We start from the raw sequence: 57671 nt of genomic DNA on the forward strand, positions 1-57671 counted from the left end.
ATGTCGCCGAAGGCATCCGTATCGTCGTGGGTATCTGCCATGGAATCGCTCGCTCAAACGCGGAAGTGTTCTGCACGAAAGGCAACGCGCAGCCGGCCGGACTGCGCGTTGTCTCAAGCGTTTAACAACAGAGGCAGCCTCTTGCGCAGGACATGGTGGTCTTGGCGGTGAGGATGTTCATCTCCGCGTCCGTGGCGGTCAGTGCCGATTCGGTGGCCACTGCGCCGGCAATGAACAGCGGGCCGGCAGGATTGTCGCTCTGATTGTCCGAGTGGCTCAGCCAACTCGAGATGGTGTCTTGGGTTTGCATGGCATGACTCCTTGATCGTATCGAATGGGAAGCCTTTCCCAGCCCGCGCTTTGGTCAGGAGGCGGGTGTTGGAAAGACACTGTTTTCAAACGCACGATAGGCCCCGACTCGGGCCGTTTTGCCGCATATTCCTTTGCATTAAAAAATGCCTTGGCATGCGGTAGTCATAACCTATAGTTATTTCCGAATGTGAAATCCGGAATTGCTTCTCACTATTTGTACGAAGCAGTCTGGAGTGGCTTTGTATACAAGCCATGGGTGTAGCGCTGTTTAAATGCGGGCCGGGCGGCGGGGTAATGTCCCGCACGAAAGGCAACGCGCAGCCGGCCGGACTACGCGTTGCGTCAGGCGTTTAACAACAAATGCAGCCGTTTGCGCAGGACATGGTCGTCTTCGCGGTAATGATGTTCATATCCGCGTCGGTCTGGGTCAGTGCCGCTTCGGTGGCCAGTGCGCCAGCAATGAAAAGCGGGCCGGCAGGGTTATTGCTCTGATTGTCCGAGTGGCTCAGCCAGCTCGAGATGGTGTCTTGGGTTTGCATGGTGTGGCTCCTTGATCGTATCGAATGGGAAGCCTTCCCCGGCCCGCGCTCTGGTCAGAAGGCGGATGCTGGAAAGGCACGGTTTTCAAACGCACGATAGGCCCCGACTCGGGCCGTTTTTCCGCATATTCCTTTGCATTTGAAAAATGCCTGGGCATGCGGTGGACATAACCTATAGTTATTTTCGACCATGAAATGCGGAATTGCTTCTCACTATTTGTAAGAAGCTTGCCGGAATCGACCGGGGCGGACGGGATTAACTGAACTGTATAAAGTACGACCTATAAAAAACCGCGGTGGGGCGGGGAGCGAGGGGAATAAACATGCTGTTGCGCATCATCAGGCGCCTGCTTCTGGCGTTGATCGTCCTGGCCGTTGCAGCGGTCGTCGTGACCGTCGTGGTGAAAAGAGAAGCCATCCAGGTCGGCAGCAATTCGGTCAGCCGTTCATTGTGCGCCGCAGCGTTTACGTCGCATGTGGATCCCGACCGGATGTTCCAGGAAGAGCAGATGCCCACGATGCGAGTGATTGCATGGGCCGTGCGTTATCGCGTGGATCAGGATCGGCACGAGGTGCGTACGTCGGTGCTGGGCGCGTTCGGCTCGCGCGCGGTGTATCGCGATGGCCTGGGCTGCGTGCTGCTGCATGGCGATGTACCCGTGCCCGATGCAGCAGGGCTGAAGGCGTCGCCGATCGATCCCGCTTTTCCCGTCGGACTCGTCGAGTCCACGAATCCGGTCATGCGCAGAGCCCTCGACATGGCGTTTGCCGAGCCCAACCCGGCCCGGCCGCGACTGACCAAGGCCGTGGTCGTGCTGCACGACGGCAAGTTGATCGCCGAGCGATATGCGCCCGGCTACGGTCCCGATACGCCAATCTGGGGACATTCCTTGTCCAAGTCGATCACGCACGCACTGATCGGCGTGCTGGTACGCGAAGGAAAACTCACGACCGCACAGGCCGCGCCGATCGCGGCGTGGAGCGCAGCGGGCGACCCACGGCATGCGGTGACGATCGATCAGCTATTGCGCATGAGCAGTGGGCTGCCCTTCGACGAGACCGACGATCCGGTCAACCCAATGGCGCGGATGTGGTTTCTGCAAAACGACATGACAACCTTTGCGGCGCAACAGGCACTCGTTCATCCGCCCGGCACCGCCTGGGCGTACAGCAATGTCGGCTACGTGCTGCTGTCGCGCATCGCGATGGACGCGGCCGGCGCGCACGATGCGGTGATGGCCGAGCGTTTTATCCGCGATGCGTTGTTCGCGCCATTGGGCATGCGCAGCGCCGTCATCGAAACCGATCTCGCCGGCACGCCGATCGGCTCCAGTCACGTCTATGCCTCCGCCCGTGATTTCGCGCGTTTCGGGCAGTTGTATCTCGACGACGGTGTGGCCGACGGCAAGCGCATCCTGCCCGAAGGCTGGGCCGCCTACAGCCACTCGCAGACCTTGGATACAGGCTACGGTGCAGGCTTCTGGACCAACCTGGTCAACCAGGGCAGCGTGCCGGTCTGGGACGCCCCCTGGGGTATTCCACAGCTACCCAGGGACATGTATTACGCGCGTGGCGCGATGGGCCAGTACGTCATCGTGATTCCGTCGGAGCATCTGGTCGTTGCGCGGCTGGGTATCAGCGTCAATACGAGCACGGGTATCGGGGATGCCGTGGCGGAAATCATCAAGGCGCTGCATGCGCCAGAGGGGCGTTAATCTCGCCGCAGAGCGCAAATTCAAGCGATCCGCATCAAACCAGTATTTTCATATTGAAAGCCCCATCCAGCTTGGGCATGCTCGGCGCCACACAGGGGGAAAGACAATGCAGTTTCTACGTTTGGATCAATTCGCGGCCCATCTCAATGAGACCTTCATGGTCGACATTGAAAATGTCCGCACACCGTTCGTTCTGGTTGAGGCCAGGCCGCTTCAGCATCAACCGGTGCCCGGCGCGATGCGCGAGCCGTTCTCGCTACTGTTCCGCCATGAGGCAGCGGTGGTGTTTCCGCAGCGGACCTACAGCATGCACAACGAGTCGATGGGCGACTTGGGCATATTCCTGGTTCCCATCGCGCGCGACCGGAGCGGGTTCATTTACCAGGCTTTGTTCAACTGAGCTTTCGTATTACACGCCACAAGTCATTCGCAGATGTGTGCCATTGACATCGCCTGCCATGAATCCATGTCGCTCATAAAGGCGGCGCGCGGCTACGTTGCCTAGTTCGACATGTAAGCCGAGTGTCGCCAGTTTACGCGCCCGCGCGCCGCTCTTTATCCAAAGCAATAGTGCCGAGCCAATGCCTTGGCCTTGGGCGGCTTGCCCCAGCAGGATGTCTACGATACACAGCTCTGCAGTTGTTTCATGCAAATAGAGCCTCCCGATCGGTTCGTGTTGGCGAAGTACGATCAGAAAATCGGCCGTTGCGTAGTGGGTTACGTAGTGGCGATGTTGCATATCGAACTGGCTGTCGAAAAAGACCTGTTTTGTCTCTTCGGGCCAGGGAAGTCCGGCAAGTTCGGCAGCACGTGAGTCTGCATACAGGCGGCGCAGGAAAGGAAAGTCGGTAACATCGGCGCTACGAAGCCCCAACTCGATGTCATCGAGTTGGGTAGTGATGGCCTGCAGTAGCACCCGCCCAGGCGGGAATGCCGGCAATGGCGTGTTCAAGGCCGTGGCGGGAAAACGCCGTTCAAACAGATGCAGAAGTTGACCGCCAGATAGGGCTGCTGGTTGTTATGCGCCTGACTGCCGCCGGCAATGGCGATCATGGGCAATGGAAACGCGCCACCTGCGTTGTTGGCGGTAGTGAATGGGCCGAAGTTGGCCGGGATATCCAACGCATAATTGCTGCTTGGGCTGCCGAATCTGTTGGCATTCGTGGTTTGGTTATAAACGTTTGCGGTATGGTTGTGCATCGGCATTTCGCCTTGCAGCAAGGTTACATTCTCGGCGCCGAATATCTCGCCCAGCTCGTAGTCTTGCAAGCCGGGGGCTTGGCCTGTCGAGCAGGCGGCCTGACCTTGCAAGTTGGGCAGTCCGAAGGTGCTGCTGCCGTTGCCGCCGTACGTTGTTCCAAGCAATGAAAACAGCGCGGTGTTCTGCGACAACGGAAGGATCTGGCCGTTACAGAAAGACCATCCCATGGGAGCGAAATTGAAGCCAAAAAGCTGGATTTCACCGGTAAAAGGATTGCTCATGATGGATTCCCCTGATGATTTGCAACACGTCTCGATGACTTAGGACTGAGATGGAAAAATACCAAACAGGGAAATGCAGAACCGCATCGTCAGCGTGGGCATGCGGTTCTCATGGGCCAGGCTGCCACCAGAGTTGCCAATCATGTTGTTGACAATGGGTTTCGCACTCAGGCCGTTGATGCTATTGGTGTAAAGGGAATCGTTGCTGATTGCTCCGAGTTCGACCGTGCTGCTAGGGACGCCAGTATTGGCGCCAGCGGAGGTAGCAAACATCGTATGGGTGTGCTGCGGTATCTGCTGGGTAGTGAGGGTAATGCCTTCGTCACCCGCGCGCTGGCCAAGCAGGTAGGTTTTCAACCCATTACCGGTACCGTTGTGAATGGGTACGCGCCCGCGCATATCGGGCAGGGCGAACGTTTGTATGCCATCGCCACCGAAGGTCGTGCCGAGCAGCACGTATAACGTTTGGTACTCAGCAATGGACATCAAGGAACCGTCGCAATCGTGCCAATCGGCTGGCGCGAAGTTGTAGGGCAGCAGACGGATTTCGCCGACATAGCAAGTGGTCATTGAGCGATCTCCGGGTCAGCCGCGCGAAGGGAAAATGCCGGTCAAGGCGATGCAGAAATTCAGCACCAGGTACGGCTGCAGGTTTGAATGAGGCTGAGTGCCGCCAGTCATGCTCAGCGTCGTAGAGTTCAGCGGCACTTGAGGAGTTCCGTTGGCGGGGGCATAAATGGAATTGCTCCCCGTGTTACCAAACAGCCCGTTGGTAGGACTGCGTGCCGTGGCGCTTGTCGTGCTGTAGCTCGCCGTGTGCGTATGCTGTGGCATCTGGGTGCTCAGCAGCGTGACGCTCTCGGTACCTGCGAATTGGCCAATAACGTAATCCGTGCCGGAGCTGGAATTACCCATGCCGACAGGCGTGCGCGAGCGCAGGTCCGGCAACGCAAAATTACTCGTACCATTTCCGCCGTAATAAGTACCAAGCAGCGAAAATAGCGCCGAGTTCTGGCTGATAGGCAACAGTTGGCCGTTGGTCTGCGCCCAGCCTTTGGGCGCAAAAGTGTACGGCGTGAACATGATCTGCCCTAGATACGGCATTGTCATAAATTCCCCCTGGTGGACGCGCGGCCGTTCCAGGTCCGCGGTATATGATTACTGTGGCTCAGATACGGGTAACTTGACAAGCTATCTGTGCGGCGCGTCACAATACGGGGGTCCACTAATCCGGTTCAGTACGGCCTGGGAGTGGAGTATTGGCAAGACTGCTTTATTCCGAGGAACGGACTGCAGCAGGTGGCAAAGGGGACGGCTGAGGGAAGCCGGGGCAGCTCGAATGCGGCAAGTGGCCAGTGCGCACCACATGGGGCGCCGCTGCTTGTCGGTTTCGGGCGCAATTAGGGGAGCCAGGGATCATGTATTATCGCCCGTCGCTGTCGCGCATTATTGCGCGATCAATGTCGTTTATCCGCTCGCCTTATGCGTGGGCGTTGATATTTTCATTTTTCCTGCTATTGCCGCATGCAGCGCACGCTGCTACTTGCGCGGATTATGTAGTTCCTGACTCGAATACCACGCCATCGACATCACCCATGGTGTCGGGCGGAACCATCGTCATCAACGTCAGCGCCTGCGACCCTGGTGGTCTTGGCATCAATCCGCTTGACGCGGATACCACGAACGGTCACGTGACGGCAGATTCTGTCCACGCCAAGTTGACTTATGTCAATAACGGCAATGGCCAGCTGACGGACAGTTTTGACTTTCCGGATGCCGACGCCGTACTCCATCATGTGACCGTTAATATCGGCCCGGCCTCGACAATCGTAGTGTCGCCGACCAGCCTGCCTGCGCCGCAATTTGAGGTGGCTTATAGCCAGACGCTCTCCGCCAGTGGCGGCACTGCGCCTTACACCTTTGCGTTGGTGAGCGGCAGCTTCCCTACGGGTATCACCCTGAGCGGCAACACGATCAGCGGTACGGCCACGCAATCGGGATCGTTCAACGTCGGGATCAAGGTGACCGACAACGTCGGAGCGACGACGACCAAGAGCTATGCGCTGACGGTGGCTGCGCCAAACATCACGGTCGGCAACCCACCGGATGCGAATTTGAACACCCCTTACAGCTTCACGCTGTCCGCATCCGGCGGCGTACCGCCGTATACCTACATGCTGGACGATGCCACTAGCTTGCCGCCGGGTCTGACATTGAGCGGTGGAGTGATCAGCGGCACGCCTACGGCATTGGGTACGACGAATTTCACGATACGCGCGACGGATAACAACAGTAATTTCACGGAAAACAACCTGCACATTACGGTGCTGAACACGCCGCCGACCGCCGGTCCGGTCAGCGCGACTGTTGCCTACAACAGCACCAATAACCCGATCACGCTCAATCTCAGCGGACCGGTAGCGACATCAGTTGCCGTAGCTACGCAGGGCGCACACGGTACGGCCACCGCCAGCGGTACGTTGATCACCTATACACCCACGAACGGTTACGCCGGTCCGGACAGCTTCACCTACACCGCATCCAATGCCGCAGGTCCATCGTCGCCGGCCACCGTGACGGTGACGGTGTCGCCCCCCACGATCACCTATACGCCGGCCGCCTCGCCCAATCCCACTGCCGGCGCCGCTTACAATCATTCCATTACCGGTGCCACCGGTGGCGCCGCACCCTACACGTATGCCGTGACCGCCGGCACGCTGCCTGCGGGCCTGACACTGGCGGCCAACGGCGTCATCAGCGGTACGTCCACAGCGGTGGGCACGTTCACGGTCCAGGTGACCGCAACGGACAGTTCGACCGGTCCTGCGGCACCGTTCCATTCTGCGCCGGCAAACGTGACGTTGACCGTCAATGCGCCGGTTATCGCGATCAGCCCGGCGACGGTTCCCCCCGGTACGGTCAACGTGCCTTACGGTGGGGTCAATCTGACGGCCACCGGCGGCACCGCGCCTTACAGTTACACGCATTCGGGCACACTGCCCAACGGCATGAGCTTGTCCTCCGCGGGCGTACTCAGCGGTACCCCGACACAGGCCGGTAACTTCACCTTCACGGTGACGGCGACCGATTCGACGACCGGTCCTGCTGCTCCCTATCCGGGTTCGCGCTCCTATACGTTGCAGATCGCGGCGCCGACAGTCACGATCTCGCCGACCAGCTTGCCCAACGCAACGGTAGGCACGGCTTACAGCCAGACGGTATCAGCCTCCGGTGGCACCGCGCCTTACACCTTCGCTGTCACGGGGGGCACTTTGCCCCCGGGCATGCTGCTGGCCCCCGACGGTACGCTATCGGGTACGCCGACGGTCGCGGGTGACTTCAACCTCACCGTGCAAGCCACCGACGCCCAGTCGTTCCCGGGGACCCAGAACTACACGATCCATGTGACAGCCATCGCGCCGGGTAAGCCGACGGGAGTGGCGGCGACGGCAGGACCCGAACAGGCTTCGGTGAGCTTTGTTGCTCCGACCAACACTGGCGGTTCGTCCATTCCGACCTACACGGTGACCTCCAGCCCCGGCAACCTGACCGTCACCGGACCCAACAGCCCGATCGTAGTGACCGGGTTGACCGATGGAACGCCTTATACCTTTACCGTGACAGCGACGAATGCTGCGGGACTAACGGGGCCGACGTCGGATCCTTCCGGCAGCGTGACGCCGAAAGGTACGCAGACGATCACGTTCGCCAATCCAGGCACGAAGAGCTTCGGCACCACGCCGACGCTCACGGCGTCGTCCACCTCGGGTCTGCAAGTGACCTTCACTTCGTCCGCAACGGGTGTTTGCACGATTACCAGCGGCGGCGTGCTCACCTTCGTGGCAACAGGCACCTGCATCATCAATGCGGACCAGGCGGGCAATGGAACATATCTGGCGGCCACCACGGTGACCCAGCAGTTCCAGGTGAGCGCTGTGGTGCCTGGCGCACCGACCAACGTGGTCGCTGCTGCGGGCGATAAGCAAGCGACCATCACGTTCGCCGCACCCGCCAACACGGGCGGTGCGACGATCACCGGATATACCGCGATCTCCAGCCCCGGCGGTCTGACTGGCACTGCCAATGGTTCGGCTACCCAGATCGTCGTCACCAACCTGACCAACGGCACGCCGTATACGTTCACGGTGACGGCAAACAATACGGCGGGTGGTACCACGTCGACGGCGTCGAACAGCGTCACGCCGCAAGGCCCGCAGACGATCACCTTTGCCAATCCGGGCACGAAGAACTTTGGTACGACGCCCCAGTTGATCGCCAGCTCAACCTCCGGTCTCCAGATAAGCTTCACCTCCAGTACCACCAACATCTGTACGGTCACTCTGGACGGTGTCCTGACGGCGAAGGCGCCGGGCACATGTACGATCAATGCCGATCAGGTTGGCGACGCCGCCTGGTTGGCGGCGACGACGGTGACACAGTCGTTCGCCATCGCCGTACCGGGTGGTGCGGTGAGCTTCTCCGTCGGCTCGAATTTGCCGAGTGCTACCGGCGAAACGCCCTATAGCTACACCATTACCGCGTCGGGCGGCGCGGCGCCTTACACGTTCAGCCTTATCGGCGGCACGTTGCCCGCCGGCCTGACCTTCTCTCCGACAGGCGTGCTCAGCGGTACGCCGCTGGCCGGCGGCACCTTCAGCTTTATCGTGCATGTCGTCGACGCCGCGACGCAGACGGCCGACCAACCCTTCCAACTGGTGGTCAATGGACCGACCCTGGCGATTACGCCTGCGACCGTACCGGGAGGTATCGTTGGCCACGCGTACTCGCAGACCCTGTCCACCAGCGGTGGCGTTGCGCCATACACTTATGCGGTGACGGCTGGTGCGCTCCCTGCAGGTCTCACACTGAGTCCCTCCACCGGCACGTTGTCCGGCACGCCCACGGCATCTGGCAGTTTCAACTTCAGCGTGACGGCGACCGACTCGCACAACTTCCAGGTCATTCAGGCCTATAGCGCAGTGATCGGTCAGCCTGCGCCCATCGTGGTCAACAGCAGTGTGAACGTGAACGCGAATGGTTCGGTGACGATCTCCACCAGTGGCGACACCGGACCGATCACCAGCCTGACGATCACTCAACAACCGGCACACGGTACCGCTACCGTCAATGGGCTGAATATCCTCTACACCCCGGCGCACGACTACTTCGGTAGCGACTCGCTGAAGTACACCGCGAGCGGTCCGGGCGGTACTTCGGGCGTGGCCACGGTGGCGATCACCGTGGTACCGGGGGCGGTGCCGACGGCAACGGCGCAGAGCGCAACCGTGCTGGCCGGCAAGTCGGTGACCATCCATGGCGCGGCCGGTGCGACCAATGGACCGTTCACCACGGCCACGGTGACCAATCCGCCGTCCTCGGGCACAGCGGTGGTGCAGGGCACGGATATCGTCTACACCGCCGATCCGAATGCATCGGGTACGTTCGGCTTCGACTTCACGCTGAGCAATCCCTTCGGCACCTCGCAGCCAGCGCACGCGACCATCACGGTCAATGCGCGTCCGGTGGCGCCGAACCTGACCGCTTCGGTGATTGCCGGCACCTCGGTGCAGGTGGACCTGACCACCACGGCTCATGGAGGACCGTTTACCGACGCCAAGGTGGTATCGGTCTCTCCGGCCAATGCCGGTACGGCGACGGTGCAGTCGGCCAATGGCGGCTACAAGCTGTCGTTCACCGCGGCACCGACCTTCGGCGGCATGGCGCAGATCAGCTACACGCTGAGCAATGCCTTTGCTACCTCCGACCCGGGCACCATCTCGGTCAGCGTGACCGCGCGCAGCGATCCTTCGAAGAACGCCGAAGTACTCGGCGTGCTCGATGCACAGGCCGACTCGACACGGCGCATGGCCACCGGCCAGATCAGCAACTTCCAGCGTCGCCTGGAAAGCCTGCATGGCGGTGGCGGTCTGGGCGGCTTCAGCAACGGCATCACCATGACGTCGGCCAGCAGTCTGCGCAATCCCGATACCTTGACGGGTTTGCAGGGCGCGATGGACGAGCAGAACAAGCGTTATGTGGTGGCGCCCGACGCGCAGCCGGCAGCGCCGCGTGCCATGTCGTCGGGTGTCGGCGCTGCGCCGGGCGACATCGCCTTCTGGACCGGCGGTGCGGTGAACTTCGGCAAGATGCAGCCGGGTACCAGCGACAACGGTATCGACTTCACCACCTCGGGCGTCAGCTTTGGCGCGGACAAGCAGGTCGCCAGCAAGCTCACGCTGGGTGTGGGTGTCGGCTATGGCCACGACGTGTCGGATGTCGGACAGAACGGCAGCCGCAGTTCGGTGGACAGCTACAACTTCGCCTTCTACGGCAGCTACCAGCCCACCGACAAGACCTATATCGATGCGGTGATCGGCTACCAGTGGCTGCAGTTCGACGCACGCCGCTATGTCACCGACAACGGCAACACGGTGCATGGCAGCCGCGACGGCAAGCAGCTGTTCGGCTCGTTCTCGATCGGCTACCAGCATCAGACCGACGACATGCTGCTCACGCCGTATGGCCGTCTGGATCTTGCGCGTGCATCACTTGATGGCTACACCGAAACCGGTGATTCGGTCTTCGCACTCGACTACCAGCGCCAGACGGTCAAGACCAGCACCGCCACGCTGGGCATCCTGGCGCAGTGGACCGCCAAGCGCGATTACGGAACCTGGGCGCCGCAGCTACGCGCCGAGTTTGGCCACGACATGCAGGGTTCCAGCCAGGCAACGATGCGCTATGCGGATCTGATCAACGGGCCGCTGTACCAGGCCACGCTGACCGGTCAGTCGCGCAATCACACCATGCTTGGCGCAGGCGTAGCCTTGCAGATGACCCGAGGCTGGTTGTTGCGGGCGGAGTATCAGAACTACCTCGACAACTCGAGCAAGGACAATCAGTCGATCCTGTTTGGGGTGGAGAAGAAGTTCGATCCGTGAGGTGTTGGTAGATAGGCGGGGAGGTATTGGTCTTCCCGCCTTGCTTGTGTGTTGTTGGGGCGAGGAGTGAGTGAAGAGGAGTGAGAAGTGAGTGAGAGCGCTGCTCCACATCTCGCCTCATTCTCACCTACCCGTCATTTCGGCGAAGGCCGGAATCTATTCTTCAGTCTTCGCTTGTCAGACAACGCGTCGCAAGCGGATACGCTGAGGAATAGATTCCGGCCTTCGCCGGAATGACGAAGTAGGGAAGGGTTACGTAAGCGGCCAAGTCGCGAAAGCACCCAGGCAAGAACCAAACACTGACGCTACTGGGTTCCGGCCTACGCCGGAATGACGAGATAGGAAGCGCTAGGACAGGAGTGCCGCAGCGCCACTTCCACCCAACGCCTCCACGTACCGCAACACCCCCGCCAAACTCCTTAAATCCTGAGCATTATGCTCAGCCACCCGCCGCAAATTCACCGCCGACCCACCACGCAGATAACCGAGCCACGCAGCCGGTGCCTCCGACCCAGGCAAATCATCCTCGCGCACCACGCCTAGCAGCTGCCGCTCCGCCGTAGCCAGACGACAATTCTCCCAAACCCCTTTCCAATGTCGCCGCACGGGATGCAGCAAATCCACATGCATCAGCCCAAGCAGCGGGTTCGCCATACGTGCAAGTCGATAGCGCGTAGCGAGCAAGGGCGCGTCGTAACACTTGCCGTTGTAGCTGACCAGCACCGTGTCCGGATCGATCCAGCCGGCAAAGTGGCGCAGCATGGCATGCTCGGCGGCAAGGCTCGTGATAGTGAGCTGGCGCAAGCGTAGTTGCGAACCTACCCAATCGGCCGCACCGATCATGAAAGCGCGTGTGCCGGTTCCACCTGCGAGTCCCGTGGTTTCCGTGTCGAAGTGCAACAGGTGGCGCCGTTCGACATGCGCATCGATACGCGCAAAACGCACATCGAGATGTTCTGGCGGTGCGGGCGATTCGCAGAACGTTTCGATAAAGCGTAAGCCCGGCGCGATCTCGGTGCCATGAACGACACGATCGGACGCGGGCGCAACACGTTGCGCTCCACCCAGCCGGTTGCGCGTCGACAGCAGTCGACGAATGTCCGGTGGCAGCGCCTGCCGTGGTACAGGTCTGGCGACGCCGGCCTGACTGCGCAGGCCGCGCAGCTTGTCGGTCAACTCACTCACAGCGCAGCCATCAACGAAAGCACGCGTTGCGCGAATGCCTTGGGTGATCGATCGGACGCTTCGTCAGCGGCGAGAACGGGGCCCACGCAACCAGGGCAGCCACAACGACAGTCACAGCGATCGATCAAACTCTGTGCCTGTGCAAGTAGATCCTCGCGACGCTCGAACAACGGCGCGCTAAGACCGACGCCACCCGGGAATGCATCGTAGAGATAAACAGTCGGCGTGAAAGGTGCGTCAGGCGTCAATGCAGTCGGCTGGCCATCGCCGCTGCGTAGTTGACCGCGCCCCTGGGCATCGGCGCTGACGAACCACGCACCATCGCCGCTGCCGACGGCCTTCTGCAGATCGCGCGACTCGGCCATGACGGCCACCGTGGCAACAATGTGCAACGCGTACGCCGCACCGAGAAAGCCATCCAGCGCCTCCTGGCGGCCGTCGAATGCCTGCTCCAACGTGCGCTGCGTGAGCTGCCACCACACAGCGGTGGTGTGCAGTTCCTGATCAGGCAGATTGACCGGGCCGTAGCCGATATTCTCGTGTGTGTAGTAGCGGATTTTCTTGTAGCCGGCCACACGGCGTACCACGTGCACTTCGCCGTGATGCGACTGTCCACGGCCGGCCGGTGCGCTGTCAAAACAAGTCAGCACTTTCAATTTGGTGTAGTCGATGGCGTCGGTGTAGTAGTCGACATGCGTGCGCGTGACATAGGCCTTGCGGCCTTCCCAATCCAGTCGTTCCACCTGGAACGGTACGGACTGGATCATGTGGATCGCGCCTTCATACAAGGTAACGGCAGCGGCGCTGAAATCCACTTCGGCAAGAATCGTCTGCTTGCCGCCGGTGCGATCGACCACGACAAAATTGCCATCGGCGACCGAACGCAGCGACACCGCATTGGCGGGATAGCTGTCGGCAATCCATTCCCAGCGATCACCTTCGCGATGAAGCACGCCGTCTTCCATCAGCACGTCGAGCCAGGGTGCGGCGGCATCGTTGCCGAAGATCTCGTTGCCGGTGAAGGGCAGTTCGAACGCGGCGCAGCGGATGTGATCGAGCAGGATCAGCGGCTGGTCGGGATGAATGCGCGCATACTCCGGCGGTGCGGCCTGGAAAAACTCAGGATGGCGCACCAGGTACTGGTCGAGCGGATCGCTGCTGGCGACCAGCACGCCGAGCGCGGCCTGCTGGCGCCGGCCAGCGCGGCCGAATCGCTGCCATGTGCCGGCGACCGAACCGGGATAACCGTTGAGCACCACCACATCGAGACTGCCGATATCCACGCCAAGCTCGAGCGCCGATGTACTGACGATGCCGTCGACGGTGCCGGCACGCATCTCGCGCTCCGCCGCGCGGCGTTCCTTCGGCAGATAGCCGCCACGATAGGCGCGGATGCGCGGCGGCTTGCGTGGATCGTGATCGAAGACATCCTTGAGATATTTGGTCAGCACTTCGACCATGGTGCGGCTTTGCGCAAACACCAGGGTTTTCATGCCGGCCTTGATCGCCAGTCGTGCAATGCGGTTGGTCTGCGAACGCGCCGACGCACGCAAGCCGAGATCCGGATTGATCACTGGCGGGTTCCATAGCAGCACATGCTTGTCGCCCGACGGCGCACCGCTTTCGGTGATAGCGGTGACCTGATCTTCGATCAGTGCCTGGGCATGTTCTTTCGGGTTGCCGATCGTCGCCGAGCAGAGGATGAACTGTGGCGTGACGCCGTAGAACGCGCAGACGCGTTTGAGACGGCGCAACACATTGGCTACGTGCGAGCCGAACACGCCGCGATAGGTGTGTACTTCGTCGATCACCACATAACGCAGGTTCTCGAAGAACTGCGCCCATTTGGTGTGATGCGGCAGGATCGCCTGGTGCAGCATGTCGGGGTTGCTCACGACCACGTCGCCGTGCAGCCGGATCGCCTGCCGAGCGTCGCCCGGCGTGTCGCCATCGAAGGTAAATGCCTTGACCCCCAGGTTGCCGGCCTGGTTGATCTCCAGCAGCTCGGCTACCTGGTCCTGTGCCAGCGCCTTGGTGGGGAACAGGTAGAGCGCCTTGGCGTTGTCCTGCATGGCCGCAGTGAGCACGGGAAGGGTGTAGCACAGCGACTTGCCCGAGGCCGTCGGTGTCACCACGGCAACGTGCTGGCGTGCCTGTGCGGCCTGCCAGGCGGCGGCCTGGTGGCTATAGAGCTGCTCGATGCCGCGCTGGCGCAGCGCGGCGGCCAGCGCGGGGGGTAGGTCTTCAGGCAGTGGTGCGAACGAGCCCTCGCGACCGGGAACGACGAAAGCGCCGGTGATCCGCGAGGCATAGCGCCGGGACAGGCGTTGAGCCAGGGTCCGGCCATCGCCCGGGTCGCGCAGGACCAGGTCGTCGGAAGCGTCATAGCGGTGCGGCAGGGCATTCATCGGCGTCGGCTGGCGGCAGGCAGGTTCGGCAGTAGAGCGGGCGACTGTCTCAGCCGGTGAGACGCCGCCCCGCCGCATGGCTGTCACGCCACTGTCTTGGACGGTCCTTAGCTTCCCAAGGGCTGACCTATGAGGTGCACGTCCCATGCAGACCGAAGCCGCAGTCGCTACTACCACCGCCCAGAACAAGAACTCAGGCCGAATCTTCGCCGCCGTATTTGGGGTGGTCCTGCTGATCGGCGGCATCTACGCCGCCACCCAGCTGATGGGTGACCTGGCCATCGTGCACATCCATTCCGCCGGGCCGTTCATCCTGCTGGGCATCGCGCTGCTGATTGCGCTGGGCTTCGAATTCGTCAACGGTTTCCACGACACCGCCAATGCGGTGGCGACAGTGATCTACACGCACTCGATGCCGGCCAACATGGCGGTGATCTGGTCGGGCGTGTTCAATTTCCTCGGCGTGTTGACCTCATCGGGCGCGGTCGCCTTTACGGTCGTGTCGCTGCTGCCGGTGGAACTGATTCTGCAGGTCGGCAGTAACGCCGGCTTCGCGATGGTGTTTGCGCTGCTGATCGCGGCCATCCTGTGGAACCTGGGCACCTGGTACTTCGGGCTGCCCAATTCGTCTTCGCACACCTTGATCGGCTCGATCATCGGCGTGGGCCTGGCCAACCAGTTGACGGCGGTCAAGTCCGGCACCAGCGGCGTGGACTGGAGCGCCGCGATGGGCGTGTTCAAGGGCCTGGTGTTTTCGCCGATCGCCGGTTTCCTGCTTGCCGGCTTGTTGATGTATGTGCTCAAGAAGTTGGTGAAGATTCCCGCGTTGTATCGCGCGCCCGAGGGCAACAAGCCGCCGCCGTGGCCGATCCGCGCGCTGCTGGTGCTGACCTGCACCGGCGTGAGCTTCAGCCATGGCTCGAACGACGGGCAGAAGGGCATGGGCCTGATCATGCTGATCCTGATCGGCACGGTGCCGACCGCCTATGCGCTCAATGGCGCGGTGAGCGGTGGCGAAGTAAAGACCTTCCATGAAGTGTCGGTCGAGACGAGTCGCGTGCTTGGGCAGATCGGCGGTTCGGTCACGGTTGGCGGCGACCCGCGCGCCACGGTCGAGACGGCCGTGCAGCAGAAGACGCTGCAGGCGAATACGATTCCCGCGCTGGCCGCCCTGATTGCACAGATCGATCAACAGGTGGGCGATCGTCCGTCGTTGAAGTCGGTGCCGCAGGAACAGATGGGCAACGTGCGTAACGACATCTACCTGGCCAATGCCGCCTTGCCGCTGGTCTTGAGCAAGCCCGGCCTGTCCGACGACCAGACCAAGACAATGACCACCTGGCGCGGCCTTGCCACCAAGGCGACGCAGTTCATCCCGACCTGGGTAAAGGTGGCCGTGGCGCTGGCGCTCGGTCTCGGCACGATGGTGGGCTGGAAGCGCATCGTGGTGACCGTGGGCGAGAAGATCGGCAAGGAGCATCTGACCTATGCGCAAGGTGCGTCGGCCGAGCTGGTGGCGATGACCTTGATCCAGGCCGCCGACATGTATCACCTGCCGGTCAGTACAACCCATGTGCTCACATCGGGCGTCGCCGGAACCATGGCGGCGAACGGGTCGGGCCTGCAATGGTCGACCGTGCGCAATCTGCTGATGGCCTGGGTGTTGACCCTGCCCGCATCGATCCTGCTCGCTGGCGGATTGTTCATCGTGCTAAAACACCTGTTCTGATCGAGCTTGTTCTGATCGAACGCAAAGTGGTGTGGCATGCACGAAGACGAGGGCCTGGTAACAGGCGCTGACGGTCGCCCGCGTTGTTTCTGGTATCCCTCGATGCCGGAGTATCACGACAACGAATGGGGGCGGCCGGTCCGCGACGATACGCTGCTGTTTGAAAGGATCTGCCTGGAAGGTTTCCAGTCCGGCATGTCGTGGCAGGTCATTCTGCGCAAGCGCGAACATTTTCGCGTGGCCTTCAAGGGCTTCGATATTCAACGCGTCGCGCGCTTTACCGAGAAAGATATCGAACGCCTGCTTGGCGACGCGAACATCGTACGCAATCGCGCCAAGATCGTCTCGGTCATCAACAACGCGCGCCGTGCGATCGAGCTGATCGAGGAAACCGGATCGCTCGCCGAGTGGGTATGGAAGTTCGCCCCGGCAGCGACGCAGCGCCCCAAGACCGTCGACCTGGCGTACTACCGCGCCCATACCACCAGCCCCGAATCGATAGCGATGTCGAAGGAACTGAAAAAGCGTGGCTGGACTTTTGTCGGCCCGACGACGGTTTATGCGCTGATGCAGGCGACGGGGATGGTCAATGATCATCTGGATGGATGTGTGTGCCGTGTGGATGTTGAACGCGCACGCGTGGTGGGGTGAGGGGGCTTTAAGTCCTCAGGACAACGGCCCCCGAAACAACACACACCATCATCAGCACATACTCACCGTCCGGCGCCCAGGGTCTTACGAAAGAAGGCCAGCGCGTCGACCTGAATCTGCGCATGTACCTTGGCACGGTCCACGCCCGCCGGATCGCTGCACATCATCGGCAGCCGTTTGGCCATCGTCGGTGAACATGGTGCGAGAAATACCCAGTGATCCGCCTTGGGAATTTCCTTGATGCCGGTCAGGGTCTTGATCGAGGGTGCGATGTGCCGTGCGTTCTCGAGCGGCCGCGCGAGATGATCGTTCTGGCCGTAGTACAGGAATACCGGGCGATCGATGGACGCCACGCCGGATGCATCGAAGATCAGGCTGAGCGGGGCCATGGCGAATGCGGCCTTGACGCGCGGGTCAGCCGCCTTGCCCCAACGAGTGAAGTCCTTCTGTGTCTCGCCGAACATCTGCTCGATCGTCTGGCCGTGGCTGGCGGCCTCGGCACGCATCTGCTTGGCGCCCGCACACAGATCGTCGCCGGGATAGCGTTCGCAATAGTCGATGAAACGATCGAATCGCGGCACGGCGCCGACCAACAGCAGGCTGGTATAGCCACCGGCTGAAAAACCGCCGACGCCGATGTGCTTCGCATCGATCAGTTTGCTCCACTTCGCATCGCTCAGCAGATAGGTGATCACGGCCTGTACCTGGATCGGCCGTCCATCCAGTACCGGCGCGCGACCGACGCCGCTCTGGTCGTGATAGTTGTCCTTGGGATGTTCCAGTGTCGCGACCACGAAGCCGTGGCTCGCCAGATACGTGGCGATGTCGTGCAGATCAAGATCGGAGCCGCCGTTGCCATGGGAGAGCACGACCAGCGGTCTGGCACCCGGCAGTTCGGTGGCGTCGATGGTGGCGGCAACCTCGTAAGGCGCGATCCAGGTCGAGCCCTTGGCCTGCGTCGACGGATAGAACACGTAGCCGGGCATGGCTCCATCGCTCACCGGGTCATGGACTTCGATGGCATGAATGCCCACGCCAGTCACGCCATCGGCGAGTACGGCCAAGGGCAGCAGGCAAAACACAAGAAGCAGCAAACGACCGATCCGCAAAGCAGCAGGCATGGTTAATCCCCGGACACCGTTATGACCCCGATGACAAGTCTAATGGGTTCTTGCACAGGTCACGACTGAGCAATCCGTCGCAATGAATACGTATGCATGCGCTGGTTGCTGCACTGCGATGCTTTCTACTATGCGCCCCACTGCTACAGGCAAGTCCACATTGCGCCTGGTAACGCAATGACCTTTTTCTCCCATCGGAACGGCACGGCGAAGATGCGCCGCGCCGCGGGCTCGCTCGGCAGTTTTTCAAGTCCATGCACGGTAGTTGAACCCGATCCTCAACGAAGCAGGATAGAGGTAGACCCGATGAACCGTTCGAAGATACTCGCTGCGCTCATGCTCTGTGCGGGCCTGCTTGCCGCGCCATTGATGCCGGCCCATGCGGCCATCAACAGCATGACGCTGGGCGCAAGCTATAACGCGCAGAAAACCAGCATTACCTTTCGCGTGTACTCCGCGCATGCCACGCGCATCGTGCTTTATCTCTATGGCAGCGGTTATGGCGCGCAGGAGTCGGCTACCTATGTGCTGAGCCCGGCCGGCAGCAATGTCTGGGCCGTGACGGTGCCGGTCTCGTCGATTCAATCGGCCGGTATCACCGGGTCGGTGTATTACGGCTATCGCGCCTGGGGTCCGAACTGGCCATACAACGCGAGCTGGACCAAGGGCACATCGGTGGGCTTCGTTTCCGATGTCGATTCGAGCGGTAATCGCTTCAATCCGAACAAGCTGCTGCTCGATCCCTACGCGCTGGAGATGAGTCAGGACCCGCTCAACACCTCCAGCCAGAACGGCAATGTATTTGCGTCGGGCGCCACCAATCGCAATACGGACAGCGGCCTGTACGCGCCCAAGGGCGTGGTGTTGTCGCAAACAGCGCAAAGCACGGGCACCAAGCCGACGCGCGCGCAGAAAGACGACGTGATCTATGAAGTGAATGTACGTGGCTTTACCGAGCAGGACACCAGCATCGCGGCGGCCTATCGCGGTACCTACAAAGGCGCGGGCTTGAAGGCGAGCTATCTGGCAAGCCTGGGCGTCACCGCGGTGGAGTTCCTGCCGGTGCAGGAAACGCAGAACGACGCGAACGATGTCGTACCCAACTCGGATGCCAACCAGAACTACTGGGGCTATATGACCGAGAATTACTTTTCGCCCGATCGCCGTTACTCGTCGAACAAGGCCGCCGGCGGCCCGACCGCGGAATTCCAGGCCATGGTGCAGGCGTTCCACAACGCCGGCATCAAGGTCTATATGGACGTGGTCTACAACCATACCGGCGAGGGTGGAACATGGACCAGTTCGGATCCCACCACCGCGACGATCTACTCATGGCGCGGCCTGGATAACTCGACGTATTACGAACTGGCATCCAACAACCAGTACTACTACGACAACACCGGTGTGGGCGGAAACTACAACACCTACAATACGGTCGCGCAGAACCTGATCGTCGATTCATTGGCCTATTGGGCCAACACCATGGGCGTCGATGGCTTTCGTTTCGACCTCGCCTCAGTACTCGGCAATAGTTGCCTGAGCGATACCTTCCAGTCCGCCGCACCCAACTGCCCCAATGGTGGTTACAACTTCGACGCGGCCGATCCCAATGTCGCGATCAATCGCATCCTGAGCGAGTTCACCGTACGGCCGGCTGCGGGCGGCAGCGGCCTGGACCTGTTCGCGGAACCGTGGGCCATCGGCGGCAACTCGTATCAGCTTGGCGGTTTCCCCAAGGGCTGGTCGGAATGGAACGGTGCCTATCGCGACACGCTGCGCCAGGCGCAGAACGAACTCGGCAGCATGACGATCTCCATTGGCCAGGACGCAAACAATTTCTCCGGCTCGGCCAATCTGTTCCAGGCCAGCGGCCGAGCGCCGTGGAATTCCACCAACTTCATCGATGTGCATGACGGCATGACGCTCAACGACGTCTATGCCTGCAACGGTTCGAACAACAATCAAGCCTGGCCCTACGGCCCATCCGACGGCGGCACCTCGAGCAACTACAGCTGGGACCAGGGCATGTCCGCCGGTACCGGTACCGCCTTCGATCAGCGCCGTGCGGCGCGTACCGGCCTTGCGTTCGTCATGCTGTCCGCGGGCACGCCGCTGATCCAGGGTGGCGATGAGTACCTGCGCTCGCTCAAATGCAACAACAACGCATATAACCTCGACTCCACCGCCAACTGGTTGAACTACAGCTGGACTACCGATCAGGCCAACTTCAACACGTACGCCACACGCCTTATCGCGTTCCGCAAGGCACATCCGGCGCTACGTCCGGCAAGCTGGTACACCGCCAGCCAGGTCGTGTGGTATCAGCCAAGCGGTGCCGTGGCGACCACGGCGTACTGGAACAACACCAGCAATTACGCCATCGCCTATACGGTCAACGGCTCATCGTTCGGCGACAGCAACTCCATGTACGTGGCATATAACGGCTGGTCGGGCTCCGTTACTTTCACATTGCCCGCGCCGCCGACCGGCACGCAGTGGTATCGCGTGACCGATACCTGCAATTGGAACGATGGCGCCAATACCTTCGTGACGCCGGGCAGCGAAACACTGATCGGCGGCAGTGGAGCGACCTATAGTCAATGCGGGCAGTCGTTGCTGTTGCTTATCTCCAAGTGATCGAAAACGGGGCGCCTGCCATGCAGGTGCCCCGTATCAGTTGGATCGTAACTTGTTGTCGAAGCCCTTGCGCTTCCAGACCTCGTGACGTCATCAAAGCCAGCGCGCCGGCTAACTTCCAACAACGACGCGCCACACATCGGACCCATGTCGATGCCAGGCGATATCGACGGGAAGGAATTTCTCGATCAGTCGTGCATTGCTCTGCAAATGATCGCTGATGACATGCGTGGTGAATTCGCCATGGCCAGCCAGTGCCATCGGTAACAGCAACTGATCCGACAGGTGTTCTCCCGCATAGGCATCGGATGCGAGATAGTTCTTCACCTCGCGAGCGACATCGTGCGCGACGCTTTCAGCGCTTACGCCGCGCTGTCCGTGTCCGGTGAAGGTTTCGACATGGTTGGCGTGCCGTACTTTCACCATCAAAGCATTCCCGGGTCCGATCGGCGGCTTGACGCTGCGCAACTGCAGGGCTTCCTCGGGAAGCTTAAGCTGTCCGCCCAGCACGGCCAGCTCGCGGCGACCAATTTCGGATGAAAGGCCGGACAGGATGGCGAGCGCTTCCATGCCATCGAGCTCGCCGCGCACGTCAAGCACGCCACGGGTCGATGCGGCGGATGGTTCAACCGTTGCATGCACGATGCCGCCGCCGGCCGGAAAGAAACCGTGACGCTCCAGGCGCACACTCGCTTCAATGCCCAGATGGCGGAGCGCCGGCAAATAGCTGTCGGCAATAAAGTCGACACTGGGGGCAAGCGGATTGTGCGTGCCGCCCTCGAGGCGCAGGCGCGAGGGCGCTGCACAACGCCACAGTGCGGGCAGGACCGTCTGCAGTACCAGGGTGGTCGAGCCGGCGCTTCCCGTGCTGAATTGATAGTCTCCGGGCGCGACCTTTCCTGGCTCGAAGCGTAGGCGGGTGGCGCCGAGTTCGGCGCCGTGTGTGCGCCCCTGGCCGATCATGGCGGCGGCGTTGACCGCGGTAAGGTGCTGACGCATCAGGCCTGGACGCGCACGCCGCGCGCGAATCCGCTCCATCGTGAAGCCGATGCCGGTACACAGGCTCAAGCTGAGCGCGGTGCGCAGCAATTGCCCGCCGCCTGCCTCGCCGTCCAGTTCGATCATCTCCATATTTATTTCATCCATTGGCGAAGAGCGAAGCATTGCCTCGCTCTTCTTTTGTTATGTATTGAGATGGCCGGATCGGGCTATCCCTTGATGCAGACGACCTGGCGCAACGTATGCACGATCTCAACCAGGTCGCTCTGTGCCGCCATGACAGCATCGATCGACTTGTATGCCGCCGGCGATTCGTCGACGACATCGGCATCCTTGCGGCACTCCACATGTGCGGTCGCCTTGGCATGCTCCTCGACACTGATACGACGACGTGCCTCGGTACGGCTCATGACACGGCCGGCGCCATGACTGCAGCTGTGAAAGCTGTCTTCGTTACCCAGGCCGCGCACGATAAAGCTTTTCGCACCCATGCTGCCGGGAATGATGCCCATCTCACCCTTCCGTGCGCTCACCGCCCCTTTTCGTGTCACCAGTACGTCCTTGCCGAAATGATGCTCGCGGTTGACGTAGTTGTGGTGACAGTTGACCGCCTCGGCTTGGGCGTCGAACGGCTTGGCGATCACCTTGCGCACCGCTTCGACCACATGCTTCATCATGATTTCGCGGTTGTTGCGCGCAAAACGCTGCGCCCAGTCCACGGCGAAAACGTAGTCCGCGTAATGATCGCTGCCCTCCGGCAGGTAGGCCAGATCCTGATCGGGCAGGTTGATCATCCAGCGACGCATATCCTGCTTGGCCAGTTCGATGAAATGGCTTCCAATCGCGTTGCCTACGCCACGGGATCCCGAGTGCAGCATGAACCACACGCGATTCTCCTCGTCCAGGCAGACCTCGACGAAATGATTGCCGGTACCGAGGGTGCCCAGGTGATGGAGATGGTTGCTGCGCTTGAGCTTGGGGTGCCGCGCCACGATACGGTCGAAACCGTCCTGCAACGAAGCCCAGCTCTCTACGGTAGCCTCCGGTGGGTTTGCCCAGGCCCCCTTGTCGCGCGCGCCGACCGTGCGGCCGTGCGGCACCGCCTTCTCGATCGCGCTACGTATCTCGGTGAGGTTGTCGGGCAGGTCGTTCGCTGTCAGCGTGGTCCGCGCCGCGATCATGCCGCACCCGATATCCACGCCCACTGCCGCCGGCACGATCGCGCCAATGGTCGGCACCACCGAGCCTACCGTCGCACCCTTGCCGAGGTGTACGTCCGGCATGACCGAAATCCAGCGATGGATAAACGGGAGTTTGGCGATGTTCTGGAGCTGACGGCGCGCCTCGTCTTCCAACGGCACGCCGCGGGTCCACAACTTGATCGGCACGGCGCCCGGGTCGTTGATGACGTCGTAGTTCTGCGTCTTCATGATGATGTCTCGTGTTGCGGTGATTCTGGTGGCGCGATCCCGCGAGAGGATCGCCATGATAAAGGTGCGGCGACAAGGAGTGGGGGAACGGCTTTCGCTTGCCGCCTGGGCGGCATGCGTCCGGGATTTGAACCCGACCCCGAAGGGCTTTCCGATGTAGTTCCACCTGCATTCGCCGCGTAAAACGGATGTGGCGCGGTGTGACAAGAAAACGTGCGAAACATGGATCTCCAAAGGATGTAGTTTCGCTATGCATTCGCACCGCACCACATTGAACGGTTCTTGGCGATGTGTCGTGACGAGGGTGACGAAACGTCCTGCTCTACCGCTGAGCTACCGCCTTGCGGCGGGCGGGACTCGAACCCGCGACCTGGCACTTAGTAGGTGTAGTTTCGTCGGCATTCGCGACACATCGCCAAAAACCGTCTGGGCAACGACGACAAGGGTTGATGCGACATTCCGGGCTCGAACCGGCACGCTTTCGCGTTCAACCATATGTAGTCGCACCAGCATTCGCCGTTGCCCATCTCCATCCGGCAGGCCCCATTGCCCGCCGGCCCCTCCCGCCCCGCAGCCTCCTGGCCTTGAGGCAACGAACGACCCGGCCCTCCGGGATCGTCCCACGGCACATCCCTGTACCGGATTCAAAGCGACATCGATGCGATCCGCTCCACCCAGCGGGTGGCGCCACCACCTTGTGCCGCAAACACCGCCAGTAAATCGAACACCGCGTCGCTGAAGCCGCCGACGTGCAGCACATCCGGCGACTCGACCGTCTGGCTGGTCGCGTTCGGCTGCAGGTCGATGCAGATCATGCGAGCGTCGGGACAGCGCGCCTTGATCGCCGCCCATTGCTGCATTGTCGCGGTGGCACCGCCTGCGCGGGTGTCGCGCCAACTTTCGTTGTCGGAGACCAGTACCAGCAGATCCACCTTGGCCTTTTCCTTGTTGAGCTGGACCAGCGGAGCGCTTACCGCCGTACCGCCACCACACAACGACGCCAGCTGCTTTGCCTGCGTCATCACGCTGTCGCGAGCGTTCAGGCGCAAGTCGCGCACCTGGGTGTCGAACGGCATGATCCGCGCCGCACGATGATTGCGCTGAATGCAGGCGGCGATCAGTGCGGCCACGTCGACGCAACGCGCCACCGTGGTCGAGCCCTTGCGGTAGCCGGTTACAGGCGATCCCATCGAGCCGGATACGTCGACCGCAACGACCACGTTTCCATCTAACGACGGTACCTGGCGGGTCGCCACTTCCATGGCGTCCTGCAGCGCATCGACGATCGACGCCGGCATCGTCTGGCTGGCCGCGTAATAGGCGGTCAACAGCTGGTAAGGCATCACGCGCGCTTTGCGGATTTCGGCCGGGTCACGCAGGCGCTCGGCGATTTTCAAAGCGGTACGCTGGTTGTCGAATACTCCGTGGCGGGCAAACGTGTTGAGGTTCATGCGCAAGGTCTGCCATGACGAGGCGTGGGCCAATTGGGTCCAGTGCTTCACATCCAGCGGCAGCGACGTGAAGTACTGGAACGGTAGCGCCGGTATCGACGCGTGCGGCGAGCGCTTGAAGCGTTCAAACGCACGCACCTTCTCCGGCAATGCGGCTTCGTCGTACGACTTGCCGATCAGCCATGCGTAGAGTGCGGCGCGCTCGGCGTCGGCCGGCTTGGGATGAACCATCTTGATCACATCGCCCAGGGAGGGCTTCGAGCCGATCGCCGCGGCGAGAAGCTGCTCTATCGAGGCATTCTCAAGCCACGTCCGCACCAGACGCTTGGGTAGCGAGCCCAGCGACTTACGGCCGATGCGGCCGCTGCGCACGATCTGCACGAAGTTACGCAACATGCGCCCGTTGTCGACGACGTGCGGAAAAGCCGCTTCGAGCGTTTTGGCGTCGCGCATGGTCAACATGGCCAACAGCAATGCCGGCATGTCTTTCATATGGCCGCGCTGACGGGCATAGACCGCCGTCTTGGCCACAAATTGCGCCGATACCTCGCTACCCAGCTTCAGTACATAGTCGAGCTGTTCCTCGGCGCTCGCATAGAAAGTGCCGTTGAGGCAGCCGGTGGCGGCATACAGTGCCAGTGCCGATTCCGGATGGCGCACATAGGCAGCGCCGCCAGCTTCGTTGCGTGCATCGGTCGCCGGGACGTGGGCGCCGCGATGGGAGTTGAACAGAGTGATATTGGCCATGTTGCGCATTCCAGTTGGACTTGAGCTGGATAGGGCAAGTGGCGTGCCAACGTAGGCGAGTTATGTATACCTATTTGATATTTAGGCAATTAATTGAAAATTGGCCGCTGAATCTAGCTAGAGCGAAATGGAAAAAGTATATAATTTTAGCTAGTTATATATCGGATCAGATAAATGAAGCGACGGGTGGTCATCGGCATGCTGGGTACCCAGATCGACGCGGGTTCGGGTACGGCTCGCTGGGAGCGCTGGCGCCCGACGGTGTCGCTGGGGATGCATGAAGACTTCCTGCTCGACCGGCTGGATCTGCTGTTCGATGCGCGTCGCTACGGCAAGCTTGCCAAGGCAGTTACCGAAGACATTGCACAGGTGTCGCCAGAAACGCAGGTGAGCCATCACGATACCTACCTGTCCGATCCGTGGGATTTCGAAGGCGTGTACGCGACGCTGCATGATTTTTTGCGCGCGTACGATTTTCGCCCAGATGAAGAGGACTACTACGTTCACATCACGACGGGCACGCACGTTGCGCAGATCTGCTGGTTCCTGCTGACCGAAAGCCGAATCTTTCCAGGCCAACTGCTGCAGACGTCGCCGCCGCGCAAACAGGAGGGCGTGGAAGGCAGCTTTGCAGTGATCGATCTCGATCTTTCACGTTACGACCGCATCGCGCAGCGCTTCGAACAGCAGCAGCTGACCGACCGCAACCTGCTCAAGAGCGGCATCGCCACGCGCAATCGGGCATTCAATCGCATGATCGAGCAGATCGAAACGGTCGCGACCCGTTCGAAAGCGCCGATGCTGCTGATGGGGCCGACCGGTGCCGGCAAAAGCCAGCTCGCCAAGCGCGTGTTCGAACTGAAGAAGCTCAAGCATCAACTACCGGGCCGATTCGTCGAGGTCAATTGCGCTACCTTGCGCGGCGACGGCGCCATGAGCACGTTGTTCGGTCACACCCGGGGCGCCTACACCGGCGCGACCAGCGATCGGGCTGGCTTGTTGCGTTCGGCTCACCAGGGACTGCTTTTTCTCGACGAGATCGGCGAACTGGGTCTCGATGAGCAGGCGATGTTGTTGCGAGCGCTGGAAGAAAAACGCTTTCTGCCGGTGGGCAGCGACAAGGAAGTGGAAAGCGATTTCCAGTTGATCGCCGGTACCAACAGGGATCTGCACGAAGCGGTCGGGCAGGGCCGGTTTCGCGAGGACCTGCTCGCGCGTCTGAATCTTTGGACATACCGTCTGCCAGGCCTGGCCGAGCGTGTGGAAGACATCGAGCCCAATCTCGATTTCGAGCTGGAGCGCTGGTCGCGCGAACAACATCAGCGCGTCACCTTCAACCGCGAGGCGCGCGCTCGTTTTCTTTCTTTTGCTACAAGTGTCGAGGCGCGCTGGAGCGGAAATTTCCGCGATCTGGGCGCGTCGGTCATGCGTATGGCGACGCTTGCGAAGGCGGGCCGCATCCAGACCGAACTGGTCGACGAGGAGGTCGAGCGCCTGACCCGCCAATGGCGTAGCGGTGGCGAACCCTCGCCATTGGAGGCACTACTGGGCGAACGTGTTGCCGCGCTGGACCGCTTCGATCGCGTGCAGTTGGAAGAGGTTGTACGAGTATGTGCGAAATCGAAGTCGCTCTCGCAGGCTGGGCGCGAACTGTTTGCTGTATCCAGGCAGCAGCGCGCCAGCACCAACGATGCCGATCGACTGCGCAAGTATCTCGCCCGCTTTGATCTCGAATGGGAGCAGATTCGAGAGAGCGCTCTTTCCTGACCGGTTCTCGCTGCTGTCTTATGGCAACGCGATATGCATGCGCAAACTCAGCGCATCCTGCTGGCCCAGGCTAAAAGCGTCGCGCACGGTAGCCCGTGCCGTGCAGTCCCAGGTCGATACTGGAACGCGCTGGCTCGGCTGCCAGTAATGGCGGTCGTTGAAGCGGAACAGTGTTGGGAGTTTCGGGTAATGGCGAGTCAGCAATACCAGCGTCGAGGTTTTCTCCGGCAAGCTCTGCTCCGGAATTGGTGCGTTGTCGGCATAGCCGCCGTCGATGGCGTGCCGCCCGTCGATACGTTGGGCCGAGAGAAAAGGCGGCGCGGCCGCGGCGCTGACCAGCAGGTTCTTGGCTGCGGCCAGGTCGTCGCATTGCTGCAGGTCGATGAACTCGTAATGCAGCCCCAGCCATCGCGGTAATCGTGGATGCAAGCGCTTGGCCAGATAGCGATCGACCATATAGGCGAGTGTGCCCGCGGCGAGCGAGCCGCCAAGACCGAGCAAGCGCGCCGGTCGCGTAAAGGCCACGCGCAATCGGTTTGGTGCCTGGCGCAAGCCGTCAAAGCCGGCATCGTCGATGAAAGACGAGAGCCACGCGGGATAGACGCGTTGGTGCGCAAAACTGAGCTTGAGCCGGGCAAGGCCGCGCCAGTCGAAGATGCGCGAAGTGGTATCGAATAAACCGATGCACCCGTTGAGCGCCATCGGCACGCGCTGGCTCAGGCAGGCGGTAGCCACGGCGGCACCCGCGCTGGTGCCGATCAAGGTCGGCGGCAATGTCCAGCCGCGTTCTTGCCAATAGGTCACCGCGCCGGCCTGCCACCAGCAGCGATTGCCGCCGCCGGCGAATACCAGCGTCTGTATCGAGCCGAGATCCAGGTGGGTAACAGGTTCGATACGCATGACGTTGGCTATGAGAGTGAGGGTTCATGCATGGTGGCGGTTCGACCGCAAGCCAAGGGCGCGCGGTCACGATGTCCTTCAAAGACAGCTCTTGAGCTTGCGGATGCTTTCGCGAATCTCGCGTACGCTGGCGCCGCCGTAGCCGAAGATAAGCCCGCCGCGCGCGGGCGGGTCGGCATAGCACATCGACAGCGGTCTTACTGACACACCTTGTTGCGCAGCCGCGCGAGAAATGGCGACATCGTCGATGCCGGAGGGGAGTAGGGCGACAAGTTGCATGCCGGCTTCCGCGCCGATGATGTCGAGCCGGCCGTGCATATGCGTCTCGATCGACTCGAGTAGTGCGGCGCGGCGCTCCATGTAGAGCGCGCGCATGCGCCGGATATGTCGGGCGAAATGCCCCTCGCGGATAAAGTCGGTCATCACCAGCTGATAGAGCGTGGACGAGAACGTATCCATGCCATTGCGCACGCTCAGGAAGGCCGGCATGACGTCTCTTGGCACTACCACATAGCCCAGCCGCAGGGCAGGAAACACCACCTTGCTGAAGGTGCCGACATAGATCACGCGTGCATCGGTATCGAGCCCCTGCAGGGAGGCGATGGGATGGCCGGCCAGGCGGTATTCGCTGTCGTAGTCGTCCTCGATGATCCATGCGCCGCTGCGTGCGGCCCAGTTCAACAACTGGATGCGTCGCGTGGCGCTCATGGTGACGCCAAGCGGAAACTGGTGCGATGGCGATATGTAGGCCGCGCGTGCGTTGCGGCTGCGTCGTATGCCTTCGGCGATATCGAGTCCCTCGTCATCGACGGGTACCGGGACGATCTGCGCGCCCACTGACTGCAAGGCCTGGCGTGCGCCCGGATAACCGGGCTCTTCCATCCAGACGCGTGCCTTGGGCTCCAGCAGGGCCAACGCGGAAATGACCAGGCCTTGCTGAGAGCCGGTGGTCACCAGAATCTGCGAGGCATCGCAACGGACACCACGCACGGTGCCGAGGTATTGCGCGATGGCTTCGCGAAACGGCAGGTAGCCGATCGGATCGCCATAGGTCATCAGTTGCGTAGGCATGCGGCGCGCATGGCGATTCACCAGTTTCGACCAGATCTCGCGGGGAAAATGATCGAGCGCCGGTAGCCCCACGCGAAAAGCCCCCTGGTTGGCCAGCCAGGGTGGCGGTGGTTCCTGCATCGAAGTGGCAAGACGGGAAACGGGTCGCGGTGCCGCCGATTGAGCAGGCTCGGGTGCCTTCGCATCCATGGAGGCGGTGAGGCCGCCGGGGATCGATTGCGCGACACAGGTGCCGGCACCGGTAAAGGTCTCCAGATAGCCCTCGGCAAAAAGCTGTTCATAGGCGCTCAGTACCGGCAGGCGGGAGATTTTCAGTTCCTTGGCCAGGCTACGCGTCGACGGCACGCGCTGTCCGGGCCGCAATTGCCCGCCGATAATGGCGTGGCGGAACCATTCCGATAATTGCCGATGCATCGGTATGCCACTGCGCCGGTCCAGCGCGACAGGCGGCAGAAAACTGGCGGATACTCGTGTCATGCGATCATCCCCAAGTGGTCATGCCCGATGCTAGCAAAGTGGCTATGTCGATGGACCACCATGTCACCTAGTTTTTAGCGACCCGCTTAGGACAGGTTGAGAGAGCAACTGATGGTGTGGCCCCTGCTTCGGCTCGCTTGCGCGTTTGCCTGCTTTACCTGCGTGACGGTGGTATCGGCCCAGACAGTCGATACACCAGCGCTCGAACCGTCGTCGCCGGCGTCGCGCCAGGCCATGGACGATGCCTGGTGGACCGGCCCGATGCTGGCCAATTCGGCGTCGACCTTGCCGCAAGGGCACTGGCTGATCGAGCCCTATCTTTACGACGTCCATTCCACGCGTGCGGATAGTTATGGCTCGCGCGCGTATGTTCTGTATGGGCTGACGGATCGACTCTCCGTCGGTCTGATTCCGGTGATTGGCTTCAACACGGGCGGTGGCAGTCCCAACAGTTCGCATATCCTGTTGGGCGACTTCAGTGTGCAGGCGCAATACCGGTTGACGCAGTTCGAACCCGGTAGCTGGGTGCCGACGACTGCTATCGAAATACAGGAAACGTTGCCGACTGGCGCTTACGATCGTCTTGGCAGTAACCCGAATAACGGGCTGGGTAGTGGCGTTTACGCCACGACGTTGCAGTTCAACGCGCAGACTTATTTCTGGATGCCGAATGGTCGCATTTTGCGTATGCGGCTTAATCTTGCGCAGACCGTTTCCGGTTATGCGGATGTCGATGGGGTGAGTGTTTATGGGACGGGGCGCGACTTTCGTGGGCGGGCGCGGCCGGGTAATGCGTTCAATGTGGATTTGGCTTGGGAGTACAGCGTGGTGCGGTCGTGGGTGTTAGCGCTTGATCTCACGTATGCGCATAGCAGTAGCACGCACGTCTCCGGTTACGACATGACGAATGTCAATGGCCTTTCCTATCCGACGCCTTTTCGTGCCAGTTCTGGTTCGCAGTCGGCGTTTGGTATTGCGCCTGCGATTGAGTACAACTGGTCGCCCAATATTGGGGTTTTGCTCGGCACTCGCGTTATTTTTGGAGGGCGTCGTGTGACTACGACGGTTACGCCGGCTGTGGCGCTTAATATGGTGTTCTGAGTGGAGAAGCTTTTGACGTGACGGCCTCGTTCTCGCCTGAGTGTTCGGGCGGCCCGGCCGACTATTCGAATCGTCAGGGGGCACTTCCTGCGCTTCTGAGGTAAGCCGAGTCTGTGCGCGAGGTGTCGTGGCGGTGAGGACTTAAAGCGTGCCCCCTCACCCCCGGATCAAGTCCGGGGCAGGCTCTAGCCCTCTCCCCCGGCGAAGCCAGGGGAGAGGGGACTGACTGAGGCGAACCTTCAACACTGCGAGCCTTTGCTCCCTCTCCCCTGGCTTCGCCGGGGGAGAGGGTTGGGGTGAGGGGGCTGGGTGCTCGCGAAAGCCTTTCCCACTCGACACTCGCTCCTCTCCACTCACTCCTCGCCCCGTCGCCCCTCCAAACCCCCATGCTATCCTCCGCCCCGTCTGGCGCAGCATGCGTCATCAGGGGGACTTCCATGGGATTGGTTATTTTTCTGGTCATCATCGTTGCGATCATTTTTTATGTCGTAGCGCTCTATAACGGCCTGGTGACATCACGTAACGGCTACAAGAATGCGTTTGCACAGATCGACGTGCAGCTGACGCGTCGCCACGATCTGATTCCCAACCTGGTCGAGACCGCCAAGGCCTATCTGGCGCACGAGCGCGACACGCTGGAAGCGGTGGTGAAGGCGCGCAATACGGCGGTTACCGATCTGTCCGGCGCCAAGGCTAATCCGGGCGATCCCTCGGCGATGCAGCAGCTTGCCGGTAGCGAAAACGCGTTGACGCAGAGCCTGGGCCGGCTGTTCGCATTGAGCGAATCGTATCCGGACCTGAAGGCCAATCAGACGATGATGCAGCTCTCCGAAGAGCTGACATCGACCGAGAATCGCGTCGCGTTTGCGCGTCAGGCGTACAACGATGCTGTCATGACGTACAACAACCGGCGCGAGGTCTTTCCGGGTTCGTTCGTCGCCAACAGTTTCAGCTTTCAGCCGGCCGAGCCGCTCGCCCTTGAGAATCCGGCGGCACGCGAAGCCCCCAAGGTTTCCTTCAGCTGATCGACCTGGCCGTCGCGCTGACGCGTGACGGCCGCCCTGGGGAAACGCGATGGATTTCTTCGCTCAACAAGCGCGCGTGCGCGGCAGCAGCCGTCGCATGGTGTTGCTGTTCGTGCTGGCCGTGGTGGCGATCGTCGTTACGGTGGATATGGTGGTCTGGGTCATGATGGCGCGCCACGGTCTGGCCCATACGGGCTGGGCAAGTCGCAGGCTGCTGCCACTGACTACAATCGGCATGCTGCTGGTGATTGGCGGTTGCGCGATGTATCGCATCATGAGTCTTTCGAGCGGCGGCAAGGCGGTTGCCGAGAGCATGGGCGCGGTGCGCGTTTCGCCTGACACGCACGACCCGCAGCTGCGTCTGTTGCGCAATGTGATCGAAGAGGTAGCCATCGCATCGGGCTCGCCGGTGCCGGACATCTACCTGATGCAGGACGAGCCGGGCATCAATGCATTTGCCGCGGGCTACTCGGTGTCGGACGCGGCTGTCTGCGTGACGCAAGGCTGCCTGGACAATCTCACCCGTGACGAACTGCAGGGCGTGATCGCGCATGAGTTCAGCCATGTGCTCAATGGCGATATGCGGCTCAACATTCGCTTGATCGGTTTGCTGTTTGGCATCATGGCCTTGGCGGTGATCGGCAGGCAGCTACTTAATTTCGGCAATGTCCGTTTCGGTCGCCGCGGTTCGGACGGTCGGGTCTGGGTGATCGGCCTGGCGCTGCTTGCCGTCGGCTATATCGGTTATTTCTTCGGCCGGTTGATCCAAGCCTCGGTAGCCCGTTCGCGCGAATCGCTGGCGGACGTCTCGGCAGTGCAGTTCACACGGCAGACTCAGGGCATTGCCGGTGCGTTGAAAAAGATCGCGGCCCTGGGCGATGGTTCGCGCCTGCAGGCCGCCAATCGCCACGAAGTCGCGCACATGCTGTTTGGCGAATCCGATGCGCCGGGATTCTTTGACGGCTTGTATGCCACGCATCCGCCGTTGATGAAGCGCATCCGCAGCCTCGATCCGAGTTTTCGCGAATCCGAGCTGGAAACGATTTTCAGCGCGATGCAGGACGCAGAGGCCGCGCGTGCCCGAGCGTTGGAGCGCGAGCCCGAGGCAACGGCATCGCCTTCGAACCCGATACCGTTCACGCCGGGTGCCGCGGTCGTCGCCGCGCCTTTGATTACCGAGCTTGGTGGCGGTGGGGCGAGTGCGGCGGCCGCCGTTTCACCGGCCTCATCGTCGGCCCTGATCCAGGCGACCAAGCAATCGGAGTCGGCGCTGGCGCTCATGTTCGCTATCGTCCTGTCGCCACAGGACGCGTTGGCAGCGACGCAGCGTCGCTCGATCGCCAGTGCGTTCGGCGATGACATGCAATACGCCGTTGCCGGATTGGCGGAGCAGGTGAAAAGTCTCGCGCCCGGCAAGCGCATGAGCCTGCTTGCCTTGTCTTTCCCGGTACTCAAGCAGTTGCCGGAGGGGCGCTTGCAGACCTTTCTGGATACGTTGGAAACCGTCACGCGAACCAACAGTCAGGTCGGTCTGGAAGATTACTGCCTGGCGCGGTTGATGCGCTTGCAGTTGTCCGAAGCCCTGCATCCGCGCAGTGCTCCTGTCGATGGTCAAAAGAAACTACCCGCATGTATCGCGAGTGCTTCGTTCGTCATCGCCATCGTCGCCGCGCATGGCAGTAGCGACGATGCGGCTGCACGGCGTGCATGGCTGCTGGCGATGGCCGACGCCTTTCCGGGTAACGCGCAAGCCTGGCAAACACCGCCCCTGGACTGGCAGCTGGCCCTGGATCGCGCGCTGGGTGAACTCGACGGCTTGATGCCGGCGGCCAAGGACATCTTCATCCAGAGTCTGGTCCGCGCGATCCGCGCCGACGACAAGATCACGCCCGAAGAAATGGCGCTGTTGCGAGTGATCTGCGCCAGTCTTCATTGCGTCATGCCGCTGCATTAATACGTATCCGGCAGCTTCCCGGCGGGCCGCAAGCTCTTGCTGTTGTATGAGGATAGCCTCATATATCTATAATGCGGCATTTTCCCCAATCCCCGGAGATGCCGCCGATGTCCCGTACCGACGTTGTTATCAAGACCCGCGATGGAAACTGCCCGGCCTCGTTGTTCACGCCAGCCGGCACCGGCCCGTGGCCTGCTGTCGTTTTCTATATGGACGGCCTGGGCATTCGCCCGGCGCTGTGGGACATGGCCCAGCAGCTGGCGGATACCGGCTATGTGGTGCTGTTGCCGGATCTCTACTACCGCGAGGGCGGCTACGAGCAGATGGTGCCGGCCGAGGTGTTCGCCGATCCCAAGCAGCTGGAAAATCTGATCCGCATGATCGGCACCCTCAGCCGTGACCGCAAAGTATCCGATAGCGCGGCCTTCATCGAGTTTCTGAAGGGACGTCCGGAGGTCAAGGGTGAGCGTTTTGGTGGCACCGGCTACTGCATGGGCGGCAACGTCGCACTGACGGTCGCGGGCGAATACAAAGACGCATTCGCCGCCATCGCATCGTTCCATGGCGGCGGCCTGGCGACGGACCAACCCGACAGCCCGCACCTCTTCGTCAAGGGCATCACCGGTCGCGTCTATGTCGCAGGTGCGGTGGAAGACGCACACTTCACCGACGCGCAGAAGGCCGAACTCGGAAAGGCGCTTAGCGTCGCGGGCGTCGAGCACATCGTCGAAACCTATGCCGGCGCGCACCATGGTTTTGCCGTGCCCGATCACCCGGCATTCAATGTCGAGGCGGCCGAGCGTCATCACCAGGCGCTGGCCAAGCTGTTCGGCGAAGCGCTGGCAGCCTGATAGCGGTACTTGCATAAAAGGGGACGGCGGTTGCGCCGTCCCCGGTGCGTTTTGGGCCAGTTGCCGTAAAAAACTATTTACGCGATTTATACGATGCAGGCCGTTTTGCGATAGCGCATCTTTATGCCGCCCCGCTTCATCATATCGGTATGGCGATCCTACAAGGCTCCTACACGGGTATGCGCAGTATTGGATTCATTGCGGCGGCTGATCTGTTTCTGTTGGCACTCTTCGAATTGCTGCACGCCGATGGCGGTGACGCCAACATGTGGCGTGGTATCGCCTTGAGTGCGCTTTATCTATGCGTCTGTCTCGGGCGCCGGCGAGCGATGTCGTCCTCGCCATCATCGATCACCGCCGGGTTTTCGCACCGCCTGATCAAATAGCGTTTCGACGTGCAGAAGGCTTGCAGCCGGGAGCCTCAAGCCGGGTAAGCGGGCAGCGACTGCGTGCCGAAGGGCACCGGCTGCAAACCTTCTGCACGTTGGCGAATGGCTCGAACGCTTGGCGGTTAACCCGCGACAAGCGACAACAGGTTTTCAGGCGGGAGCCCGGCGCCGCGGCGCTGCAGGATCGCCTCGATGCGCTTGCCGACCCAGCCGCGGTCGTCACTGCTTGCACCTTCCAGCAGGTTGCCAGCCAGGCCGGAAAACTCCATCCAGAATTCCGGCTTGTCGGGATATTCCTTGAGCAGCACGACGACGCTGGCGTCGAGGTGAACCAGATCTTTTTCGATCGTCTCTCGGGTCTTCGGCATACATGGCTCGTTGTCTGGGTGATCAGGGCATGCCAAGGCGTTGCCCGGGCAAAACCATGCCCTCCACCATACGCCTTGCGCGGCGATTTTTCCGAGCGATCAGCTGCCTTTTTTCTTCAACCGATAGGTCGAAAGGCGCACGACATTGTCCGGCAACGGCGGTTCCTGGCGCGCACGTTCTGCAAAACGTTCCGAATCGGCAACCAGGCTGGCCAGGAAGCGTTCCTGGGTGACCTGTACGGGGTGCGCGTACCATCGCGAAAGCGCGTGCAGGTCGCGCGGCAGCGCTTCGGCGAGTGGCAGGAACGTGTAGTCGTCATTCATATCACGGATGTCCTCTATCCGAAGGTTGGTGCCGGCTAGTGTCTGCTGGGAGAGGCATCGGCGCTCGGCACATTGCGTTTGTCCGACTTGCCCAGCGATGCCGCCTCATCGATCGCGGCGACAGCACTGTCGTGCCACGGGGTGGAACCGAAGCGCCCCGGCACGGTGGAACCGTCGAGCGTGAGACGCCACTATCCTCGCCATAGACCCAGCAGGTTCGGGCCGTCCGCCCAAACTTCGACCAAGACGGTGGACATGCAGCCCCCTCGCACGATCTGGTTCGATCGTGCTTTCAAATGAAGCAGATGCAACGCCAGCCGCGGCGATCCGCCAAGAGGCGGGGCGCCCGTAATCGACTTAGCGTGGGCGCCGCGAATTGGGCGGCAGCGGACGCGGCGGTGGCGTACCCGGATGAGAAGGATCGCGCCGCATATGGCCAATGGGGACATACACAGCTTTCTCGCTGGGCTTGCCCAGCGACGGCCCCTGATAGATCGAGTGGATGGTTTCGAGCGTCAGCGACTTCGGCGGTCGGGTCATAAGCTTGCCTCTATGAAGGATCGCCCTTTGCAGGCAACTCAGAGGCATGAGATGGATGTGCTGTCTGAGGCGTCGAGCAAGCGATAGTGGCCCGACGTATCCCCCAGACTCCTCGCTTGGCCGTTATGCCGATGTTATTCGATGCGTGGCAGGGACTTAGAAAACACTCCGCCTTCAGCCTGGCGGTTTTCGCTTGCGCAAGCGCTTGGCGTTGCTCTTGGCGCGTTCGCCAAAGGGTTTCATGCCTGCATCGACGATCCGTGCCGCGTCGCCCCATGCGCCGGATGCCGCCTGCGCCATGGCGGCGCCGTCGAACTGGCCATGCATGGTCCAGCCCGGCTGTTTGATCCACCGCATCGTGGCCGACCAATACGCATCGCCCGTCATGATGGAGATGGCCAGCAGAGAATCCTGCGCGGCATCGAGTTTCTCTCCCACCATGCGCTGCAGCTCACGCTGATCCGATGCCGATGGATTAGCTCCCATGCTGCCCATCCAATGGCTGCGTCGAGCGATGACTTCGCCCGAAGCGATCATCATGTCGGCGGTACGGATGCCGACGTTCCACCAGGCCAGCCAGGGATGGGCGAGCTTAAGGGGCTTGCGGGGGGAGCGCGCTGACATGGCGCGGACCTTAGCAGGCTTGGCGTGAATAAGCTTCCATTGTTCCGAGCAGTTGCCCGAATGGATCGAGCAACTGCGTCGGAACATCAGGCGTGGATGGCTATGGCGCTCAGTTCTGCCAGCTTTGCGCGGTTTCGATCGCAAAATCGCGATAGGAGCGCGGCGCCCGCCCAAGCAATGCAGTCAATCGCTGAATATCGGCAGCGCTGCCTGCCGCACCGTCTTGTTGATACCGGCGCATCATCAGTCGCAGGTCGTAAGCCTTCCAGCTTGGCGCCACCGTCGCCAGCTGCTTCTCGAACGCATCGAGATCGTCGCCGAGGTAACGCACGGGGCTTGAAAGCGCCTCGGTCCATATCTGAGCAAGCGTCGCGCCATTCAGGCTATCGGGGCCAACCAGTTCGTAGAGCTCACGCGGCAGCGGCACATCGGCCTGTGCGCGACGCAACAGCTCTTTCACTGCCGCGTCGGCGATATCGCCGGTATCGATCATCGACACACCTTTGCCACCGATGGGCGACACATACAGGCCGGCACCGAGCAACGGGCCCTTCAACGTGAGGTCGTTCTGAAAGAAATACGACGGACGCAAGACGGTGGCAGGCAAATCGAGCTGCTCGATCATGCGTTCGACGGCATGCTTGGCAGTGAAATGCGGGACGTCCGTGTAGACATCGCTACGCGTCACCGAAAGATAGACGATGCCGCGTACACCGGCTTCGCGAGCGAGGCTAAGCGTATTGATCGCCTGGGTCAGTTCGTCAGAGCCGTTGGGCACCAGCAGAAACAGGCTGCTGACGCCTTGCAATGCCGCACGCATCGCCTCGACATCCATCAAGTCGCCTTTGACCGCAGTGACGCCTTGCGGAAAGTGCGCCTTTTCCGGCGAGCGAGTGAGCGCGCGCACCTCGGCGCCGCTGGCGGCAAGTTTCGCGATCACCTGGGAGCCGATCGTACCGGTGCTACCTGTAACGAGAATGGTCATGAGAGTTCTCCTGAGAAAGCGTATGAATGGGGCATCCCACAACCGCGATCGTTCGTTCCTGAGGCGGTGTGCTGTCCCTTGACGCCCATGCTAGGCGTTTCACCGGTGGTGCATAGACGCTAAGATCGGGACGGGTCGTCTCATATATGGAACCACCTCATGGATCTGTCGGCGCTCTCGCTTTTCAATCTGGTCGCCACGCACGGTGGTTTTGGCCGCGCCAGTCGCGCCACCGGCCAGCCCAAGGCCACCTTGTCCCGGCGCGTGCGCGAGCTGGAGGAAAGCCTTGGCGTGCGCCTGATTGAACGCGGTTCGCATTCGCTTCGGCTTACCGATGAAGGCGCGCTATTGCATGCACGTACGGAAAGCCTGCTCGGAGAAATCGCCGAAGTCGGCCAGGATGTCAGCGCGGGTCCGGGGCGTGCACGCGGGCGATTGCGCGTAAGCGCGCCCGTCTTCTTTGCGCATTCGGCGATGGGCCGCGTCGCCGCGGGGTTTGCGGCGGCCTATCCCGAGGTGCAGTTGGAAGTGATAGCGGAAGATCGCTTTACCGATCTGGTCGAGGACGGCTACGACATCGTCATCCGCGTCAATCCACGGCGCGACGAAAACCTGGTCGGTCGTTGCTTTCTCAAGGCGCCATTGGTCGTTGTTGCGTCCGCATCCCTGCACAAACCCAGGCAGGCGACCGGCAAGCGCGCTGCGGAAACCGTTCCGGCGATATTGCGAGCCGGCATGCCCGAGCCGGCCGTCTGGAATGTCTCGGACGGCCGCAGGGACCTCAGCTTTCATCCCCGCGGCATCATGTGGTTCTCCACACCGCTGCTGATCCGCGATGCCGTGCGTGCCGGCGCGGGGGCGGCCCTGCTGCCGCGTTCCGTCCTTATCGACGAGCTGGCCAGCGGTGAACTAGTCAGTTGGGGCACCGCGAAGGAAGGGCATGTCGAAGCCTGGGTGCTGCACGCATCGAGGCGTCTGGTCAGTCCAAAGGTGAGCGCGTTTGTGAACTATCTTTGTGATTTTTATGCTGAGGCTTCGCATCGGCACCCGCATCGGACGTGATGATGCCTTGCGGGCCGAGTTGGGATGGATAGTCCACGTTCCAATCCGGCCGGCTTTCCGTGGCGTGTTGAGTATCTGCAGGCGGTGAATATTGCTGGTTGACGTTTGCGGACTGGGCATGAAGGGTCGTCAATGTGCTGGCTATCATTGCGGCGCCGATAAGTAAGGCTCGGGCCGTTGTCATGTGCTTAGTGCTTTTCATGTTTGGTTTTCCGTCGATAAGTGGCCACCACTGCGGCCGGCATGCTTAGTAGGCCGCTTCGACTTATCTCGGATGTGTCTTGGGTGCTGCGAAAAGGCATCGAAATGTATCGCTGTAGGAGGTTCATACACTCCGATACACATCGAATGGTTTGAGGCGCGTTGAAAAGCCCCCCTCACCCCAACCCTCTCCCCCGGCATAGCCAGGGGAGAGGGAGTCAGGCCAGGCAAGTGCGAAACATTGAGGCTCCCTCAGTGAGCCCCCTCTCCCCTGGCTATGCCGGGGGAGAGGGTTGGGGTGAGGGGGCGCTCCTGCACGAACACCTCAATAATCGTAACTCGCACTCAACCGCACATAGCGCGGCTGCTGACGCTCAACGGCCGAGCCATACAACGGATCCGGTGTCCCAGGCGAAATCTGGTAGAACGGATACGCATTGAGAATCGTCTGCGAGTTGAACACATTGAAGATGTTCAACGAAAACGCCAGCTTGCCTTCGCCGAATGCCGGGCGATAGGTGCCGCCCAGATCCACCTGCTTGTTCCACGGCAGGCGATGCGTCCCCGGCGGCGACGGTTGGCCGCCGCACCAGTGATAGAAACTGCCGTAGCCATCCGGGTCGGTCTGTTGCGGGCCGTAATAGCCAAGGCAATTGCGCGGATTGCCGGAGACCAGCTGGATGTTTCCAGAGACCTGCCATTCCGGTGTGATCTGGTAGTAGCCGAACAGTTTGATCTGGTGTGTGTGGTCGTTGCTCTGCGCACCGTTGCTGGAGGACATCAGCGCTGGGAAGTCCCAGTCGATGCTGGTCGATGCCGCCGTCTGCTGGATATCCGAGCGTAACTGTCCTTCGGTGTCGCCGTAGCTGCGCGAGAAAACGTAATCGATCTTGCCGTACCAGGTGCCGTCGAAGGGATGTTCGAGAAAGGCTTCGAGTCCGTAATACTTGCGCTTGAGCGTCGGGAAGCCCATCTCGACATTGCTCAGCGTAACGTTACGGTACGCGCCGGTGTTATCAACGACGGTAAACGTGTTGGCGCGGCCGGGATTGATCAGGTAGCAGCTATTGGTTGCCTTGACGTTGTAGCCCAGGGCCGCCGCCTTGTTTTCGATCGTCGGCACATCGCAGTAGTCGTCGATGCCGCTGCGCAAGACACGTTGCGTCAGCTTGGCGCCATAGACCCATTGGCTGTCGATCGACTTGGTGAAGCCGAGGATGAACTCGTCCTGGTATTCGGGCTTGAGGTTCTGTGCGGTTACCGTCTTGGGATCGGGTAGGACGCCATAGGTATTGTTCGGCGAGACCGCATTGGAGAACGGCGTCAAACCAGTCGGCGTACCGTCCGCCGCGATACCCGAGTAAGTGAAATACTGCTGCGTGGCCACGTATGCGCCCGCGGCGTTGAGTGCCGGATTCAAGGGCAGGCCAAGGTAATAACGACCGGCATTGCCGTAGACCTTGAAGCTGGCATCGCCATTGACGTCCCAGCTGAAGCCCAGTCGCGGGGCCCATTGCGGCCGCGTCTGGCGGATATACGACTGCGCGTCGGCGTTGTAGTCGGTGAACTGATCGTTGCGCAGGCCCAGCGACAGCAGCCAGCGATCGTTGAGCTGCCATTTGTCTTCGATGTACTGCGCGCGCTGTGCCGAGCGCACGCTGGCGATCGAGCTGTTGACGTACTGGATCGCGTAGTAGCCCGAACCGCCATTGGGATAGTTAGCCGGCGCACCAACGCCAAGGTTGGGAATCAAGGCGACGCCGGGCGTTGTCGTATAGGCGTAGTCCCAGTAATAGCCGGGGCCCGAGGTCTGGCTACCTTGCGCGATCGCACGCGAGTTCTGGTTGTCCAGGCCGACCGAGATCATGTGCGCGCCGAGTTGGTAAGTCAGGTCGACGCGCAGATTGTTGCTGGTGTCGTGGCGATCGGGGTTGTACAGCGACTGCGTAATCTGCCGATTGCCGATCGACGTACCGCCGTTCAAGGCGGGGTTCTGGTTCTGGATATCGGCCAGATACGTGAGGCTGCCGTCATAACCACCCGGTGCGTCATAGTTGACGTTGTTCATCTTGCCGTAGGTGGCGCTGAAGGTCAGCGCATCGGTGATGTAGCTGGTGAACTTGGCTGTATAGAGATCGCCGCCCGTCTTGATGTTGTCGGCGTAGTTGATGAAGTTGCCGCGCTGAAGCGTGTTGTAGTTGTAGCCGTAGACGCTGCCCGATGTGCGCTCTTTGTTCGACGCACCGGTCAGCTCGAGAATGTTGCTATCGGTAATGTTCCAGTCGAGCTTGCCGTACCACTTGGGCAGAGTGTCGTGGTAGCTCACATACGGCTGCGCTTTGGACACGTTGTTTACGGTGGTGCCATCCTGCCGTGACGCTTCGGCGGCAAGAAACAGAAACAGCTTGTCCTTGATCAGCGGGCCACCGACATAGGCGTCGTAGGTGGTGGTCCATTGGCGATTCTTGCTGTTGGGCGCATAAAGATTGCCCGCTACCGGCGAAGCGGGCAGGCCTTGCGTATAGAACGTATCGGTGCCGTCGGCGCGCGCAAATTCCGGCTCCCACAGCACCTGTGCGCCAAAATGCCATTCGTTCGTTCCGCGCTTGCCGACCATGTTGATGACGCCGCCATCGGAGCGACCGTACTGCGCGCTATAGCCGCCGGTATAGATTTCCTGCTGATCGATCGCGCCATACGGCAGCGTGATACCGCCCAGGCCGCGTTGCGGATCGGTCGTGTTGAATCCGTTGATGTAGTAGGCATTCTCGCTGGCCGCGGACCCGCCGAAACTGACCAACGATTGCCCGGTGCGGCCGGTATACCCGCCGCTGTTGTTCACCACGCCAGGCGCCAGCAGCGCGATGGCTTCGGCTGAGCGGCCGAGTGGCAGGCGCGCCAGTTCCTGCGAGGTCACCACGGTACGCGAGTCGACGCTGGTCACGTCGATCGGCGGGATAGCGGTCGCATTGACCGATACGCCACCCAGATCCTTGGTTTCGGGCGCTTGAAAGGAAACTTCCGTGCCGGTACCGACGCGCAAGCTTACGTCCGCGCGTGAATCGACCACGTTGCCATCGCGCAGCAGCGATACGGTATAGGTACCGACCGGCAGTTCGGAAGCCACGTAGCGCCCGCGGTTATCCACGTTGACCACGCGGGTGATGCCGGTCGAACCCTTGATCTGCACGGATTCGCCGTTGCCGGCGGGGACCTGACCGAAGATGCTGCCGGTGGTGGACTGGGCATGCGCACCTGGCGCGACGACGGCCAGGGCAGCGGCGATAACGATGGCGCTCGCTTTGAGCCTGGGGAAATAAAGCGTGGGCAAATAGGTAGTTTTCAAGGCCATTCTTCGAACTGGGGAGGGCAGCGATACATGTCGCCGATCAATCAAGCTGCCAAAGCCATCCCTGCCGCCTTGCCGTGGGCAGGGAGCTGGCGCACTCGTCGTGATTGCTGCGATGCAGCGTGACGTAAACGTAACATGTCACGACAGGCGTATAGACGGCTAAACGACATGACTTGTCCGCATGTCGATAGAACGGGGGGTTCTTACGGTGTTGCTCGAAGCCCCCCTTACCCCAACCCTCTCCCCCGGCAGAGCCAGGGGAGAGGGAGTCTAGTTGCGCAAGTGCGAAACACTGAAGCCGCCTCAGTCGGCTCCCTCTCCCCTGGCTCTGCCGGGGGAGAGGGCTGGGGTGAGGGGGCGCAAGAAGCGATGCGAAGCGAGCCTGTAGCTCTTAATCGGCGTAATCAAGCCTCGGATACCAATGCGGATCACGCCCCTCAGGCGTCATATCCAGCACCGTCCAGATCGGCATCAAGTCGGGCGCGCCGCGCGGATCCTGCCCAGGATCGGAGGTCTCCATTCCCATCTCTCCGGACCAGAAATGCCGAATAGTCCCGTCGCGCCGGGTAAACACATTGACCGCGGCATCGTCGCCGCCGTCCTCGCCGATACCGTGGTAGTCGCGGCTGAAATGGCCGTTCGTATCGGAATACAGGTGAAGTCCGCGCCAGCCGCGCTGCTGCTTGAACGCGAGCAGGCGATCGATCGGCGATCGCGCGACGACCGCCAGCGCAATACGCTGCTCCATATCGCGGGCTTCGCCATCCCACGCGCTGAGCATCGACGTGCACATCGGACACGGACGTTCGCGCTGCGGGCCGTACATGAAGCTGTAGACGACCAGGGTCTGTTTGTTGCCGAACAGCGTCGCGAAATCGCAAGGCCCGTTTTCGTCTTCAAAGCGATAGTCGCCGATGACTTCGCCGCCGGGCGGCAGGGCGCGTCGTTGTTCCGCGACACGTTCGATATGCCGCCGCAACTCGATTTCTTCGGCCAGCAGTGCATTGCGAGCCTGGCGATAGGCATCGCTTTCGTTGGGAAAGGTCATGCCGTTGCGCTTGGCAAGCTCAACAGCCGGAATAAGAGGTGAGGTATGCGCCATGAACGATCTCCAGTGGAAGACGGGCGCCAGCGGTCACAACGGACGCCCTGTCTATCCGACGAATGGGAGATCGGGAAATCGACATATCAGACCAGCATCGATCCCAGGGTGAGCAGGCAGGCCAGCGAGCAGGCGGTGAACAGGCTACGCAGCAGCAGGTTTTCGAATTTCATGATCGTTCTCCGTGAGTGGTTGGGCTTTCACGGTAGAGATGGCAAGAGGCGTGCCAAGGTTTAAAAGAGTCAAAAAACCGCATGGTTGAGCCATTTCACGGACGATGGCCTGACTGCTGTCCAGCGTCCGCGGACAACTCGGCAACTGACCGGACAGGAGATGGCGGACAGTTGCCGGGTTCCGCGGACACGTGAGCGTTCAGACGTCCTTGGTGAATGCGCGGTACGCCGCTAGCGTATCGAGCGATTCGCGCAGCAGCTTGATCTTTCCGTCCTGCATGACCAGCCGCCCGGCATACGTCTGGCGGTACAGCTTGCCGGTAGAAAGCACCTGCGCCTCGATGCTGTATTCGGCAAAGACCTGGTCCGCCGTTTCGATCAGGATTTGCACGTTCTTGAAGCGGAAGTCCGGAACATTCGTCAGCAAGCCGGCAATGAATTTCTCGATGGCCGCCGGCCCCTGCGCACGTGCATCGATACCCATCGACGAGAGTGCCGGTAATTCAAGGACGCCGTCTTCGGCGAACAAGGCGGCGACCGCCGCCGGGTCCTGGATTTCCGCCAGATAGGCTTGCAATAACTGAGTAGGGGTATGCATGACAGTCTCCTGAAGTCGTAGTCAGATTTGCGCGGCTCCGCCATCGACGAACAACTCGATGCCGTTGATAAAGCTCGCGTCGCTCGACGCGAGGAACGCCACGACCTTGGCAATTTCTTCAGGTTCGCCAAGCCGCCCCATCGGGACCATGCTGGCCAGGTGATTGAACAAGCCTTCCTGATGTTCCGCGGGTACCAGACCGGCCAGGCCGGGCGTACGTACCGGACCAGGGCTGACGACATTGACGCGAATGCCGCGCGCCTTCAGATCAAGCAACCAGGAGCGGGCGAAGTTGCGTACCGCCGCCTTGCTGGCGCTGTAGACGCTGAAATTTTCGGTGCCTTGCACCGTGGTGGTCGAGCCATTGAGGATCACCGCGCCGCCGTCGACCAACAAAGGGAGCGCCTTCTGCACGGTAAACAGCACGCCCTTCACGTTAGTGGCGAAAATGCGGTCGAAATGCTCCTCGGTAATCGCGCCCAGGGGCAGCATGTCGCCGCCGCCGGCGTTGGTGAACAGCACATCGAGGTGGCCAGCCTCGCTTTTGATCTGCGCCATCACGCGATCGAGATCCTGCAGATTCGACGCATCCGCGCGGATGCCTGCCGCCGCATGGCCGATCGCGGCAACGGCCGCATCGAGTTCGTCCTGGCGACGACCCGTGATGTAGACCTTGGCACCGCGGGCAGCCAGCTCCTGGGCCGATGCCAGGCCGATACCGGTGCTCGCGCCGGTGACTAGTGCAATCTTGTTCTTCAGCGACGTATTCATCGATTTTCCTTGGGTTCGGGATAAACGGCTTGATGCCGATGTCACCAAGTTAGGCCTCGGGATTTGTCTGATAAAGTCGATATAACAATCTTCTTTATCCACCTGTATGGACAATCGCCATGGACCAGTTGCTGGCTATTCGTGCTTTCGCCCGCGTTATCGAAGCCGGCAACTTCACCAAGGCAGCCGATTCCTTGCAGCTTCCCAAGGCCACGGTCAGCAAGCTGGTGCAGACGCTGGAAACGCATCTGGGCGTGCAGCTGCTTCAGCGCACGACACGGCGCGTGACAGTGACGCCGGACGGCGCGACGTACTACGAGAAAAGCGCGCGGGTCATCAAGGAGCTGGAAGACATCGACGGGAGCTTTAGCGCGGCCCAATCGCGACCACGCGGTCATCTTCGTGTCGATCTTGGCTCTTCCGTAGCCGATCGCCTGTTGATACCCGCGTTGCCCGAGTTTCTCGCCCGCTACCCCGACATACGCATCGACCTGGGTGTATCCGATCGCCATGTCGATCTGATCGGCGACAACATCGACTGTGTGATTCGCGGCGGCGCGCTGACCGATCCCGGCCTGATCGCACGAACGATCGCGCACGCACGATGGATTACCTGCGCGTCGCCGCAATATATCGACAGATACGGCGTGCCGAAGCGCCCCGAGGACCTCGATACACCGGCGCACCGGGTGGTGAACTATCTATCGGCGCGCACGGGGCGCATTCTGCCGATGCGTTTCGAGAAAAGCGGCCGTCGGCTCGAGATCGCCGCGCGGCATGTCGTCGGCATCAACGAAAGCAACACCCATTTCGCCGCCGGACTGGCTGGCCTTGGGGTTATTCAGACCTTCGCGTTTGTCGCACGCGATGCCGTTGCCCGCGGCGAGCTGCGCGAGGTCTTGTCGACATGGCGCCCCAAACCTTATCCGCTGCACCTGGTCTACCCGCCGAATCGTCATGTGTCCAATCGGTTACGCGTATTCATCGACTGGGTGGCGGAACGATTCGAATCGCAGCTTTCCGGCTAAAAACGCAAGAACCGAGTTTTTGACATGGCTTGAGACAGGGAACCGTGGCTCGTTGACATAAGTTTTACGGTAATTCTCTCGCCGCGCGTCATACTCGTACAACGCATGCCATGACTTCCCTAAGCCGGCAGGATCGCCGGCACGGGATGACAGCTAGCGTCCCCTCGATGAGGGCGTCACTGAAATCTTATTTCGTAGAACTTAGCTAAGTTGATCTTCCCAAGGAGATTGCCATGTCTAACGAAGCAAAGTGTCCGTTCAACCACGCCGCCGGCGGCGGTACCACGAACCGCGACTGGTGGCCTAAACAGCTGCGGCTCGACCTGCTCGCTCAGCACTCCAGCAAATCCGACCCGCTCGACCAGGGCTTTGACTACGCCAAGGCGTTCAAGAGCCTCGACCTGGCGGCGGTGAAGAAGGATCTTGCGGCACTGATGACCGATTCGCAGGACTGGTGGCCCGCGGACTTCGGGCACTACGGCCCGCTATTTATCCGCATGGCCTGGCACAGTGCTGGCACCTATCGCATCGGCGACGGGCGTGGGGGCGGTGGGCGCGGCCAGCAACGCTTCGCGCCGCTGAACAGTTGGCCGGATAACGTCAGCCTCGACAAGGCGCGCCGCCTGTTGTGGCCGATCAAGCAGAAATACGGTCAGAAGATTTCCTGGGCCGATCTGTTCATCCTCAGCGGCAACGTTGCGCTCGAGACCATGGGCTTCAAGACCTTCGGTTTCGCTGGCGGGCGCGAGGACACCTGGGAACCGGATCTGGACGTCTACTGGGGTAACGAGAAAACCTGGCTGGGCGGCGATGTCCGCTACGGCAAGGGCGCCGCCGGCGACGCAGACGGCGAAGGCGTGATCGTGGCCGACGAAGAGTTGCACGGCAGCGAGCGCAGCCGTACCGACAGCGGGCGCAACCTCGAAAATCCGTTGGGCGCGGTGCAGATGGGTCTGATCTACGTCAACCCGGAAGGCCCGGACGGCAACCCGGACCCGCTTGCCGCAGCGCACGATATTCGCGAGACCTTCGGGCGCATGGCCATGAACGACGAGGAGACCGTCGCGCTGATCGCGGGCGGCCATACCTTCGGTAAGACGCATGGTGCCGGACCCGCCGACAATGTCGGGCCCGAACCGGAGGCCGCTGATCTCGAACATCAGGGCCTGGGCTGGAAGAACAGCTTCGGTACCGGCAAGGGTGGCGACACGATTACCAGCGGTCTGGAAGTCACCTGGACCGCGACGCCGACGAAGTGGGGCAACGGCTTCTTCGAGAACCTGTTCGGCCACGAATGGGAACTGACCAAGAGTCCTGCCGGTGCGAACCAATGGGTCGCCAAGGATGCCAAGGCAACCATTCCGCATGCGCATGATCCGTCGAAGAAGCTGCTGCCGACGATGCTCACTACCGATCTTTCGCTGCGCTTCGATCCGGCCTACGAGAAGATCTCGCGTCGTTTTCTGGAGCACCCCGAGCAATTCGCCGATGCGTTTGCCCGCGCCTGGTTCAAGCTGACCCACCGCGACATGGGGCCGCGCGCACGCTATCTGGGCCCGGAAGTGCCGAGCGAAGAATTGACCTGGCAGGACCCCATTCCGGCCGCCAATCACCCGCTCGTCGATGCGCAGGATGTCGCTTCGCTCAAGCAGAAGATTCTGGCGTCGGGACTGTCCGTCTCACAGTTGGTGTCGACGGCCTGGGCATCGGCATCGACGTTCCGTGGTTCGGACAAGCGCGGCGGCGCCAATGGCGCACGCATTCGCCTCGCACCGCAGAAGGATTGGGAGGTCAACCAGCCCGAGCAACTGGCAAAGGTGCTCAAGGCGCTCGAAGGCATCCAGAGCGAGTTCAACGGTGCGCAGTCCGGTGGCAAGAAAATCTCGCTGGCCGACTTGATCGTGCTCGCCGGCAGCGCGGGTGTCGAACAGGCGGCGAAGAACGCGGGCCATTCGGTGACCGTCGCTTTCACGCCGGGCCGTGCGGACGCTTCGCAAGCGCAGACCGATGTGGAGTCGGTAGCGGCACTCGAGCCGATTGCCGATGGCTTCCGCAATTACCTCAAGGGCAAGTACCGCGTCCCGGCCGAAGCGTTGCTGATCGACAAGGCGCAATTGCTCACGCTGACCGCGCCGGAAATGACGGTGCTGATCGGCGGCCTGCGTGTGCTGAACGTGCATGCCGGAAAGGATGCGCATGGCGTGTTCACGCAGAAGCCCGAAGCGCTGACCAACGACTTCTTCCGCAACCTGCTCGACATGGGCACGGAATGGACGCCGCGTTCGGCGGGGCCGGGCGTGTTCGAGGGACGTGATCGCAAGACCGGTGCGGCAAAGTGGACCGGTACCCGCGTCGACCTGGTGTTCGGTTCGCATGCTCAGCTACGTGCATTGAGCGAAGTCTATGCAAGCGCGGACGCGCAGGAGAAATTCGTCCGCGACTTCGTCGCGGCCTGGGTGAAGGTGATGAACCTGGATCGGTTCGATCTCGCCTGACAGGGAAGAGTAATCCACTCCTGCGGTGGCTGAGTCAGCCACCGCAGGAGTTCCCATCGTTGGTACTAAGGAATCTCCAAAACCTCCCCTATCCGTCGTCCCGGCGAAGGCCGCACAAGCGCTCGCGCGCAGAACGCCCGAAGGGGCGAGCGAAGCGAGTAACCCAGTGCCTTGCGCTTCAACGTACTGAAGACGCTGGACCCCGGCGTTCGCCGGGGCGACGATGGAAACCGAGGTTAATCACGCTTCGCACTAGTCGACTCTTACCTCGACACGCCGGTTGGGCGCCAGGCATGCCTTCAACTGTGCACGAGGACCATCAGGGCAATCCTTCACCGGATTGCTCTCACCTCGTCCTTCGGTCTGGATCTTGCTGGACGGCAATCCGTCTTCGACAAGAACACCCTTCACGGCATGTGCTCTGCGTTCGGACAACTGCTGGTTGCTCGCCGTGCTGCCAAGACGATCCGTGTATCCGGTGACGTTGATGCTGTGCACTCGTGCGATGTGCTCATGCAATTGCGTAGCCACGCCGGCCAATGCCTTTCTTCCCTCGGGTGAAATATCCGCCTTGCCAAACGCAAAGAGCGCATCGGCCGAAAGCGTGAACTGCTGCGGAGCTTCTTCTTCCTTAGGCGGCTGGGAAACTACCTTCGGCTCTTCAAGCAGCGCAGCGCACGACTCGGGTTTCCAGTAGAAGCTGCGCGCGACCTTGCCATCGTCGAACAGCACCTTGTACTGACACACCGTCACTTCGTCGCTATCGGGCTTGCGGAAATTGAACACGTAGTTCCACTCGCGCACGCCCCACACGCCTTCGCTGAAATGCGGATAGCCGATCAGGTCGGAGACTTGCTGCTTGTTGAGGCCCGCGCGCATCTGCCGCAAGTTGGCCAGGTTCGGGAACGTACCGCCCTTGTGCATGGGTGTAACGCTATCGGGCGCCGGCCACACCAGTTCCCCGGCCGAGTGCCCATTCTTGGCCACGTCGTGGCTGACGTTGCCGCAGGCGGCCAGTGCGAGTGTGGCGGCGATCGCCACGGTGATCTGTTTCCATGACTTATGCATATCGATGACTCCTCGATGCTTTCGGGAGGCGCCCCGGCGCTTGGCGCCGGGAGGCGCCCATTACCAGACCACGCCCGCGCCCACGCCCGCGCCGGCATCGCCGCGCGAGTTAGTGGTGGCGTTGAGCTTGAACACGTAGCGGCCGCTCTCGGTGATGGTGGACACGCCGACGGCAATGCCCGATTCACCGTGGAAGCTGCCCAGCGCCACGGCTGCGGAACTCTGGTTGGGCTGATACGCCTGCGGCAGGCTCGCCATCGCCATTGCCGAGGCGATGCCGGCATTGGCACGATTGCCGATGCGATTGAGTTCCTGGTCCACGCCCTGAAAGCGCTGGTCGACATAGTCCTTCGACCAGTTCTTGGCGGCGTTAATGGCATCGTCGAGCTGGCTCACGTTGACCGCATCGGTGGGGTTCACGCCTGCCGCGACATTGGTGATCGTGCGCTCATGACCTGCCGAGCCCACCGACACCGAATTGGCCTGCGTTGCCTGCGAACCTGCACCGATCGCGACGCTGTTGTCGCCGCTGGCGGTGGAGCCGGAGCCGATGGCCGTACTGTTATTGCCCGATGCGTTGGAACCGGCACCCGCCGCGGTCGAGTTGCTGCCCGTGGAGGACGCAGGCGTGGTGTTGTCCGTGCTGGTCTGGAACGTGTTGTTTACCGTGTTGGTACCGCCACCACCACCGCCCGGCGGCAGGTTGTTGACGACGTTGGCGAGGTTGTTGAACTGCGTCCAGAGCGAGCCCAGCGACTGGTTGGTGGCATACAGCTGCGAGCCGTTGATCGCATCCGTACTGCTGCCGCTGATGCGGCCCGCCGCCAGGTTGGTGAGTGTGCGCTCCGCACCCGCGCTACCTATGCTTACCGTCGATCCTGGCGTTGTGCCGGCGAAGTTGTACGTCACGCCATCGAGTGCGGTGCTGGCGGTACCCACCGCCGCATCGGTCTGTGATCCGGAACCCAACGCTACGCTGCTTGCAAAGGCCGCCTGCGACCCCGCGCCCAAGGCCAACGCCTGGATGCCATTGGAGGTGGCATTGGTACCGAGCGCTACGCCGTCGGCGAGATTGACGGTGGCGTTCTGGCCGATCGCTGTGCCGCCCGGTGCGGTCTGCTGCACGATCGCGCCGTTGCCCATGCCGATGCCGTTATCGCCATTCACCGTGGTCTGCGGACCGATGGCGACCGATTCCGCACCTACTGCCAACGAATCGGATGCGGTGGAGTTGGCGTGGAAGTACTTGATCGGCGTGACCGAGAACGAACTCATCGCGCCCTTCAACTGGCGCAAGGTCACCGCATCCTGATCCTGCGTGCCGTCCGCCACGTTGGTGATCTGACGGAAATCGGTTGCGTTGCCGACCGAGACCGCACCGAGCAGATTGCGGTCGGTGGTGTTGTACGGGATGGTGTTGGTGCCCACGGTGATGGAGCCGGAAGTCGGTGCGATGGCCCGGTCAGACACAGCGCCTGAGCCCAGTCCTACGCCGCCCAGTACCGAGGCACCGCTGTTCTGACCCAACGCGGTGCCGCTGTCTGCGGTCGCCGTAGCACCCACGCCCGCTGCAAGCGCGTTGAGGCCGGTGGCTCCATCGTTGGCGAAATTGCCTCCCTGCACGCCGTTGTCGTTGACGCTGTAGTAATGCGTGGCGTTGGCAATGACATTGTTGTTGAGCGTGTCGATCGCCTGGTTGGTCGCGAACAACTGCGAGCCGTTGATTGCGTCCGTGCTGTTGGCGTTGACTTGTCCCGCCGCCACGTTGGTGATCGTGCGCGCATTGCCCACGGTGCCCACGCTTACCGTGCTGGTCGGCGTCGCGCCGGCATAGGTATAGGTCGTGCCCGCGATCGTGCCGCTACCTGTCTGCACTACGGCCCCTGTGGCCGAACCGGCACCCAGCGCTACGTCACCCGCGTTGGTGCCGGCGGTGGCGCCATTGCCGATCGACACGGCATTGGCCGTGCTGGCGGTGGAGACCGGTCCTATCGCCACGCTATTCGTACCGGCCGCGTTGGAGTCGGCCAGCGTGGAGTTGGCGTGGAAATACTTGATGCCGCCGCCGCCATCCACCGCGCCATCGATCTGATTGAACACCTGTTGCAGCGAAGTGTATGTATTGCCGCCGTAGGTGACGCTCGTCGTTATGGCGCCGGTCGTCGGGTTGTAGGTGGTGCCGCCGCCGATGCTGGTGGCGATGGTGTTGCCGAGGTTGGTGACCGTGGTGCCCACCGCAGTCACCGCCTGGTTGGTCCCAAACAACTGCGAGCCGTTGATGGCATCCGTGCTGGAGCCACTGATCCGGCCCGCGGCGACGTTGGTGATAGTGCGTTCCGTGTTCAACGCGCCCACGCTCACCGTGCTGGTCGGGTTGGTGCCGGCAAAGGCATAGGTGTTGCCGTTGATGACGGTGCTCGGGGTGCCCACAGCAGTCGCCGTGGTCGAGCCGGAACCTAGTGCGACATCGTTCGCATTGTTGGCAACGGCCGCATTGCCGAAAGCGACCGCGCCAGCGGCCAGTGCACTGCTGCCGTTACCCAGCGCCACCGAACCGACGCCCTGAGCATTGTTGTTGTTGCCGATGGCCACCGCGCCATTGCCATTGGCGGTGTCGTTGGCACCCGTCGCCACGGCACCGTTGCCGTTGGCGGAGTTCGGATCGCCGATCGCGACCGCGCCGTTGCCATTGGCAATCTGTCCTTCACCGAGCGCCACGGCGCCGGTGCCGCCGTTCACGCGCGAGTTGTGGCCGCCGGCGATGGAGCCCGTACCTGCCGCGGCAACCACGGTGTTGGTGTCGCCGATCGCGACGGTGGAGACCGCTTGCGCTTGCGAACCAACGCCGATGGCCGTGGTGTTGTTAGCGGTTGCCCCGCTGTCGCCCACAGCAACACTGTTCAGACCCGACGCAATCGTAAAGTTGCCGAGTGCCACCGAACCCACCCCGCTGGCAGTGACATCAATGCCTACCCCAATGGCATTGTTTGCCGTCGCGCCGCTGCCGGCGATGCCGCTGGCACGCGACCCCAGGTACATCGAATTCACACCGGTGGCCAAGGCCTGCCTGCCGATGGCGATAGCATCGGTCTGGCTTGCGTTTGCCTGCAGACCCATGCCGATGGAATACGTGCCCGAGGCGTTTACATCCGTACCGATGGCTGTGGCCGACTCGGCCGACGCGCCAGTGCCGGTGGTGCGAGCACCCAGATAGATCGCATTGAGAGCCGTTGCATCGGCTTGCCAACCCACGGCGGTCGCATGGGTGGCCGTGCTTTGCGACGACAGTCCCACTGCCGTCGCTCCGTCGGAGGCGGCAAGCGTAAAGGCACCCAAGGCGGTTCCCTGACCCGTGGTGGCGAGCGCAGAGGCACCGAGAGCAACGGCATTGATGGCGCCTGTCGCTTTGGCCGAAGGGCCGATAGCAACGCTGTTGGTGGAGTTTACGTCGACGGAACTCGACGTGCCGAAAGCTATGGCGTTACCGGCGACGGCTTTCGCAGTGGCTCCAAACGCAATGGAAGCGTTACCGGAAGCCGTGACATCAGTGCCGATAGCAATGGCGCTACCGGCTAACGCGCCCGTACCAGCAGCGGTACGCGCTCCGATATAAATAGAGTTGATAAAGGCCGCATTGGCTTGAAAGCCAACGGCTACGCCGTTCTGTCCCGTACTTTGTGCGGCGTATCCCACCGCAAGCGCACCCAGTACGGAAGCGTTGGAGATCGAGCCCAGTGCAGTCGCTCCGACCCCGCTGGCCGTGGCGCCCAAGCCCATGCACGACGCGGTGCTGTTATAAGCGTTATAGGGCGCTGGGTTGCAGTCCACCGATTGTGCGTGTGCCGGCAAGACCCAGCCGATCCCGCCCGCTGCCGCCAGCAAGATCAAGATGCCCGGTCGTGGCCGCGATAGCGATAAGCGCCCGGTCGCTTGCTGTCTCTGCCCACCACTGGAATGGGACGAGGCCAGCTCCGAAACCACCACGAGCTGATTCAGCGCGCGGCTCCATATCTTTCGATAGATCTTGTTCATGCCTGACTCCCTATATGGCTGGTTTGGCATCGGGGATACGGTCAGGACAAAGTGCAGGGCGCAAAAGACCTGTCGCGCATGCGTCGAGCCTGAGCGCAGGACAAAAAGAGCCCGCGCTCACGCTATGGCATGAACGTTTTTTGAAAAAGCCAAAAAAATCTAATCGATGCGCTCGGCTACTTAAGAACCTGCTCGGCCCCTGTTTTAGTGTCGAAACTCAAACGAAACGGCATGACTGGGGAAATCGGCCTGATTCGCTTCGTTCTGCTGGTGCGACATCCCTATTTTTCAGCCACACGCTCCACGCACTCCCGATTGAGATGCGTGGGATCCCTTAAAACTGAAGTTCGGCTGTCGCGCTCAGAGAATGGCACTAGAAGAAGAACTTTGTGAGTAGTAATACATAAGACAAATATGAATTACATCACAGTTTGTCACGATCTATTTTATTTTTGGCTAACGCATTAACAGGCAATGCCGAAAATTTCTCGATTCGTGTCGGAGTGACTGCAGTCACGACAGCTTGCGATAAGAATGCGTGTATAAACACGGATTGACGAAAGTCGTTCCGCGACGATTGCATTAAAGTAATAACAGTGGATAGTTCTGATTAATTCGTAATAGCTGCCGAATAGAAGGGCCTGCTCTACGGCACTCATTCGAGCCGGCAGCGTCACGAAAAAAGTCAGTCGCGGTCAGGGGCGCCCAAGGGAAAGAGCGGTCGGTAGGGGCGTGCTTCATCCACCGCGCGCACCACGGAAGGCCGTGCCAGCAGGCGTTTCCGATACGCAATGACATGCGCAAACGACGTGTCGATACGGTGCGACCAGTCCGCATAAAACAGGAACGGTGCGGCACCGCAGTCGGCCAGAGTGAACTGGTCGCCGGCCGCCCATTCACGGTTGGCCATCACCTTGTCGAGCCAGCCATAGGCGGTTTCCAACATGCGTCGGGCTTCGGCCAGGCCGTAGCTGTCGTGCTCGCCTTCAGCGCGCATATGGTCGAACACGATCTTTTGCTGCGGAGTGGAGATGTAGTTATCGAAGAAGCGATCCATATGGCGCACCTCGAGTGCGGCACGCGAGTCCGAAGGCAGCAGCTGCACGGGGCCAGGATGATACAGGCCGAGGTATTCGATGATCGTGGTGGCCTCCATCACCGTACGGTCGCCGTCCACCAGTACGGGAAAGCGCCCGATCGGCCACATCGCTGCAAATTCCTTCAGTACCTCGGGGTTTTCACCCGACAGCAGGCGCCATTCGAACGGGGTGCCGTTCTCGTAGAGCGCAATCAATGCCTTCTGGCTGTAGGAGGAAAAAGGATGGGCGTAGAGCTTCGGGATCATGGGGGCCACCGTGGTTGGAAGAGTTTCTTCCATGAGATGACGAATGAGATCAGGTAATATCGACAATGCTGTTGCGATATTCAGTTTTGCCTTAACGGGCTGTGTTCATATCGGGCTTTGGATGGGAGAACAGACTTTGCGTCGTATCGCCGGCTATGTGCTGGTCGTCGTTGCTTGCCTGCTATCAGGGTGTTGGCCGTTTGCAGTCCCAAAAGAAGTTGTCACCTACACGGTCGCGTTCGATGCCGACGGCCAGCACTACGAAAAGACCGTCAGCTATGCCTGTTACTTCATCAACATCCCATTGACCTCGGGGCGCGGCGCAACATGGCGTACGAATGAGATTCGGACCTCGATCCGAGGATCGCTATCTGATGGCTCGAAATATCAGATTGTCCAGATCAACCACAACTCCTGTGTGGAGAGCCCCGAGGATAAAGTTCAATCGCGAATTTACGTGCAGCGAACTTCATCGGAAGCGCCGCTGGTAGACAGTTTTGATGCTTTCCGGAAGCATTCGGCGGCGCATACGATCATCATCGATCGTTCAAGCCTTACCGTTAAGAGTGACGGTATGGCCCCCTATTACTGGGCGCGTCAAAAATGTTGCGCAGAGCCATCTGGCGCACCGCCGGGCATGTTCTACCACACCATCAGCGCGAAACTGACGCCGTTCCATGATCCTGTATGGGCGAAAAGAGATTTCTACAATACGGGTGAGGATATCCGCCTGCTGAAAAGCCAGGTGTCCCAGCCGGTACTCGATTTTCACCCAATGAACGCAACTATCTCGGAAACGCGCGCCCAGGTCGACTTTGATGGAGGTATCTGGAGGATCGGCTCGTTTCAGTCGGATCAGGCGGCACCGTGGAATCCCGATCCACAGGTGAGCGGCGATAGAGCATTTGGCATGAGCGGGCTCGGCAACATCCCAGAGCAATCAGTCGACCTCGAAGGAACGCCGATACGGGTACATGTGGGGTTGGAGAGAGGTTTTTATAAAGATCGTGTATCCGGTCAAGTGGCCATTGTCTTCGACGAGATCGCTATCCTTAACTTCAATGAACGCGATTAGTCCTGCCAGCGGTCGATAAGATCCCGATATCTCGCTCGACTCAATCGCATTGACTCGGTTTGGCGCGCGACTGTGATCATGTCGCGCGTACAGCATCCTCCACGCTCCAATAGTCCAGCGTTTTTGCGGTCAGTTGTGGCAGGGCCATGCGCAGCAAGGCGGCGCGCGGTACGTCTTTCAGGCGCGCTATGCGCAGCGCGATGTTGCGGGTGTCGAGCCAGGCGACCAGGTCGGCTAACGATTCGAGCGATGTGCCGTCGAGATCAGGTGATTCCTCCAGACTCAGGATCACACATTGCAAGCCCGAATGTTCTTGCACGCGATGCCTGAGCTGTGCCATCACGGCTTCGGCATTCGCAAAAAAAAGTGGTTCTTCGGGGCGAACGATAAGTACGCCAGGTAATTCGACAGCAGCGGGGTGCTGTGCCATGTCGACAAAATCGTGGCCTCCGGCCAGTTGCCCCAGCACGCTGAGCCGTGCCGCAGCGAGCTTGCGCAACAGCATGATCAGACTGAAGGCGATCGCCACCAGCAAGCCATTGAGAATGCCCAACGACAGCACCGCGAGCACGGCAGCCAAGGCAACGAGCCGATCGCGATGCCAACGCAGATATGGCGTGAACACCGTCAGTCGCAACGATTTGCTGACCGCATGGATCACGATCGCGGCCAATACCGGTTGGGGAATGCGTTCGATCCAGCGCAGCAACAGCAACACCATCAACAAGACACAGCCGGCGGCAACCAGGCCCGATATACGGGATTGTGCGCCGGCCGCTTCATTGGCCGACGTGCCCGAATAGCCGGCACCAACCGGCATGCCATGCAACAAACCGGACACCGCGTTGGCGACACCAAGCACGGCCAGGTCGCGGTTGGGGTTGACGCTGTCGCCGTGCTTGAGCGCAAAGCCACGGATCGAGCTGTATGACTCGGCATAGAGAATCAGCAGCAGGGCCGCCGCCAGTTCCACGCTTGGCAGCCATTGGTCGCTCGTGGGCCAGCTTGGCCAGGTCCAGGCGGGGACAAGGTGAATTTCTCCGGTCAAGGTCACGCCATGTTGCGCCAACCATCCCGATGCAGCCACGCCCAACACAATCACCAACAGACTGCCAGGCAGGTGTCGCACGCGTTCGCCGACGAACAGCAACGCCAACGCGACAAGACCGCACGCCAGCGTGACCGGTTGAACCCGCATCAGATCCGCGAGCAGGTTCGCCAGCAGCAGCGGGACGAAGTCGCCGTGCAGGCCGGGTACACCCATCAGATTCGGCAGCTGCTTCAATGCGATCACGCAGGCCAGACCGAAGGTGTAGCCACGCAATACAGGCCGCGCGATCAAATGCGAAAGACCACCCAGGCGGGCCACGCTGGCAATCAGAAAGCAGCCGCCAGTAAGCAACACGAGGGTGGCGGCGATGGCTGCGCGTGATACCTGATCGTTGCCGGCCAGTGCCAGGGTTCCCGCAGCCAGTACCGCAGCCGAGGACGACGTAGCCGACACGATGGCGTAGCGGCTGCGTCCCAACAGCCCATAACAGACCAGGCCGGCAAACAAGGCGATCACGCCCGCCTGTGGCGGCAGGCCGGCGATGCCCGAGTACGCCACCGCTTCGGGCAGGAGCAATCCGGCGATCGACAAACCT

The 57671-nt window shown here is 61.2% G+C and carries 44 protein-coding genes (2 of these 44 running past the window's edge); 16 read left to right on the forward strand and 28 right to left on the reverse strand.

Going from position 1 to position 57671, the window contains the following annotated elements:
* The 3 genes from ACZ6WW_RS11660 to ACZ6WW_RS11670 form a co-directional block, all read right to left on the reverse strand.
* Window positions 1-41 carry the 5' end (the start) of a type 2 lanthipeptide synthetase LanM family protein gene (locus ACZ6WW_RS11660; RefSeq protein WP_465274328.1) on the reverse strand. Its footprint begins 2785 nt before the window's first position, so only the first 41 of its 2826 coding nucleotides appear in the window; its start codon is at window positions 39-41; its stop codon lies beyond the left edge, outside the window.
* Between the two features lie 80 nt (window positions 42-121).
* A complete protein-coding gene (locus ACZ6WW_RS11665; RefSeq protein WP_465274329.1) occupies window positions 122-310 on the reverse strand; it encodes a DUF6229 family protein in 189 nt (62 codons plus the stop codon).
* Window positions 311-662: 352 nt separating this feature from the next.
* Window positions 663-851 (reverse strand): DUF6229 family protein, encoded by a 189-nt coding sequence (locus tag ACZ6WW_RS11670; protein ID WP_465274330.1) that lies wholly within the window; start codon window positions 849-851, stop codon window positions 663-665.
* 323 nt (window positions 852-1174) lie between these two features.
* On the opposite strand from ACZ6WW_RS11670, the gene ACZ6WW_RS11675 reads away from it, so the two are divergent.
* Both ACZ6WW_RS11675 and ACZ6WW_RS11680 read left to right on the forward strand, forming a co-directional pair.
* Complete coding sequence (locus tag ACZ6WW_RS11675; RefSeq protein WP_465274331.1) at window positions 1175-2566, forward strand: serine hydrolase domain-containing protein; 1392 nt, start codon at window positions 1175-1177, stop codon at window positions 2564-2566.
* A gap of 106 nt (window positions 2567-2672) precedes the next feature.
* Window positions 2673-2966, forward strand: a complete 294-nt coding sequence (locus ACZ6WW_RS11680; protein WP_465274501.1) for a DUF6916 family protein — start codon at window positions 2673-2675, stop codon at window positions 2964-2966.
* Window positions 2967-2975: 9 nt separating this feature from the next.
* Here ACZ6WW_RS11680 and ACZ6WW_RS11685 read toward each other — a convergent pair whose 3' ends face one another.
* The 4 genes from ACZ6WW_RS11685 to ACZ6WW_RS11700 are packed head-to-tail and all read right to left on the reverse strand — an operon-like array spanning window position 2976 to window position 5158.
* Window positions 2976-3518, reverse strand: a complete 543-nt coding sequence (locus ACZ6WW_RS11685; protein WP_465274332.1) for a GNAT family N-acetyltransferase — start codon at window positions 3516-3518, stop codon at window positions 2976-2978.
* Window positions 3515-4048 (reverse strand): phage tail protein, encoded by a 534-nt coding sequence (locus ACZ6WW_RS11690; protein ID WP_465274333.1) that lies wholly within the window; start codon window positions 4046-4048, stop codon window positions 3515-3517. The genes ACZ6WW_RS11685 and ACZ6WW_RS11690 overlap by 4 nt, the downstream gene beginning before the upstream one ends.
* 39 nt (window positions 4049-4087) lie before the next feature.
* Entirely contained in the window at window positions 4088-4618 is a 531-nt protein-coding gene (locus tag ACZ6WW_RS11695) for a phage tail protein (protein WP_465274334.1), read from the reverse strand.
* Window positions 4619-4633: 15 nt separating this feature from the next.
* Window positions 4634-5158: a phage tail protein gene (locus tag ACZ6WW_RS11700; protein ID WP_465274335.1), complete on the reverse strand. Its 525-nt coding sequence runs from the start codon at window positions 5156-5158 to the stop codon at window positions 4634-4636.
* A 485-nt stretch (window positions 5159-5643) separates the two neighbouring features.
* On the opposite strand from ACZ6WW_RS11700, the gene ACZ6WW_RS11705 reads away from it, so the two are divergent.
* Window positions 5644-10989, forward strand: a complete 5346-nt coding sequence (locus ACZ6WW_RS11705) for a putative Ig domain-containing protein (protein WP_465274336.1) — start codon at window positions 5644-5646, stop codon at window positions 10987-10989.
* A 348-nt stretch (window positions 10990-11337) separates the two neighbouring features.
* Here ACZ6WW_RS11705 and ACZ6WW_RS11710 read toward each other — a convergent pair whose 3' ends face one another.
* Window positions 11338-12174 (reverse strand): ribonuclease H-like domain-containing protein, encoded by an 837-nt coding sequence (locus ACZ6WW_RS11710; RefSeq protein ID WP_465274337.1) that lies wholly within the window; start codon window positions 12172-12174, stop codon window positions 11338-11340.
* Window positions 12171-14582, reverse strand: a complete 2412-nt coding sequence (locus tag ACZ6WW_RS11715; RefSeq protein WP_465274338.1) for a DEAD/DEAH box helicase — start codon at window positions 14580-14582, stop codon at window positions 12171-12173. Before ACZ6WW_RS11715 ends, ACZ6WW_RS11710 begins: the two co-directional genes overlap by 4 nt.
* Before the next feature lie 145 nt (window positions 14583-14727).
* On the opposite strand from ACZ6WW_RS11715, the gene ACZ6WW_RS11720 reads away from it, so the two are divergent.
* Both ACZ6WW_RS11720 and ACZ6WW_RS11725 read left to right on the forward strand, forming a co-directional pair.
* The gene (locus tag ACZ6WW_RS11720; protein ID WP_281851004.1) at window positions 14728-16311 is read left to right on the forward strand and encodes an inorganic phosphate transporter; all 1584 of its coding nucleotides are present in this window, start codon (window positions 14728-14730) and stop codon (window positions 16309-16311) included.
* A 36-nt stretch (window positions 16312-16347) separates the two neighbouring features.
* Complete coding sequence (locus ACZ6WW_RS11725; RefSeq protein ID WP_465274339.1) at window positions 16348-16962, forward strand: DNA-3-methyladenine glycosylase I; 615 nt, start codon at window positions 16348-16350, stop codon at window positions 16960-16962.
* A 62-nt stretch (window positions 16963-17024) separates the two neighbouring features.
* Here the strand turns inward: ACZ6WW_RS11725 and ACZ6WW_RS11730 are convergent, their stop codons facing one another.
* A complete protein-coding gene (locus tag ACZ6WW_RS11730) occupies window positions 17025-18083 on the reverse strand; it encodes an alpha/beta hydrolase family protein (protein ID WP_465274340.1) in 1059 nt (352 codons plus the stop codon).
* Between the two features lie 306 nt (window positions 18084-18389).
* On the opposite strand from ACZ6WW_RS11730, the gene ACZ6WW_RS11735 reads away from it, so the two are divergent.
* A complete protein-coding gene (locus ACZ6WW_RS11735; RefSeq protein ID WP_465274341.1) occupies window positions 18390-20720 on the forward strand; it encodes an alpha-amylase family glycosyl hydrolase in 2331 nt (776 codons plus the stop codon).
* A gap of 111 nt (window positions 20721-20831) precedes the next feature.
* Here the strand turns inward: ACZ6WW_RS11735 and rtcA are convergent, their stop codons facing one another.
* The 3 genes from rtcA to ACZ6WW_RS11750 all read right to left on the reverse strand — a co-directional run bounded on the left by rtcA (window position 20832) and on the right by ACZ6WW_RS11750 (window position 25347).
* Complete coding sequence (gene rtcA, locus ACZ6WW_RS11740; RefSeq protein WP_465274342.1) at window positions 20832-21851, reverse strand: RNA 3'-terminal phosphate cyclase; 1020 nt, start codon at window positions 21849-21851, stop codon at window positions 20832-20834.
* 77 nt (window positions 21852-21928) lie between these two features.
* Entirely contained in the window at window positions 21929-23149 is a 1221-nt protein-coding gene (locus tag ACZ6WW_RS11745; RefSeq protein ID WP_465274343.1) for an RtcB family protein, read from the reverse strand.
* Between the two features lie 644 nt (window positions 23150-23793).
* Entirely contained in the window at window positions 23794-25347 is a 1554-nt protein-coding gene (locus ACZ6WW_RS11750) for an RNA-binding protein (RefSeq protein ID WP_465274344.1), read from the reverse strand.
* 174 nt (window positions 25348-25521) lie between these two features.
* Here ACZ6WW_RS11750 and rtcR point away from each other — a divergent pair, with 174 nt between their 5' ends.
* Window positions 25522-27114 (forward strand): RNA repair transcriptional activator RtcR, encoded by a 1593-nt coding sequence (rtcR, locus tag ACZ6WW_RS11755; RefSeq protein ID WP_465274345.1) that lies wholly within the window; start codon window positions 25522-25524, stop codon window positions 27112-27114.
* 18 nt (window positions 27115-27132) lie between these two features.
* Here rtcR and ACZ6WW_RS11760 read toward each other — a convergent pair whose 3' ends face one another.
* Together ACZ6WW_RS11760 and pdxR are read right to left on the reverse strand one after the other, a co-directional pair.
* Window positions 27133-28014 carry a patatin-like phospholipase family protein gene (locus tag ACZ6WW_RS11760; RefSeq protein WP_465274346.1) on the reverse strand — a complete coding sequence of 294 codons (882 nt, stop codon included), beginning with the start codon at window positions 28012-28014 and terminating at the stop codon, window positions 27133-27135.
* A 78-nt stretch (window positions 28015-28092) separates the two neighbouring features.
* On the reverse strand, window positions 28093-29562 hold the full coding sequence (gene pdxR, locus ACZ6WW_RS11765; protein WP_465274347.1) for a MocR-like pyridoxine biosynthesis transcription factor PdxR: 1470 nt from the start codon (window positions 29560-29562) through the stop codon (window positions 28093-28095).
* Window positions 29563-29673: 111 nt separating this feature from the next.
* Between pdxR and ACZ6WW_RS11770 the strand changes: the two genes are divergently transcribed.
* The 5 genes from ACZ6WW_RS11770 (at window position 29674) to ACZ6WW_RS11790 (ending at window position 34879) form a co-directional block, all read left to right on the forward strand.
* Window positions 29674-30663, forward strand: a complete 990-nt coding sequence (locus ACZ6WW_RS11770; protein WP_465274348.1) for a transporter family protein — start codon at window positions 29674-29676, stop codon at window positions 30661-30663.
* Between the two features lie 437 nt (window positions 30664-31100).
* Complete coding sequence (locus ACZ6WW_RS11775) at window positions 31101-31688, forward strand: LemA family protein (RefSeq protein WP_281850991.1); 588 nt, start codon at window positions 31101-31103, stop codon at window positions 31686-31688.
* A 49-nt stretch (window positions 31689-31737) separates the two neighbouring features.
* Window positions 31738-33642, forward strand: coding sequence for a M48 family metallopeptidase (locus ACZ6WW_RS11780; RefSeq protein ID WP_465274349.1), 1905 nt, complete (start codon window positions 31738-31740; stop codon window positions 33640-33642).
* Window positions 33643-33749: 107 nt separating this feature from the next.
* Window positions 33750-34493 (forward strand): dienelactone hydrolase family protein, encoded by a 744-nt coding sequence (locus tag ACZ6WW_RS11785; RefSeq protein WP_465274350.1) that lies wholly within the window; start codon window positions 33750-33752, stop codon window positions 34491-34493.
* 149 nt (window positions 34494-34642) lie between these two features.
* A complete protein-coding gene (locus ACZ6WW_RS11790) occupies window positions 34643-34879 on the forward strand; it encodes a hypothetical protein (RefSeq protein WP_465274351.1) in 237 nt (78 codons plus the stop codon).
* A gap of 125 nt (window positions 34880-35004) precedes the next feature.
* On the opposite strand, the gene ACZ6WW_RS11795 is transcribed toward ACZ6WW_RS11790, so the two are convergent.
* The 5 genes from ACZ6WW_RS11795 to ACZ6WW_RS11815 all read right to left on the reverse strand — a co-directional run bounded on the left by ACZ6WW_RS11795 (window position 35005) and on the right by ACZ6WW_RS11815 (window position 37723).
* Window positions 35005-35250: a hypothetical protein gene (locus ACZ6WW_RS11795; RefSeq protein WP_281850987.1), complete on the reverse strand. Its 246-nt coding sequence runs from the start codon at window positions 35248-35250 to the stop codon at window positions 35005-35007.
* 99 nt (window positions 35251-35349) lie between these two features.
* On the reverse strand, window positions 35350-35574 hold the full coding sequence (locus tag ACZ6WW_RS11800) for a hypothetical protein (RefSeq protein ID WP_465274352.1): 225 nt from the start codon (window positions 35572-35574) through the stop codon (window positions 35350-35352).
* A gap of 357 nt (window positions 35575-35931) precedes the next feature.
* The gene (locus ACZ6WW_RS11805) at window positions 35932-36114 is read right to left on the reverse strand and encodes a hypothetical protein (protein ID WP_281850983.1); all 183 of its coding nucleotides are present in this window, start codon (window positions 36112-36114) and stop codon (window positions 35932-35934) included.
* A gap of 174 nt (window positions 36115-36288) precedes the next feature.
* Window positions 36289-36738 (reverse strand): hypothetical protein, encoded by a 450-nt coding sequence (locus tag ACZ6WW_RS11810; protein ID WP_465274353.1) that lies wholly within the window; start codon window positions 36736-36738, stop codon window positions 36289-36291.
* Between the two features lie 109 nt (window positions 36739-36847).
* A complete protein-coding gene (locus ACZ6WW_RS11815) occupies window positions 36848-37723 on the reverse strand; it encodes an SDR family oxidoreductase (protein WP_465274354.1) in 876 nt (291 codons plus the stop codon).
* Between the two features lie 159 nt (window positions 37724-37882).
* On the opposite strand from ACZ6WW_RS11815, the gene ACZ6WW_RS11820 reads away from it, so the two are divergent.
* Entirely contained in the window at window positions 37883-38785 is a 903-nt protein-coding gene (locus ACZ6WW_RS11820) for a LysR family transcriptional regulator (RefSeq protein ID WP_465274355.1), read from the forward strand.
* Window positions 38786-39311: 526 nt separating this feature from the next.
* Here the strand turns inward: ACZ6WW_RS11820 and ACZ6WW_RS11825 are convergent.
* The 4 genes from ACZ6WW_RS11825 to ACZ6WW_RS11840 all read right to left on the reverse strand — a co-directional run bounded on the left by ACZ6WW_RS11825 (window position 39312) and on the right by ACZ6WW_RS11840 (window position 44982).
* Window positions 39312-42332 carry a TonB-dependent receptor gene (locus ACZ6WW_RS11825; protein ID WP_465274356.1) on the reverse strand — a complete coding sequence of 1007 codons (3021 nt, stop codon included), beginning with the start codon at window positions 42330-42332 and terminating at the stop codon, window positions 39312-39314.
* 397 nt (window positions 42333-42729) lie between these two features.
* Window positions 42730-43440: a DUF899 family protein gene (locus ACZ6WW_RS11830; protein ID WP_465274357.1), complete on the reverse strand. Its 711-nt coding sequence runs from the start codon at window positions 43438-43440 to the stop codon at window positions 42730-42732.
* 372 nt (window positions 43441-43812) lie between these two features.
* Window positions 43813-44211: a nuclear transport factor 2 family protein gene (locus tag ACZ6WW_RS11835; RefSeq protein WP_465274358.1), complete on the reverse strand. Its 399-nt coding sequence runs from the start codon at window positions 44209-44211 to the stop codon at window positions 43813-43815.
* A gap of 21 nt (window positions 44212-44232) precedes the next feature.
* On the reverse strand, window positions 44233-44982 hold the full coding sequence (locus ACZ6WW_RS11840; protein WP_465274359.1) for an SDR family NAD(P)-dependent oxidoreductase: 750 nt from the start codon (window positions 44980-44982) through the stop codon (window positions 44233-44235).
* A 119-nt stretch (window positions 44983-45101) separates the two neighbouring features.
* On the opposite strand from ACZ6WW_RS11840, the gene ACZ6WW_RS11845 reads away from it, so the two are divergent.
* The gene (locus ACZ6WW_RS11845; RefSeq protein WP_465274360.1) at window positions 45102-46010 is read left to right on the forward strand and encodes a LysR family transcriptional regulator; all 909 of its coding nucleotides are present in this window, start codon (window positions 45102-45104) and stop codon (window positions 46008-46010) included.
* A gap of 233 nt (window positions 46011-46243) precedes the next feature.
* Complete coding sequence (katG, locus tag ACZ6WW_RS11850) at window positions 46244-48505, forward strand: catalase/peroxidase HPI (protein WP_465274361.1); 2262 nt, start codon at window positions 46244-46246, stop codon at window positions 48503-48505.
* A 252-nt stretch (window positions 48506-48757) separates the two neighbouring features.
* On the opposite strand, the gene ACZ6WW_RS11855 is transcribed toward katG, so the two are convergent.
* The 3 genes from ACZ6WW_RS11855 to ACZ6WW_RS11865 form a co-directional block, all read right to left on the reverse strand.
* Window positions 48758-49573: an OmpA family protein gene (locus ACZ6WW_RS11855; RefSeq protein WP_465274362.1), complete on the reverse strand. Its 816-nt coding sequence runs from the start codon at window positions 49571-49573 to the stop codon at window positions 48758-48760.
* A gap of 60 nt (window positions 49574-49633) precedes the next feature.
* Window positions 49634-53605, reverse strand: coding sequence for a YadA-like family protein (locus tag ACZ6WW_RS11860; RefSeq protein ID WP_465274363.1), 3972 nt, complete (start codon window positions 53603-53605; stop codon window positions 49634-49636).
* A gap of 685 nt (window positions 53606-54290) precedes the next feature.
* Window positions 54291-54950 (reverse strand): glutathione S-transferase family protein, encoded by a 660-nt coding sequence (locus ACZ6WW_RS11865; protein ID WP_465274364.1) that lies wholly within the window; start codon window positions 54948-54950, stop codon window positions 54291-54293.
* Window positions 54951-54993: 43 nt separating this feature from the next.
* Between ACZ6WW_RS11865 and ACZ6WW_RS11870 the strand changes: the two genes are divergently transcribed.
* A complete protein-coding gene (locus ACZ6WW_RS11870) occupies window positions 54994-56025 on the forward strand; it encodes a hypothetical protein (RefSeq protein WP_465274365.1) in 1032 nt (343 codons plus the stop codon).
* Window positions 56026-56101: 76 nt separating this feature from the next.
* Here ACZ6WW_RS11870 and ACZ6WW_RS11875 read toward each other — a convergent pair whose 3' ends face one another.
* Window positions 56102-57671, reverse strand: partial view of a SulP family inorganic anion transporter gene (locus ACZ6WW_RS11875; protein ID WP_465274366.1) — the 3' portion only. 38 nt of this gene lie beyond the right edge of the window; only the last 1570 of its 1608 coding nucleotides appear in the window; the start codon falls outside the window, past its right edge; the stop codon is at window positions 56102-56104.

This window comes from Dyella sp. NPDC103356 (genome assembly GCF_055584465.1).

What these genes read in the sequence shown, in the direction of transcription:
- ACZ6WW_RS11665 (WP_465274329.1), bottom strand. Translation starts at nt 310, where the DNA reads ATGCAAACCCAAGACACCATCTCGAGTTGGCTGAGCCACTCGGACAAT.
- ACZ6WW_RS11670 (WP_465274330.1), bottom strand. Translation starts at nt 851, where the DNA reads ATGCAAACCCAAGACACCATCTCGAGCTGGCTGAGCCACTCGGACAAT.
- ACZ6WW_RS11675 (WP_465274331.1), top strand. Translation starts at nt 1,175, where the DNA reads ATGCTGTTGCGCATCATCAGGCGCCTGCTTCTGGCGTTGATCGTCCTG.
- ACZ6WW_RS11680 (WP_465274501.1), top strand. Translation starts at nt 2,673, where the DNA reads ATGCAGTTTCTACGTTTGGATCAATTCGCGGCCCATCTCAATGAGACC.
- ACZ6WW_RS11690 (WP_465274333.1), bottom strand. Translation starts at nt 4,048, where the DNA reads ATGAGCAATCCTTTTACCGGTGAAATCCAGCTTTTTGGCTTCAATTTC.
- ACZ6WW_RS11695 (WP_465274334.1), bottom strand. Translation starts at nt 4,618, where the DNA reads ATGACCACTTGCTATGTCGGCGAAATCCGTCTGCTGCCCTACAACTTC.
- ACZ6WW_RS11700 (WP_465274335.1), bottom strand. Translation starts at nt 5,158, where the DNA reads ATGACAATGCCGTATCTAGGGCAGATCATGTTCACGCCGTACACTTTT.
- ACZ6WW_RS11705 (WP_465274336.1), top strand. Translation starts at nt 5,644, where the DNA reads ATGGTGTCGGGCGGAACCATCGTCATCAACGTCAGCGCCTGCGACCCT.
- ACZ6WW_RS11715 (WP_465274338.1), bottom strand. Translation starts at nt 14,582, where the DNA reads ATGAATGCCCTGCCGCACCGCTATGACGCTTCCGACGACCTGGTCCTG.
- ACZ6WW_RS11720 (WP_281851004.1), top strand. Translation starts at nt 14,728, where the DNA reads ATGCAGACCGAAGCCGCAGTCGCTACTACCACCGCCCAGAACAAGAAC.
- ACZ6WW_RS11725 (WP_465274339.1), top strand. Translation starts at nt 16,348, where the DNA reads ATGCACGAAGACGAGGGCCTGGTAACAGGCGCTGACGGTCGCCCGCGT.
- ACZ6WW_RS11730 (WP_465274340.1), bottom strand. Translation starts at nt 18,083, where the DNA reads ATGCCTGCTGCTTTGCGGATCGGTCGTTTGCTGCTTCTTGTGTTTTGC.
- ACZ6WW_RS11735 (WP_465274341.1), top strand. Translation starts at nt 18,390, where the DNA reads ATGAACCGTTCGAAGATACTCGCTGCGCTCATGCTCTGTGCGGGCCTG.
- rtcA (WP_465274342.1), bottom strand. Translation starts at nt 21,851, where the DNA reads ATGGAGATGATCGAACTGGACGGCGAGGCAGGCGGCGGGCAATTGCTG.
- ACZ6WW_RS11745 (WP_465274343.1), bottom strand. Translation starts at nt 23,149, where the DNA reads ATGAAGACGCAGAACTACGACGTCATCAACGACCCGGGCGCCGTGCCG.
- ACZ6WW_RS11750 (WP_465274344.1), bottom strand. Translation starts at nt 25,347, where the DNA reads ATGGCCAATATCACTCTGTTCAACTCCCATCGCGGCGCCCACGTCCCG.
- rtcR (WP_465274345.1), top strand. Translation starts at nt 25,522, where the DNA reads ATGAAGCGACGGGTGGTCATCGGCATGCTGGGTACCCAGATCGACGCG.
- ACZ6WW_RS11760 (WP_465274346.1), bottom strand. Translation starts at nt 28,014, where the DNA reads ATGCGTATCGAACCTGTTACCCACCTGGATCTCGGCTCGATACAGACG.
- pdxR (WP_465274347.1), bottom strand. Translation starts at nt 29,562, where the DNA reads ATGACACGAGTATCCGCCAGTTTTCTGCCGCCTGTCGCGCTGGACCGG.
- ACZ6WW_RS11770 (WP_465274348.1), top strand. Translation starts at nt 29,674, where the DNA reads ATGGTGTGGCCCCTGCTTCGGCTCGCTTGCGCGTTTGCCTGCTTTACC.
- ACZ6WW_RS11775 (WP_281850991.1), top strand. Translation starts at nt 31,101, where the DNA reads ATGGGATTGGTTATTTTTCTGGTCATCATCGTTGCGATCATTTTTTAT.
- ACZ6WW_RS11780 (WP_465274349.1), top strand. Translation starts at nt 31,738, where the DNA reads ATGGATTTCTTCGCTCAACAAGCGCGCGTGCGCGGCAGCAGCCGTCGC.
- ACZ6WW_RS11785 (WP_465274350.1), top strand. Translation starts at nt 33,750, where the DNA reads ATGTCCCGTACCGACGTTGTTATCAAGACCCGCGATGGAAACTGCCCG.
- ACZ6WW_RS11790 (WP_465274351.1), top strand. Translation starts at nt 34,643, where the DNA reads ATGGCGATCCTACAAGGCTCCTACACGGGTATGCGCAGTATTGGATTC.
- ACZ6WW_RS11795 (WP_281850987.1), bottom strand. Translation starts at nt 35,250, where the DNA reads ATGCCGAAGACCCGAGAGACGATCGAAAAAGATCTGGTTCACCTCGAC.
- ACZ6WW_RS11800 (WP_465274352.1), bottom strand. Translation starts at nt 35,574, where the DNA reads ATGAATGACGACTACACGTTCCTGCCACTCGCCGAAGCGCTGCCGCGC.
- ACZ6WW_RS11805 (WP_281850983.1), bottom strand. Translation starts at nt 36,114, where the DNA reads ATGACCCGACCGCCGAAGTCGCTGACGCTCGAAACCATCCACTCGATC.
- ACZ6WW_RS11810 (WP_465274353.1), bottom strand. Translation starts at nt 36,738, where the DNA reads ATGTCAGCGCGCTCCCCCCGCAAGCCCCTTAAGCTCGCCCATCCCTGG.
- ACZ6WW_RS11815 (WP_465274354.1), bottom strand. Translation starts at nt 37,723, where the DNA reads ATGACCATTCTCGTTACAGGTAGCACCGGTACGATCGGCTCCCAGGTG.
- ACZ6WW_RS11820 (WP_465274355.1), top strand. Translation starts at nt 37,883, where the DNA reads ATGGATCTGTCGGCGCTCTCGCTTTTCAATCTGGTCGCCACGCACGGT.
- ACZ6WW_RS11830 (WP_465274357.1), bottom strand. Translation starts at nt 43,440, where the DNA reads ATGGCGCATACCTCACCTCTTATTCCGGCTGTTGAGCTTGCCAAGCGC.
- ACZ6WW_RS11835 (WP_465274358.1), bottom strand. Translation starts at nt 44,211, where the DNA reads ATGCATACCCCTACTCAGTTATTGCAAGCCTATCTGGCGGAAATCCAG.
- ACZ6WW_RS11840 (WP_465274359.1), bottom strand. Translation starts at nt 44,982, where the DNA reads ATGAATACGTCGCTGAAGAACAAGATTGCACTAGTCACCGGCGCGAGC.
- ACZ6WW_RS11845 (WP_465274360.1), top strand. Translation starts at nt 45,102, where the DNA reads ATGGACCAGTTGCTGGCTATTCGTGCTTTCGCCCGCGTTATCGAAGCC.
- katG (WP_465274361.1), top strand. Translation starts at nt 46,244, where the DNA reads ATGTCTAACGAAGCAAAGTGTCCGTTCAACCACGCCGCCGGCGGCGGT.
- ACZ6WW_RS11855 (WP_465274362.1), bottom strand. Translation starts at nt 49,573, where the DNA reads ATGCATAAGTCATGGAAACAGATCACCGTGGCGATCGCCGCCACACTC.
- ACZ6WW_RS11860 (WP_465274363.1), bottom strand. Translation starts at nt 53,605, where the DNA reads ATGAACAAGATCTATCGAAAGATATGGAGCCGCGCGCTGAATCAGCTC.
- ACZ6WW_RS11865 (WP_465274364.1), bottom strand. Translation starts at nt 54,950, where the DNA reads ATGATCCCGAAGCTCTACGCCCATCCTTTTTCCTCCTACAGCCAGAAG.
- ACZ6WW_RS11870 (WP_465274365.1), top strand. Translation starts at nt 54,994, where the DNA reads ATGAGATCAGGTAATATCGACAATGCTGTTGCGATATTCAGTTTTGCC.